The organism is Pseudomonas monachiensis, from assembly GCF_047345015.1.
Taxonomy (GTDB): Bacteria; Pseudomonadota; Gammaproteobacteria; order Pseudomonadales; family Pseudomonadaceae; genus Aquipseudomonas; species Aquipseudomonas monachiensis.
This window is the reverse complement of the sequence record NZ_CP178857.1, coordinates 1,573,259-1,629,288: the sequence shown is the minus strand read 5'-3', so window position 1 is coordinate 1,629,288 and position 56,030 is coordinate 1,573,259. Positions and strand designations below refer to the sequence as shown.

General features: G+C 60.9%; 61 protein-coding genes (2 of these 61 running past the window's edge). 2 read left to right on the top strand and 59 right to left on the bottom strand.

Annotated elements, in window-relative coordinates:
- From ccmI to ccmA, 9 genes are all read right to left on the bottom strand, one after another.
- Nucleotides 1-50 carry the beginning of a c-type cytochrome biogenesis protein CcmI gene (ccmI, locus tag ACMDB8_RS07280; protein WP_409078492.1) on the bottom strand. 1,153 nt of this gene lie to the left of the window's left edge, so only the first 50 of its 1,203 coding nucleotides appear in the window; its start codon is at nt 48-50; the stop codon falls past the left edge of the window.
- The gene (locus ACMDB8_RS07275; protein ID WP_409078493.1) at nt 43-516 is read right to left on the bottom strand and encodes a cytochrome c-type biogenesis protein; all 474 of its coding nucleotides are present in this window, start codon (nt 514-516) and stop codon (nt 43-45) included. The genes ccmI and ACMDB8_RS07275 overlap by 8 nt, the downstream gene beginning before the upstream one ends.
- Nucleotides 513-1,049: a DsbE family thiol:disulfide interchange protein gene (locus ACMDB8_RS07270; RefSeq protein WP_056721631.1), complete on the bottom strand. Its 537-nt coding sequence runs from the start codon at nt 1,047-1,049 to the stop codon at nt 513-515. The genes ACMDB8_RS07275 and ACMDB8_RS07270 overlap by 4 nt, the downstream gene beginning before the upstream one ends.
- Nucleotides 1,046-3,034, bottom strand: a complete 1,989-nt coding sequence (locus tag ACMDB8_RS07265; protein ID WP_056721630.1) for a heme lyase CcmF/NrfE family subunit — start codon at nt 3,032-3,034, stop codon at nt 1,046-1,048. Before ACMDB8_RS07265 ends, ACMDB8_RS07270 begins: the two co-directional genes overlap by 4 nt.
- Before the next feature lie 3 nt (nt 3,035-3,037).
- Nucleotides 3,038-3,493 (bottom strand): cytochrome c maturation protein CcmE, encoded by a 456-nt coding sequence (ccmE, locus tag ACMDB8_RS07260; protein WP_056721628.1) that lies wholly within the window; start codon nt 3,491-3,493, stop codon nt 3,038-3,040.
- Nucleotides 3,490-3,666, bottom strand: a complete 177-nt coding sequence (gene ccmD, locus ACMDB8_RS07255) for a heme exporter protein CcmD (RefSeq protein WP_060541438.1) — start codon at nt 3,664-3,666, stop codon at nt 3,490-3,492. The genes ccmE and ccmD overlap by 4 nt, the downstream gene beginning before the upstream one ends.
- Complete coding sequence (locus ACMDB8_RS07250; protein ID WP_056721625.1) at nt 3,663-4,418, bottom strand: heme ABC transporter permease; 756 nt, start codon at nt 4,416-4,418, stop codon at nt 3,663-3,665. The genes ccmD and ACMDB8_RS07250 overlap by 4 nt, the downstream gene beginning before the upstream one ends.
- Before the next feature lie 90 nt (nt 4,419-4,508).
- Complete coding sequence (gene ccmB, locus ACMDB8_RS07245; protein ID WP_007980754.1) at nt 4,509-5,177, bottom strand: heme exporter protein CcmB; 669 nt, start codon at nt 5,175-5,177, stop codon at nt 4,509-4,511.
- Nucleotides 5,174-5,809 (bottom strand): cytochrome c biogenesis heme-transporting ATPase CcmA, encoded by a 636-nt coding sequence (gene ccmA / locus ACMDB8_RS07240; RefSeq protein ID WP_046037681.1) that lies wholly within the window; start codon nt 5,807-5,809, stop codon nt 5,174-5,176. Before ccmA ends, ccmB begins: the two co-directional genes overlap by 4 nt.
- A gap of 199 nt (nt 5,810-6,008) precedes the next feature.
- Between ccmA and ACMDB8_RS07235 the strand changes: the two genes are divergently transcribed.
- Entirely contained in the window at nt 6,009-7,583 is a 1,575-nt protein-coding gene (locus ACMDB8_RS07235; RefSeq protein ID WP_409078494.1) for a flagellar hook-length control protein FliK, read from the top strand.
- Complete coding sequence (locus ACMDB8_RS07230) at nt 7,580-7,909, top strand: EscU/YscU/HrcU family type III secretion system export apparatus switch protein (protein ID WP_056721619.1); 330 nt, start codon at nt 7,580-7,582, stop codon at nt 7,907-7,909. Before ACMDB8_RS07235 ends, ACMDB8_RS07230 begins: the two co-directional genes overlap by 4 nt.
- Before the next feature lie 155 nt (nt 7,910-8,064).
- On the opposite strand, the gene ACMDB8_RS07225 is transcribed toward ACMDB8_RS07230, so the two are convergent.
- The 50 genes from ACMDB8_RS07225 to ACMDB8_RS06980 all read right to left on the bottom strand — a co-directional run.
- Complete coding sequence (locus ACMDB8_RS07225; protein WP_056721617.1) at nt 8,065-8,562, bottom strand: DUF6622 family protein; 498 nt, start codon at nt 8,560-8,562, stop codon at nt 8,065-8,067.
- 311 nt (nt 8,563-8,873) lie between these two features.
- Nucleotides 8,874-9,266, bottom strand: a complete 393-nt coding sequence (locus ACMDB8_RS07220; RefSeq protein ID WP_409078495.1) for a DUF2802 domain-containing protein — start codon at nt 9,264-9,266, stop codon at nt 8,874-8,876.
- Nucleotides 9,267-9,752 (bottom strand): chemotaxis protein CheW, encoded by a 486-nt coding sequence (locus ACMDB8_RS07215; protein ID WP_007980742.1) that lies wholly within the window; start codon nt 9,750-9,752, stop codon nt 9,267-9,269. It lies immediately after the preceding gene.
- Nucleotides 9,753-9,828: 76 nt separating this feature from the next.
- Complete coding sequence (locus ACMDB8_RS07210) at nt 9,829-10,755, bottom strand: CheW domain-containing protein (protein ID WP_409078496.1); 927 nt, start codon at nt 10,753-10,755, stop codon at nt 9,829-9,831.
- A 117-nt stretch (nt 10,756-10,872) separates the two neighbouring features.
- Nucleotides 10,873-11,661 (bottom strand): ParA family protein, encoded by a 789-nt coding sequence (locus tag ACMDB8_RS07205; RefSeq protein ID WP_056721613.1) that lies wholly within the window; start codon nt 11,659-11,661, stop codon nt 10,873-10,875.
- Between the two features lie 43 nt (nt 11,662-11,704).
- A complete protein-coding gene (motD, locus tag ACMDB8_RS07200; RefSeq protein ID WP_056721611.1) occupies nt 11,705-12,595 on the bottom strand; it encodes a flagellar motor protein MotD in 891 nt (296 codons plus the stop codon).
- 12 nt (nt 12,596-12,607) lie between these two features.
- A complete protein-coding gene (locus ACMDB8_RS07195; RefSeq protein WP_056721609.1) occupies nt 12,608-13,348 on the bottom strand; it encodes a flagellar motor protein in 741 nt (246 codons plus the stop codon).
- Complete coding sequence (locus ACMDB8_RS07190; protein WP_056721607.1) at nt 13,348-14,478, bottom strand: protein-glutamate methylesterase/protein-glutamine glutaminase; 1,131 nt, start codon at nt 14,476-14,478, stop codon at nt 13,348-13,350. The genes ACMDB8_RS07195 and ACMDB8_RS07190 overlap by 1 nt, the downstream gene beginning before the upstream one ends.
- A 49-nt stretch (nt 14,479-14,527) precedes the next feature.
- Nucleotides 14,528-16,795 carry a chemotaxis protein CheA gene (locus ACMDB8_RS07185; RefSeq protein WP_056721605.1) on the bottom strand — a complete coding sequence of 756 codons (2,268 nt, stop codon included), beginning with the start codon at nt 16,793-16,795 and terminating at the stop codon, nt 14,528-14,530.
- Between the two features lie 54 nt (nt 16,796-16,849).
- Entirely contained in the window at nt 16,850-17,638 is a 789-nt protein-coding gene (locus ACMDB8_RS07180; protein WP_056721603.1) for a protein phosphatase CheZ, read from the bottom strand.
- Between the two features lie 21 nt (nt 17,639-17,659).
- Nucleotides 17,660-18,031 carry a chemotaxis response regulator CheY gene (locus ACMDB8_RS07175; RefSeq protein ID WP_003183998.1) on the bottom strand — a complete coding sequence of 124 codons (372 nt, stop codon included), beginning with the start codon at nt 18,029-18,031 and terminating at the stop codon, nt 17,660-17,662.
- A gap of 167 nt (nt 18,032-18,198) precedes the next feature.
- Entirely contained in the window at nt 18,199-18,939 is a 741-nt protein-coding gene (gene fliA / locus ACMDB8_RS07170) for an RNA polymerase sigma factor FliA (protein WP_007894214.1), read from the bottom strand.
- Entirely contained in the window at nt 18,936-19,766 is an 831-nt protein-coding gene (gene fleN / locus ACMDB8_RS07165) for a flagellar synthesis regulator FleN (protein WP_008001746.1), read from the bottom strand. The genes fliA and fleN overlap by 4 nt, the downstream gene beginning before the upstream one ends.
- A gap of 116 nt (nt 19,767-19,882) precedes the next feature.
- The gene (gene flhF / locus ACMDB8_RS07160) at nt 19,883-21,211 is read right to left on the bottom strand and encodes a flagellar biosynthesis protein FlhF (RefSeq protein ID WP_056721601.1); all 1,329 of its coding nucleotides are present in this window, start codon (nt 21,209-21,211) and stop codon (nt 19,883-19,885) included.
- Between the two features lie 11 nt (nt 21,212-21,222).
- Nucleotides 21,223-23,352 carry a flagellar biosynthesis protein FlhA gene (gene flhA / locus ACMDB8_RS07155; RefSeq protein WP_032829794.1) on the bottom strand — a complete coding sequence of 710 codons (2,130 nt, stop codon included), beginning with the start codon at nt 23,350-23,352 and terminating at the stop codon, nt 21,223-21,225.
- A gap of 229 nt (nt 23,353-23,581) precedes the next feature.
- Complete coding sequence (flhB, locus tag ACMDB8_RS07150; protein ID WP_056721597.1) at nt 23,582-24,721, bottom strand: flagellar biosynthesis protein FlhB; 1,140 nt, start codon at nt 24,719-24,721, stop codon at nt 23,582-23,584.
- Nucleotides 24,722-24,724: 3 nt separating this feature from the next.
- On the bottom strand, nt 24,725-25,507 hold the full coding sequence (gene fliR, locus ACMDB8_RS07145) for a flagellar biosynthetic protein FliR (RefSeq protein ID WP_056721595.1): 783 nt from the start codon (nt 25,505-25,507) through the stop codon (nt 24,725-24,727).
- 3 nt (nt 25,508-25,510) lie between these two features.
- Entirely contained in the window at nt 25,511-25,780 is a 270-nt protein-coding gene (fliQ, locus tag ACMDB8_RS07140) for a flagellar biosynthesis protein FliQ (protein WP_056721593.1), read from the bottom strand.
- Entirely contained in the window at nt 25,777-26,535 is a 759-nt protein-coding gene (fliP, locus tag ACMDB8_RS07135) for a flagellar type III secretion system pore protein FliP (protein ID WP_008052881.1), read from the bottom strand. The genes fliQ and fliP overlap by 4 nt, the downstream gene beginning before the upstream one ends.
- Nucleotides 26,535-26,948, bottom strand: a complete 414-nt coding sequence (gene fliO / locus ACMDB8_RS07130; RefSeq protein WP_409078514.1) for a flagellar biosynthetic protein FliO — start codon at nt 26,946-26,948, stop codon at nt 26,535-26,537. Before fliO ends, fliP begins: the two co-directional genes overlap by 1 nt.
- A 30-nt stretch (nt 26,949-26,978) precedes the next feature.
- Nucleotides 26,979-27,425 carry a flagellar motor switch protein FliN gene (gene fliN / locus ACMDB8_RS07125; protein WP_056721589.1) on the bottom strand — a complete coding sequence of 149 codons (447 nt, stop codon included), beginning with the start codon at nt 27,423-27,425 and terminating at the stop codon, nt 26,979-26,981.
- Nucleotides 27,426-27,490: 65 nt separating this feature from the next.
- Nucleotides 27,491-28,459: a flagellar motor switch protein FliM gene (gene fliM / locus ACMDB8_RS07120; RefSeq protein ID WP_008052878.1), complete on the bottom strand. Its 969-nt coding sequence runs from the start codon at nt 28,457-28,459 to the stop codon at nt 27,491-27,493.
- Between the two features lie 9 nt (nt 28,460-28,468).
- Nucleotides 28,469-28,972 carry a flagellar basal body-associated protein FliL gene (fliL, locus tag ACMDB8_RS07115; protein ID WP_056721587.1) on the bottom strand — a complete coding sequence of 168 codons (504 nt, stop codon included), beginning with the start codon at nt 28,970-28,972 and terminating at the stop codon, nt 28,469-28,471.
- A 235-nt stretch (nt 28,973-29,207) separates the two neighbouring features.
- Nucleotides 29,208-30,554, bottom strand: a complete 1,347-nt coding sequence (locus tag ACMDB8_RS07110) for a flagellar hook-length control protein FliK (protein WP_223541111.1) — start codon at nt 30,552-30,554, stop codon at nt 29,208-29,210.
- Nucleotides 30,555-30,654: 100 nt separating this feature from the next.
- Nucleotides 30,655-31,005, bottom strand: coding sequence for an Hpt domain-containing protein (locus ACMDB8_RS07105; RefSeq protein ID WP_056721582.1), 351 nt, complete (start codon nt 31,003-31,005; stop codon nt 30,655-30,657).
- Between the two features lie 30 nt (nt 31,006-31,035).
- Nucleotides 31,036-32,742: an ATP-binding SpoIIE family protein phosphatase gene (locus tag ACMDB8_RS07100; protein ID WP_056721581.1), complete on the bottom strand. Its 1,707-nt coding sequence runs from the start codon at nt 32,740-32,742 to the stop codon at nt 31,036-31,038.
- A gap of 5 nt (nt 32,743-32,747) precedes the next feature.
- On the bottom strand, nt 32,748-33,047 hold the full coding sequence (locus ACMDB8_RS07095) for an STAS domain-containing protein (RefSeq protein WP_056721579.1): 300 nt from the start codon (nt 33,045-33,047) through the stop codon (nt 32,748-32,750).
- An 89-nt stretch (nt 33,048-33,136) separates the two neighbouring features.
- The gene (fliJ, locus tag ACMDB8_RS07090; protein WP_056721577.1) at nt 33,137-33,586 is read right to left on the bottom strand and encodes a flagellar export protein FliJ; all 450 of its coding nucleotides are present in this window, start codon (nt 33,584-33,586) and stop codon (nt 33,137-33,139) included.
- A gap of 6 nt (nt 33,587-33,592) precedes the next feature.
- On the bottom strand, nt 33,593-34,951 hold the full coding sequence (fliI, locus tag ACMDB8_RS07085) for a flagellar protein export ATPase FliI (protein ID WP_056721574.1): 1,359 nt from the start codon (nt 34,949-34,951) through the stop codon (nt 33,593-33,595).
- Entirely contained in the window at nt 34,941-35,738 is a 798-nt protein-coding gene (fliH, locus tag ACMDB8_RS07080; RefSeq protein ID WP_056721572.1) for a flagellar assembly protein FliH, read from the bottom strand. The genes fliI and fliH overlap by 11 nt, the downstream gene beginning before the upstream one ends.
- Before the next feature lie 4 nt (nt 35,739-35,742).
- On the bottom strand, nt 35,743-36,762 hold the full coding sequence (gene fliG, locus ACMDB8_RS07075; protein WP_007983391.1) for a flagellar motor switch protein FliG: 1,020 nt from the start codon (nt 36,760-36,762) through the stop codon (nt 35,743-35,745).
- Nucleotides 36,755-38,542, bottom strand: coding sequence for a flagellar basal-body MS-ring/collar protein FliF (gene fliF, locus ACMDB8_RS07070; RefSeq protein ID WP_409078497.1), 1,788 nt, complete (start codon nt 38,540-38,542; stop codon nt 36,755-36,757). The genes fliG and fliF overlap by 8 nt, the downstream gene beginning before the upstream one ends.
- 16 nt (nt 38,543-38,558) lie before the next feature.
- Nucleotides 38,559-38,885: a flagellar hook-basal body complex protein FliE gene (gene fliE / locus ACMDB8_RS07065; protein WP_008052868.1), complete on the bottom strand. Its 327-nt coding sequence runs from the start codon at nt 38,883-38,885 to the stop codon at nt 38,559-38,561.
- Nucleotides 38,886-39,010: 125 nt separating this feature from the next.
- A complete protein-coding gene (locus ACMDB8_RS07060) occupies nt 39,011-40,396 on the bottom strand; it encodes a sigma-54-dependent transcriptional regulator (RefSeq protein ID WP_056721569.1) in 1,386 nt (461 codons plus the stop codon).
- Nucleotides 40,397-40,401: 5 nt separating this feature from the next.
- Nucleotides 40,402-41,613 carry a sensor histidine kinase gene (locus tag ACMDB8_RS07055; RefSeq protein WP_056721567.1) on the bottom strand — a complete coding sequence of 404 codons (1,212 nt, stop codon included), beginning with the start codon at nt 41,611-41,613 and terminating at the stop codon, nt 40,402-40,404.
- Between the two features lie 110 nt (nt 41,614-41,723).
- Nucleotides 41,724-43,199, bottom strand: coding sequence for a sigma-54 dependent transcriptional regulator (locus tag ACMDB8_RS07050; RefSeq protein WP_046037712.1), 1,476 nt, complete (start codon nt 43,197-43,199; stop codon nt 41,724-41,726).
- 172 nt (nt 43,200-43,371) lie between these two features.
- A complete protein-coding gene (locus ACMDB8_RS07045) occupies nt 43,372-43,668 on the bottom strand; it encodes a hypothetical protein (RefSeq protein ID WP_056721566.1) in 297 nt (98 codons plus the stop codon).
- Nucleotides 43,669-43,678: 10 nt separating this feature from the next.
- A complete protein-coding gene (gene fliS, locus ACMDB8_RS07040) occupies nt 43,679-44,074 on the bottom strand; it encodes a flagellar export chaperone FliS (RefSeq protein WP_102699437.1) in 396 nt (131 codons plus the stop codon).
- Between the two features lie 129 nt (nt 44,075-44,203).
- Entirely contained in the window at nt 44,204-45,640 is a 1,437-nt protein-coding gene (gene fliD, locus ACMDB8_RS07035; protein ID WP_056721561.1) for a flagellar filament capping protein FliD, read from the bottom strand.
- Nucleotides 45,641-45,723: 83 nt separating this feature from the next.
- Nucleotides 45,724-46,077 carry a flagellar protein FlaG gene (locus ACMDB8_RS07030; RefSeq protein ID WP_056721560.1) on the bottom strand — a complete coding sequence of 118 codons (354 nt, stop codon included), beginning with the start codon at nt 46,075-46,077 and terminating at the stop codon, nt 45,724-45,726.
- 73 nt (nt 46,078-46,150) lie between these two features.
- Nucleotides 46,151-47,002, bottom strand: coding sequence for a flagellin domain-containing protein (locus tag ACMDB8_RS07025; protein WP_056721558.1), 852 nt, complete (start codon nt 47,000-47,002; stop codon nt 46,151-46,153).
- 245 nt (nt 47,003-47,247) lie between these two features.
- Nucleotides 47,248-47,514, bottom strand: coding sequence for a hypothetical protein (locus tag ACMDB8_RS07020; RefSeq protein WP_056721556.1), 267 nt, complete (start codon nt 47,512-47,514; stop codon nt 47,248-47,250).
- Complete coding sequence (locus tag ACMDB8_RS07015) at nt 47,511-48,803, bottom strand: motility associated factor glycosyltransferase family protein (RefSeq protein ID WP_223541112.1); 1,293 nt, start codon at nt 48,801-48,803, stop codon at nt 47,511-47,513. The genes ACMDB8_RS07020 and ACMDB8_RS07015 overlap by 4 nt, the downstream gene beginning before the upstream one ends.
- Nucleotides 48,804-48,893: 90 nt before the next feature.
- Entirely contained in the window at nt 48,894-49,820 is a 927-nt protein-coding gene (locus ACMDB8_RS07010; RefSeq protein WP_056721553.1) for a ketoacyl-ACP synthase III, read from the bottom strand.
- Nucleotides 49,821-50,046: 226 nt separating this feature from the next.
- Nucleotides 50,047-51,099, bottom strand: coding sequence for a pseudaminic acid synthase (gene pseI, locus ACMDB8_RS07005; protein ID WP_409078498.1), 1,053 nt, complete (start codon nt 51,097-51,099; stop codon nt 50,047-50,049).
- The gene (gene pseG, locus ACMDB8_RS07000; protein WP_409078499.1) at nt 51,092-52,597 is read right to left on the bottom strand and encodes a UDP-2,4-diacetamido-2,4,6-trideoxy-beta-L-altropyranose hydrolase; all 1,506 of its coding nucleotides are present in this window, start codon (nt 52,595-52,597) and stop codon (nt 51,092-51,094) included. The genes pseI and pseG overlap by 8 nt, the downstream gene beginning before the upstream one ends.
- On the bottom strand, nt 52,594-53,301 hold the full coding sequence (gene pseF / locus ACMDB8_RS06995; protein WP_056721546.1) for a pseudaminic acid cytidylyltransferase: 708 nt from the start codon (nt 53,299-53,301) through the stop codon (nt 52,594-52,596). The genes pseG and pseF overlap by 4 nt, the downstream gene beginning before the upstream one ends.
- On the bottom strand, nt 53,298-53,918 hold the full coding sequence (locus tag ACMDB8_RS06990) for a pseudaminic acid biosynthesis-associated methylase (protein WP_056721545.1): 621 nt from the start codon (nt 53,916-53,918) through the stop codon (nt 53,298-53,300). Before ACMDB8_RS06990 ends, pseF begins: the two co-directional genes overlap by 4 nt.
- Entirely contained in the window at nt 53,918-55,108 is a 1,191-nt protein-coding gene (pseC, locus tag ACMDB8_RS06985; RefSeq protein WP_056721543.1) for a UDP-4-amino-4,6-dideoxy-N-acetyl-beta-L-altrosamine transaminase, read from the bottom strand. Before pseC ends, ACMDB8_RS06990 begins: the two co-directional genes overlap by 1 nt.
- Nucleotides 55,109-55,233: 125 nt before the next feature.
- On the bottom strand, nt 55,234-56,030 hold the end of the coding sequence (locus ACMDB8_RS06980; RefSeq protein ID WP_409078500.1) for a TIGR00180 family glycosyltransferase. The gene runs 2,128 nt beyond the window's last position; the window shows 797 of its 2,925 coding nt (coding positions 2,129-2,925); its start codon lies beyond the right edge, outside the window; the stop codon is at nt 55,234-55,236.

The window sequence follows — 56,030 nt, the reverse complement described above, 5'->3', positions numbered from 1 at the left end:
CTCAGGGCAACCAGAAGCAGCAGACCTGCAGCGAGCCAGAAATCAATCATTCTTGGTTTTATCCAACAGGTGGTCGAGGCGCGAGCGCTCCTCGGCAGAAAGCGAGCCCGGGGTGCCGGCGCGTTGCACGCGACGACGGCGGACGATCACCGCGATGATCACGACACCGCCCAGCAGCAGGCCGGCGGGGCCGAACCAGAGCAAGGCGGTCTTGGCGTTCAGTGCAGGCTTGTAGCGGACGAAATCACCGTAGCGATCGACCATGAAGTCGATGATCTGCTGGTTGTCCTTGCCCTCGCCGAGCATGCGGAAAATCTCTTTGCGCAGGTCGGCGGCAATCGGTGCGTTGGAATCGGCGATGTCCTGGTTCTGACACTTGGGGCAACGCAGCTCCTTGGTCAGCTCGCGAAAGCGTTCGCGGTCACCTTCCTTGGCGAACTCGTAGGTGTCGATGGCCGCGTGGGCCACACCCGCCAGGCTCAGGCCCAGGACAACGGCAGCGATCCAGCGCTTCATGGCTTGGCCTCGTCGACCAGCGCCTGGTACTTGCCCGCCAGTTTTTCACGCCAGACCTGCTCGTCGATCACGCCGACGAACTTGTCACGGATGATGCCCCTGGCATCGATGAAGAAGGTTTCCGGTGCGCCGTACACGCCGAGGTTCAGGCCCAGCGAGCCTTCGTCGTCACGAATGTCCAGCGCATACGGGTTGTGGAAGTCTTTCAGCCACTTCAAGGCGTCGGCATTGACGTCCTTGTAGTTGATGCCGTAGATCACCACGCCCTGCTGGGCCAGCTTGTTCAACACCGGGTGCTCGACCCGGCAGGAAATACACCAGGTGCCCCAGACGTTGACCAGCGCCGGCTTGCCCAGGATGTCAGCGCGGGTCAGGGTCTTGTCGCCCTGCACCGACGGCAGGGAAAACTCCGGGAACGGCTTGTTGATCATGGCCGAAGGCAGCTCGGCCGGATCCAGGTACAACCCACGGTAAAGGAATACAGCGACCACCAGAAAAATCGCCAGTGGCAACAACATCAACCAACGCTTCATGCAGTGGCTCCCGACATGCCCAGTGCTTCGCGCACGCGGCTTTTGACCTTGACCCGATAACGCCGATCCAGCGCCGCCAGCAACCCGCCGAAGCCGGTCAGCAAACCACCAAACCAGATCCAGCGCACGAACGGCTTGACGTGCACGCGCACGGCCCAGGCACCGTTACCCAGTGGTTCACCGAGGGCGACATAAAGGTCGCGGGTGAAACCGGCGTCGATGCCCGCTTCGGTCATCACCGAGTTCTGTACGGTATAAAGGCGTTTTTCCGGGTGCAGCACGCTGATTTCCTTGCCGCCCTTGATCACCCGCACGGTGCCCTTGTCGGAAGTGAAGTTCGGGCCTTCGAAGTGTTTGGCGCCTTCGAAGACGAACTGATAGCCGCCCAGGTCCATGGATTCGCCCGGCGCCAGGCGCAGGTCGCGCTCGGCACTGTTCTGGCTCGACAGCACGACACCCAGCGCACACACGGCAATACCCAGGTGCGCGACCTGCATGCCCCAGTAGCTGCGGGTCAGGGTCGGCAAACCTTTGATCAGGCCTTTGTGGCGAGTCTTGTCGAAGATGTCACGCACGCCGGCCAGCAACACCCAGGCGGCTAGCATGAAGGTCGCGAGCACGGCCCAGTTGAAATCGCCATAGGCGACGCCGGCCACTACCGCCAGCGCAGCGCTGCCGAGCAGGACCGGGGTGAGCATGCTCACCAGCCATTTCACCGGGGTGTCTTTCCAGCGCACGATCACGCCGACCGCCATCACCACCATCAGCAATGCCATCAACGGAATGAACAGCGCGTTGAAGTACGGCGGGCCGACCGACAGCTTGGCGCCGGTCATGGCGTCCAGAATCAGCGGATACAAGGTGCCGAGCAGGATCATCGACGCGGCCACCACCAGTACCAGGTTGTTGCCCAGCAACAGGGTTTCCCGGGACCAGAGGTTGAAGCCCACCTGGCTCTTGACCACCGGCGCGCGCAGGGCGAACAGCGTCAGCGAACCACCGACCACGAACAGCAGGAAAATCAGGATGAACACCCCGCGCTCCGGATCGGAGGCAAAGGCGTGCACCGATGTCAGCACGCCGGAACGCACGAGGAAGGTACCCAGCAGACTCAAGGAGAATGCGGCGATGGCCAGCAACACGGTCCAGCTCTTGAACACGCCACGTTTTTCCGTGACCGCCAACGAGTGGATCAGCGCGGTGCCCACCAGCCATGGCATGAACGAGGCGTTTTCCACCGGGTCCCAGAACCACCAGCCGCCCCAGCCGAGTTCGTAGTACGCCCACCACGAACCGAGGGTGATGCCGATGCCGAGGAACGCCCAGGCCACGATGGTCCACGGACGCGACCAGCGCGCCCACGCGGCATCCAGGCGACCGCCCATCAGCGCGGCGATGGCGAAGGCGAAGGCCACCGAGAAACCGACGTAGCCCATGTACAGCATCGGCGGGTGAACGATCAGGCCGATGTCTTGCAGCAGCGGGTTGAGGTCGGCGCCGTCAGTGGGCATTTGCGGCAGGATGCGCTTGAACGGGTTCGAGGTCATGATCAGGAACAGCAGGAAACCGGTGCTGATCATGCCCATCACCGCCAGCACGCGGGCCAGCATGACCTGCGGCAACTGCCGGGAAAACACCGACACCGCGAAGGTCCAGCCGCCGAGAATCAAGGCCCACAACAACAGGGAGCCTTCGTGGGCACCCCACACGGCGCTGAATTTGTAGTACCACGGCAAGGCGCTGTTGGAGTTGTTGGCCACATAAGCCACGGAGAAGTCGTCGACCATGAAGGCGTAGGTCAGGCAACCGAAGGCGAACAGCAAGAATGCAAACTGCCCCCAGGCCGCCGGCTGGGCCAGGCTCATCCAGAAGCGGTCACCGCGCCAGGCACCGACCAATGGCACCACGGCCTGAACCAGCGCGAAACACAGCGCCAGGATCATGGCCAGGTGGCCCAACTCGGGAATGAAGATTCCAGCTGTCATCAGTTAGCCCTCTTTCACGGGAGTGGGTGCCGACTGGCCGCTGTCTTTCAGGGCCTTGGTCACTTCTGGCGGCATGTACTTCTCATCGTGCTTGGCCAGCACCTCATCGGCCACCACCACGCCATCGGCATTGAGCTTGCCCAAGGCGACGATGCCCTGCCCTTCGCGGAACAGGTCCGGCAGGATGCCGCGATAAGTGATGGTCACGGATTTGTTGAAGTCGGTGACCACGAACTTCACGTCCAGCGAGTCGCCGGAGCGCTGCAAGGAGCCGGCCTCGACCATGCCGCCGGCACGGATACGCGTGTCCTGCGGGGCTTCGCCGTTGGCGATCTGGGTCGGCGTGTAAAACAGGTTGATGTTCTGCTGCAGGGCACTCAGGGCCAGGCCGACGGCAGCGCCGACCCCGACCAGGATCGCGAGAATGATGATAAGACGCTTTTTGCGCAGCGGATTCACTTGCCGTTCTCCCGGCGCAGACGACGCGCCTCTTGTTGCAGATACCGCTTGCGGGCCAGGATCGGCGCCGCCACGTTGAGGGTCAGTACCGCCAGGCAGATGCCATAGGCTGACCAGACATACAGGCCATGATGACCCATGGCGATGAAGTCGCCGAATGAAGCAAAACTCATCGAGCGACCTCCAGGCTGTTTTCCACTTCGGCTTTGACCCAACTGGCGCGGGCTTCGCGCTTGAGCACTTCAAGACGCATGCGCAGCAGCAGGACCGCGCCGAAGAAACAGTAGAAACCCAACGCCGTCAGCAGCAATGGCAGCCACATCTCGGCGGGCATCGCCGGTTTTTCGGTGAGGGTGAAGGTCGCGCCCTGGTGCAGGGTGTTCCACCACTCCACCGAGTATTTGATGATCGGGATGTTGATCACGCCGACGATCGCCAGCACCGCGCAAGCCTTGGCCGCGCTGTCACGATTGCTGATCGCGTTGCCCAGCGCAATGAGACCGAAGTACAGGAACAGCAGGATAAGCATGGACGTCAGGCGTGCATCCCAGACCCACCACGAGCCCCAGGTCGGCTTGCCCCAGATCGCCCCGGTGACCAGCGCCACGGCGGTCATCCACGCACCGATGGGCGCCGCGCATTGCAGGGCGACGTCGGCCAGTTTCATCTTCCACACGAGGCTGACGATGCCGCACACCGCCAGCATCACATAGATGGACTGGGCGAGCATGGCGGCCGGGACGTGGATATAGATGATGCGGAAGCTGTTGCCCTGCTGGTAGTCCGGCGGCGCAAAAGCCAGGCCCCAGACCACGCCAACACCGATCAGCAGCAACGCCGCGACGCTCAGCCAGGGCAGCAGTTTGCCGCTGATGCCGTAAAACCATTTGGGCGAGCCAAGCTTGTGAAACCACGTCCAGTTCATACTGTTTCCATCACGGTTGCTCTTTACTGTGAAGAGCCAGGGCCTGCCTTCCGTCAAAAGAAGTGATCAAAAAATGACCAGGCCTCGTTATTATTCGCCGACGCTGATCTTCAGGCCAGCAGCTATTGCAAAAGGTGTCAGGGTTATCGCCAGGGCGGTCAGGCTGCCAAGCCACAGGAGATAACCGGTCGCCGGCATTCCCTGCAAGGCAGCCTGCAAGGCGCCACTGCCGAGGATCAACACCGGGATGTACAACGGTAGAATCAGCAGTGCCAGCAGCAGGCCACCGCGTTTCAAGCCCACCGTCAGCGCCGCGCCCACTGCACCGAGCAGGCTCAGTACCGGTGTACCGAGCAGCAACGAAAGCAGCAACACTGGCAGACAGGCGGCAGGCAAACCGAGCATCAGCGCCAGCAAAGGCGCGAGCAAAACCAGTGCCAGGCCGGAAAAAGCCCAGTGTGCCAGCACCTTGGCCAAAACCAGAAGAGCCAGGGGGTGCGGCGAAAGGACCCACTGTTCGAGGGATCCATCCTCGAAATCACTGCGGAAAAGCCCGTCCAGCGAGAGCAAAACCGATAAAAGCGCCGCGACCCAGACCAGTCCCGGAGACAAGGTTTGCAACAATTGAGACTCAGGTCCGACCGCCAGCGGGAACAGCGAAACGACAATGGCGAAGAACACCAGCGGATTGGCCAGTTCCGCCGGACGGCGAAACAGCAGACGGGCCTCACGGGCGACCAGCAGGCCGAAAACACTCATACGGCCCAGCTCCCCAGATCGATGTCGCGATAACCGGCCGGCATCCGGCTCAGCGTGTGGTGGGTGGTCAACACCACCATGCCGCCGCGTTCGCAGTGGCCGGCCAGATGAGATTCAAGCTGTGCCACGCCCTGCTTGTCGAGGGCGGTAAAGGGTTCATCGAGGATCCACAGCGGCGGACTGTCCAGGTAAAGGCGCGCCAGGGCGACGCGTCGCTGCTGACCGGCAGACAGGGTGTGACAAGGCACATCCTCGAAACCACGCAGGCCGACCGCGGCCAGCGCCTGCCAGATCGCCTCGTGGGTCGCCGGATGATGCAAGGCGCACAGCCAGCTCAGGTTCTCTTCCGGCGTCAGCAAATCCTTGATCCCGGCAGCGTGGCCGATCCACAGCAGGTTGCGCGCCAGCTCACCGCGTTGTTCGTTCAGCGGCTGGCCGTTGAGCAGCACCTGACCGGCGGTCGGCTGCATCAGCCCCGAGAGCAGGCGCAACAGGCTGGTCTTGCCACTGCCGTTGGGGCCGCTGATTTGCATCATTTCGCCACTGGCCAGTCTCAAATCGAGATTTTCGAAGAGCAGCCGAAGGTCTCGCTCACAGGCAAGGGCAACGGTTTGCAGGACAGGACTGGTCAAGGGATCACGGGCCTTATACGGTTCAAGTCGGCTCTGGCGCGGCCGTTAAAGAGATGCAGCATAGATGCAATGACGTCTTGTTCTAGAGAGCTGCGTCAAACAATTGCAAAGTTTTCGCCATTTTTGGATACAACGGCGCGGCATTATACATGCCATGCCTTACTCTAAAGAGTGCATTTTCCTCAGGTTGTGACCGCGTATGACAGGCGAAATGAACATCCTCCCGCTACCGCAAACCCTCCCGGCGACTTCGCGCCCGCAGGTGGTCAGCGGTGAGTTGCTCAAGTTGCTGACGCCGGTGGAGGGGCTGATCAGCGTCGGTCAAACCGCCCAGGCCGAAGTGTTGTCGCTCAAGCAGGCGGACCAGACTTTCCAGATGCTGCTCAAGGTCACCCTCGACAGCGGCCGCCAGACCACGGTCCAGACCACCAGTAATCAACCGCTGGCCCAGGGCACCACGCTGGTCGTCAGCCAGCCCTCGGTCGGCAACCTGGCCGTGACGGTACAACAGGCCATTGCCTCCAACGTCACCACCCTCACCCGCCTCGACACCGCGCAACTGCCCGTTGGCACCCTGCTGCAGGGCAAGGTGCTGACCTCGCAAGTGCTGCCCCAGGTGCCCGGCCAGCCCATGGTGTTTCGCTCGATGGTGGGCCTGCTCAACACCGCACTGAACGGCAGCACCCTGAGCATCGACAGCCCCCGGCCCCTGCGCATTGGCACCTTGTTGAGCGCGCAGGTGCAAGACGCCCAGACCGTGAAATTCGTGCCCCTGGGCAACCGACAGGAACAACTGGCGGTGACCCGGCAACTGGTCGACCAGCAAAGCCGCCAGGGATCGCTGGATGGCTTGCTCAAGCGCCTGCAGAACCTTGCGCCCTCGGACCAGACATCCGTTGAATTGCGCAGCGCCGCTGCCCGGTTGCTCGCTGGCCTGCCGGATGTTCAACAGTTGAGCACCCCCAAGGGCCTGGCCCAGGCCCTGGCCAGCAGCGGTGTGTTTCTCGAAAGCAAACTGCTCACCGGGCAAAACCCGACGCTCGCGCCGGACATGAAAGGCGACCTGCTCAAACTGGTTGCGCAGTTGAGTCAGGGCTTGCCGGCCAACACCAGCCTCGGCGCGATCATCGCCGCCAACACCCTGGCCCAGGCCATGCCGAACTTTGTCCGCAATGCTTTGGGCATGCTCGGCCAGGTCAGTGCCAAGCCGTCGCCGACCGGCTTCCCGCTGCCCGAACGCCAGTTGCAAGGCGCCGACGGCGAAAACGACCTCGAACACCTGCTGCGCCTGGCCGCCGCCGCGGTTTCACGCCTGCAAAGCCATCAACTGTCGAGCCTGGAACAAACCGGCGTAACTGCCGACGGACGGCTGATGAGCACCTGGCAACTGGAAATCCCGATGCGCAACATGCAGGACATCGTGCCCTTGCAGGTCAAGTTCCAGCGTGAAGACTCACCCGAAAAAGAACAGCCCAAGGAACGTCGCGAAGAACGCGCCCCCAAACAACAGCTGTGGCGTGTGGAACTGGCCTTCGCCATGGAGCCTTTAGGGCCGCTGCAAATCCAGGCGCAACTGATCAAGGGCAGCCTCTCCAGCCAGCTCTGGGCAGAACGGCCTTACACCGCCAGCCTGATTGAAAGCAACCTGAGCGGGCTGCGTGACCGCTTGCTGTCCGCCGGCCTGAACGTCGGCGACCTCGATTGCCACCTCGGCACACCACCCCAAGGCCCGCAAACCCGCCTCGAACAACGCTGGGTCGACGAAACCGCATGAAAAACCCCAACGCCCCACGCCAGGCCATCGCCCTCAAATACGACGGCACCCACGCCCCCACCCTCACCGCCAAGGGCGACGAAGCGCTGGCGGAAGAAATCCTGCGCATTGCCCGCGACTGCGAAGTGCCAATCTACGAAAACGCAGAGCTGGTGAGGCTGCTGGCGAGGATGGAGTTGGGGGACAGCATTCCGCAGGAACTCTATCTGACGATTGCCGAGATCATTGCGTTTGCGTGGAATTTGAAGGGGAAGTTTCCGGCGGGGCAGGAACCGGATGCGCTGATGGTGGAGAAGGATGTTACCGAACGCGGGGAAGACTACTGAGTTTTCAAGGCCGCCATCGCGAGCAAGCTCGCTCCCACATTTGATCTTCAGTGAACACGTATTTTGTGTACGAGATACAACTACTGTGGGAGCGAGCTTGCTCGCGATAGCAATCTCAAGAAACTGTAAAACTCAGTTCTTGCGCAACTTGCTCATCAACTCCGAGGCGTCACGTGTTCAAACCTGAAAAAACGCAATAGCTTGAAACTGCGACCAACAATCAAACCATTGATGAGCCCTGCCCCCAGCGCCGCCCCCGCGACCGCCGACATTTCATTGGCCAGTTCCGGGTACATGGCCGCCTGGTAACCTTCGTAATAACGCCAGGCAAAAAAGCCCCAATACACAATCAGTACCTTGATCGTACCGGGTAGAACCAGATGTTGCCCCTCGCACTGCACATTGTTGTACGAGAAAAAACGCAGTGCCAGCAACCACCCCGCAAGCAATCCCAATGTATAGACTGAAAGCTGGATTGCAATTTCCTGGGAGGGATTGAGCGATGCGAGGGACAACGCCACGAATATCACGGGCGATATCTGCAATGACCTTTTCGATACGTGGCTCCTGAAACAGGCGCTGACACCGTAGTAGCTCAGAATAAAAAACACCGCATAAACCCACAGCGGTGTACCACGCAAAATGTCGATCATAAGCCTTCCTGGCACTGTGTATGTTTGAGCAGATCAAACTACTGATCGCTGTTTGCGATCACAAGACGGTGGGATCTGAGAATGTTATAGGCAGGAGACTACGACAGCGTAATCCCTGTCTGAAGATAGAGAGGAATGAGTCGGATCGCGGGGAAGATTGCTGCGCATTCTAAGACGCCTTCGCGAGCAAGCCCGCTCCCACATTTGGTCTTCTGTGAACACAAATTTTGTGTACGACATTGATCCAGTGTGGGAGCGGGCTTGCTCCGGGCGGCGTTCCGACGAAAGCGATTTCAGCCTGATCGCAACACTCAGTTCTTGTGCAGCTTGCTCATCAACTCCGCTTCAGCCTGGGTCAAGCCGCAGGACTGGGTCAGTTCGTTGACGCTGGCGCCCATCCCGACCAGTCGCGCCGCCTGGGCAAACGACAGGCTTGTGGGGTCGCGTTGTTCCAGCTGAGCGAGTTTGTCCGGCAATGGCGCCACGATCGCCCGCAGTTCATGCAGGTCTTCGCCCATGCGCACGTTGCCGTTCTGGTAGTCGTCGACGCGCTTGACCAGGTCCTTGATGCGCTGATCGCGCAGCGCATCAACCTTGGCCTGTTGCGCGACGATCTGCTTCTGACCGCGAATGTACGCCAGGAACATTGCCAGCGTGCCTGCCCAGAACAGGAACAGGACAATGACCGCCACCTCGAGAATCAATCAGATACTCTCCAGTTCCGACCATTCTTCTTCGCTCATCATCTTGTCGAGCTCGACCAGGATGAGCAATTCGTTGTTCTTGTTGCACACGCCTTGAATGAACTTGGCGGACTCTTCGTTACCCACGTTCGGCGCGGTTTCGATTTCCGACTGACGCAGGTAAACCACTTCGGCCACGCTGTCGACCATGATCCCGACCACCTGCTTGTCGGCTTCGATGATGACGATACGGGTGTTGTCGCTGATCTCGGCATTCATCAGGCCGAAGCGCTGGCGGGTGTCGATCACGGTGACGACGTTGCCGCGCAGGTTGATGATGCCCAGCACGTAGCTCGGGGCACCCGGGACCGGGGCGATTTCGGTGTAGCGCAGGACTTCCTGGACACGCATCACGTTGATGCCGTAGGTCTCGTTGTCCAGCTTGAAGGTGACCCATTGCAGGATCGGATCTTCGGAACCCTTTGCCGCCGTTGCCTTGTCATTCATACCCTGCCCCCTCAAGAAACCGCCCTGGCGGTGTGTGTTCTGTGCAACATCATCAGAGTGACGTCGCCTGTTTTGTTTATTTGACTGATGTCGGTTTGTGGCCCGGCTTGCTGCCGGACATGTGCCTGGCGCCGCCACTTGCGATCAACTCGGCCAACGAGGCGACATCGAGCAAGGCGCACATGTGTTCAATCACCGTGCCAGCGAGCCATGGCCGCTGACCTCGGTGACTTCTCCATTTGATTTCATTCGGGTTCAGGCGCAACGAACGGCTGACCTGATGCACCGCCAGCCCCCACTCGTAGCCTTGCACCGAAATCACGTATTGCAGGCCCTGCTTGAAATCGTCGCGATAACGGTCGGGCATGACCCAACGCGCGGTATCGAGCACCTTGAGGTTGCCGGCCTGGCTCGGCAGGATGCCCAGGAACCACTCCGGCTGACCGAACAACGGCGTCAACTCGTGGCCGGCCAGGGAGTAAATCGACCCCAGGCACACCAGCGGCACCGCCAGGGTCAAGCCGGCAACATCGAATAACAGGCATTCGAAGGGTTCGGCAGCCCAGGACGGCCGACCATCGGTTTCCACCGGTGGCGGCGTATTGCTCGGCGGCAGGTGCACTTCAACGACTGGCGGCACCAGCGCCTGAGGCTCCTCAATGACGGGAACCACCAGGGTTTGCAACAGTGGCGCAAGGGTCGAAACCGGTGCCAGAACGGGTTCCGGGGCTTCGGCCACGGCTACGGGAGTCTTTGCCAAAGGCGCAACAACCGGCGCGGCAGCCACTGCGGACTTCTGTGCATCCCGGACCTGCTCCTCGAGCACCGCAGCCTGGAACTCGTCCAGCACGGCTTGCTCTTCGATGACTTTCACCGCTTCGACAACTTCGGCCAGCGCCTCAATCTCAGGCGCCATGTCCTCGGTCGCGTCTTGCAGCAGGCTGTCCAGGTACGACTGCAACGCCAGTTGCGGGCGCGATGTGAGCTTCAATGGCCGATTCATCGGCATCCCCCTGTAGGAGCTGCCGCAGGCTGCGATCTTTTAGCGATATCAAGGGCTCCGCCAAGCAAGATCAAAAGATCGCAGCCTGCGGCAGCTCCTACGGGAATTGGGCTCATGTCACGCCACCTGCGCGACAAGTTGCGCCGCCAGCAAATGCTTGAGCAACGCGCGGTAAGCGAGAACGCCACGGCTCTTGCCGTCGAACTGCGAAGGCGTCAGACCGGCGCGGCTGGCATCGCGCAGGCGCGTGTCCACCGGGATGTAGCCTTGCCAGATTTCCTCGGGGAATTTGTCGCGCAGCACGCGCAAGGTTCCGAGGGACGCCTGGGTGCGTCGGTCAAACAGGGTCGGCACGATGGTGAAGGGCAACGCCTGTTTGCGCGAACGGTTGATCATCGCCAGGGTGTTGACCATGCGCTCCAGGCCCTTGACCGCCAGGTGTTCGGTCTGCACCGGGATCACCAGCTGCTGGCTCGCCGCCAAGGCATTGACCATCAGCACGCCAAGCAAGGGCGGGCTGTCGATCACGGCGTAATCGAAGTCCTGCCACAATTGCGCCAGGCTCTTGGCAATCACCAGGCCCAAACCGCTCTGCCCCGGCGACTGGCGCTCAAGGGTGGCCAGCGCGGTGCTGGAGGGCAACAGGGAGATGCGTTCGTCACTGGTCGACAGCAGCAGTTGACCCGGCAGGCCTTGGGGCACGTTGCCCTTGTGCAGGAACAGGTCGTAGCTGCTGTGCTCCAGGGCGTCGGGATCGTAGCCGAAGTAGCTGGTCATCGAGCCGTGGGGGTCGAGATCGACCACGACCACGCGCTTGCCCGCCTCCGCCAGTAAACCGGCTAAAGCGATGGAGGAAGTGGTTTTACCGACACCACCCTTTTGATTGGCGACTGCCCAGACTCTCATTCGGATTGTTCCTCCCGGCCGAACGGATCGACCGAGAAATAGCTCAACGTGTTAATGCGGGTGACGGAGAATTGACGGCGTTCTCTCGTACCGGCGACTTGACCGGGGTCGGTGCAGTTTGTGTGCCAGCACGCTTCAATGCGGCATCCGGTTGCGCATGGGCGGTTCCGGTGCCGGTCAGGCTGCGGCGAACATCGAGGTTGCGCGATACCACCAGCACCACGCGACGATTGCGGGCGCGGCCTTCAGCGGTGGCGTTGTTGGCCACCGGCTGAAACTCGCCGTAACCCACCGAAGCCAGGCGACCGGGGTTCACTCCCTGCATCGCCAGCATGCGCACGATGCTCGCCGAGCGGGCCGAGGACAGCTCCCAGTTGGTCGGGTACTGCGCGGTGCGGATCGGTTGATCGTCGGTGAAACCTTCGACATGGATCGGGTTGTCGAACGGTTTCAGGATCGCCGCGACCTTGTCGATGATGTTGAACGCGATGTCGCTGGGCATGGCGTCGCCGCTGCCGAACAACAGGCTGGAATTGAGTTCGATCTCGACCCACAACTCGTTGCCGCGCACGGTCATCTGGTTGGAGCTGATCAGGTCACCGAACGCCGCACTGATGTCGTCGGCAATGCTCTTGAGCGGATCGCTGGCGCCGGAGACGCCGGCATCGACCTGGTCACTGTCCTTGACCAGCGGCTTGGCCGGGGTCACGGTCTTCGGCCGCTCGTCACCGATCGGGATGGGCTTGAGCGAACGATCGGAATCGGTAAAGACCCCGATCAGCGCCTCGGAAATGACCTTGTACTTGCCTTCATTGATCGACGAGATCGAGTACATCACCACGAAAAAGGCGAACAGCAAGGTGATGAAATCCGCATAGGACACCAGCCAGCGCTCGTGGTTAACGTGTTCTTCCTGATGCCGACGACGGGCCATGAGTTTATTCCCTTAATCCATGAAGCCCTGAAGCTTCAACTCAATGGAGCGTGGGTTTTCACCTTCGGCGATCGACAGGAGCCCTTCCAGCAGCATTTCGCGATAACGCGACTGGCGCAGCGCAATGGATTTGAGTTTGGCGGCGATCGGCAGCAGCACCAGGTTGGCACTGGCCACGCCGTAGATGGTGGCGACGAACGCCACGGCAATACCGCTGCCCAGTTGCGATGGATCAGCGAGGTTGCCCATGACATGAATCAGGCCCATCACCGCACCGATGATGCCGATGGTCGGCGCGTAACCGCCCATGCTTTCGAAGACTTTGGCCGCTTCGATGTCGCGGCTTTCCTGGGTGTAGAAATCCACTTCCAGAATGCTGCGGATCGCTTCCGGCTCGGCGCCGTCAACCAGCAGTTGCAGACCTTTGCGTGCGTAGTTGTCGGGCTCGGCGTCAGCGATGCCTTCGAGGCCCAGCAGGCCTTCCTTGCGGGCGGTCAGGCTCCAGTTCACCACGCGGTCGATGCCACCGGCCAGGTCGACACGGGGCGGGAACAGGATCCAGGTGAGGATCTGCATGGCGCGCTTGAAGGCGCTCATCGGCGATTGCAGCAGCGCGGCGCCAATGGTGCCGCCGAGCACGATCAGCGCTGCCGGACCGTTGGCCAGGGCGCCGAGGTGACCGCCTTCAAGGTAGTTGCCGCCGATGATGGCGACAAAGGCCATGATGATGCCAATCAGGCTTAGAACATCCATCAGATACAGGCCTCGACCAGGTGCTTGCCAATGTCGTCGAGGCTGTACACCGCGTCGGCGAGTTCAGCTTTGACGATGGCCATCGGCATGCCGTAGATCACGCAACTGGCTTCGTCCTGCGCCCAGATCGAACTGCCGCCCTGCTTGAGCAGGCGCGCGCCTTCGCGGCCGTCGGCGCCCATGCCGGTCAGGACCACCGCCAGAACTTTGTCACCGTAGGTCCTGGCTGCCGAACCGAAGGTGATGTCCACGCACGGCTTGTAGTTGAGACGTTCGTCACCCGGGAGGATTTTCACCGCGCCACGGCCGTCGATCATCATCTGCTTGCCACCCGGCGCCAGTAGCGCCAGGCCCGGACGCAGGATATCGCCATCCTCGGCTTCCTTGACGCTGATGCGGCAGAGCTTGTCCAGGCGCTCGGCGAAGGCCTTGGTGAAGGCGGCCGGCATGTGTTGGACCAGCACGATCGGGGCCGGGAAGTTGGCCGGCAATTGGGTCAAGACCCGCTGCAGCGCGACCGGGCCGCCAGTGGACGTACCGATGGCCACCAGTTTGTAGGCTTTGCGTTTCGGCGCGGGCGACGACGCCGTGGCCCCATGGGTCCGCGCAGGGATCGGTGCTGGCGCCGGACGCACGGGCGCGCTGCTGCCGTAACTGCCGATACTGGAAGACGCGGGTGTTGGAGCGGGTGCGGCCACAGGCGCCGGAGCGCTGTAAGTGCTGACGCGACGATTGCTGCGCGAGATGCTCAGGATCTTTTCGCACAGCAGTTGCTTGACCTTCTCGGGGTTGCGCGAGATGTCTTCGAAATTCTTCGGCAGGAAGTCCACCGCGCCGGCATCCAGCGCATCGAGGGTGACCCGGGCGCCTTCGTGGGTCAGCGATGAGAACATCAGGACCGGGGTCGGGCAGCGTTGCATGATGTGCCGCACGGCAGTGATGCCGTCCATCATCGGCATCTCGTAGTCCATGGTGATCACGTCGGGCTTGAGGGCCAGCGCCTGATCAATCGCCTCTTTGCCGTTGGTCGCCGTGCCGACGACCTGGATATTGGAATCCGCTGAAAGAATTTCCGAGACGCGGCGGCGGAAAAACCCCGAATCGTCCACCACCAGGACTTTGACTGCCATAAACACTCCATTAGATGGAGCGAGGCCAGGCGCCCCCGCTCCACCAGAATCAAATACGCCGTGTGGCGTAACGCTTGAGCATGCTCGGAACATCGAGAATCAGCGCGATGCGGCCGTCACCGGTAATGGTGGCGCCGGACATGCCCGGAGTTCCCTGGAGCATTTTGCCCAATGGCTTGATGACCACTTCTTCCTGGCCCACCAGTTGATCGACGACAAAGCCGATCCGCTGCGTGCCCACCGAAAGGATCACCACATGGCCCTCGCGCTGCTCTTCGTGAGCGGCGGAGCTGACCAGCCAGCGTTTGAGATAGAACAATGGCAGCGCCTTGTCCCGCACGATCACCACTTCCTGGCCGTCCACGACGTTGGTGGTCGACAGGTCGAGGTGGAAGATCTCGTTGACGTTCACCAGCGGGAACGCGAACGCCTGGTTGCCGAGCATCACCATCAGCGTCGGCATGATCGCCAGGGTCAGCGGCACCTTGATGACGATCTTCGAACCCTGGCCCTTGGCCGAGTAGATGTTGATCGAGCCGTTGAGCTGGGAAATCTTGGTTTTCACCACGTCCATGCCCACGCCGCGACCCGACACGTCGGAGATCTCGGTCTTGGTCGAGAAACCCGGGGCGAAGATCAGGTTGTAGCATTCGGTGTCGCTCAGGCGATCGGCGGCATCCTTGTCCATCACACCGCGTTTAACCGCGATGGAGCGCAGGACATTCGGGTCCATGCCTTTGCCGTCATCGGAGATCGACAGCAGGATGTGATCGCCCTCCTGCTCGGCCGCCAGGATGACCTTGCCGCCACGGGCCTTGCCCGAGGCTTCGCGCTCTTCCGGAGATTCGATGCCGTGGTCGACCGCGTTGCGCACCAAGTGGACCAACGGATCGGCCAGGGCCTCGACGAGGTTCTTGTCGAGGTCGGTTTCTTCACCGACCAGTTCCAGGTTGATCTCTTTCTTGAGCTGGCGAGCCAGGTCGCGGACCAGGCGCGGGAAGCGTCCGAAGACTTTCTTGATCGGTTGCATCCGGGTCTTCATGACCGCGGTTTGCAGGTCGGCGGTGACCACGTCGAGGTTCGACACGGCCTTGGACATGGCTTCGTCGCCGCTGTTGAGACCCAGGCGGACCAGGCGGTTACGCACCAGCACCAACTCGCCGACCATGTTCATGATCTCGTCGAGACGCGCGGTATCGACACGCACGGTGGTCTCGGCTTCGCTCGCCGGTTTTTCCGCAGCAGGCGCGGCCGGGGCGCGGGCAGCAGCCGGTGCGGCGGCGGCCACAGGGGCCGGTGTTTCGGCTTTTGGCTCAGGAGCCTTCGCCACGGGTTTCGGCGCGGCTGCCTTGGCGGCAGGTGCCACAACCGAGGCGTTGGCGCCGGTTGCCGTTCCAGCCGTTGCGCCCACTTCAGTGAACTTGCCTTTGCCGTGCAATTCGTCGAGCAGCGCTTCGAACTCGTGATCGGAAATCAGATCGCTGCCGGCCGCCACCGCGCTTGGTGCCGCAGGTGCAGGCACCGAAGCAATGGCCGACTCCAAAGCCTCGACAGCAAAGTTACCCTTGCCGTGCAGTTGGTCGAGCAGTGCTTCGAATTCGTCGTCAGTAATATCGGAACTGTCGCCAGCCGCTTTCGGCACTTCTGGCGCAGCGGTCGCCGGGACAACCGCGTCAACGGCGAACTGGCCTTTACCGTGCAGTTGATCGAGCAACGACTCGAACTCGGCATCGGTGATTTCGTCGCTGCCAGCGGCATTGCCGGCGGGCGCTGGAGCAACCGTCGGGGCCTCGGCCTGGGCCTTGACGGCGTTCAGCGAGTCCAGCAGTTGTTCGAATTCGGTGTCGGTGATGTCGTCGGAACCGGATTCGGCCACCGGTTCTTCAATCACCTCGGCGACGGGCGCAGGCGCCACTTCGTCAGCCGATTGCGGCTCGGCCAACCGGGCCAGCGCCGCGAGCAGTTGCGGTGTCGCGGCCGTGATCGGGCTGCGTTCGCGGACCTCGCTGAACATGCTGTTCACCGCGTCCAGGGCTTCGAGAACCACGTCCATCAGTTCCGAGTCGACGCGACGCTCACCCTTGCGCAGGATGTCGAACACGTTCTCGGCGATGTGGCAGCACTCCACCAGCTCGTTGAGCTGGAGGAAGCCGGCGCCCCCTTTTACAGTGTGAAAACCGCGAAAAATTGCATTGAGCAGATCCGCATCATCCGGACGGCTTTCCAGCTCGACCAGTTGCTCGGACAGTTGCTCTAGAATCTCGCCGGCCTCAACCAGGAAATCCTGAAGGATCTCTTCATCGGCGCCGAAGCTCATTAAGGGGGTGCTCCTACAGGTCTAAAAACCCAAAAAACCTAAAATTCTAAAACTCTAAAATCCCAGGCTGGATAACAAATCGTCCACATCGTCCTGACCGGACACAACGTCTTCTCTTTTATCGGCATGAATCTGCGGACCTTCACCCTGAGAGAGATGTTTTTGTGGATCTTTTTCAGCAAGCATCGCTTCACGGTCATGTTCGATGCCCGCAAAGCGGTCCACCTGGCTGGCCATCAGCACGAGCTTGAGCAGGTTGCTTTCGACTTCGGTGACCAACTGGGTCACACGCTTGATCACCTGGCCTGTGAGGTCCTGGTAATCCTGGGCGAGCAGGATGTCGTTGAGGTTGCCCGACACCGCGCGATTGTCCGTGCCGCTGCGCGTCAGGAAGCCGTCGACCCGCCGGGCCAGTTCACGAAACTCTTCGGCGCCGACTTCGCGGCGCATGAAGCGCCCCCAGTCCGCGCTCAACACCTTGGCTTCATCGGCCAGGCCATTGACCAGCGGCGTGGCATTTTCCACCAGATCCATGGTGCGGTTGGCCGCCGCCTCGGTCAGCTTGACCACATACCCCAGGCGCTCGGTGGCGTCGGTGATCTGCGACACTTCTTCGGCTTGCGGCATGTGCGGGTCAATCTGGAAATTGACGATCGCGCTATGCAGCTCGCGAGTGAGCTTGCCCACTTCCTGATACAGGCCGCGGTCACGGGTCTGGTTGAGCTCATGGATCAATTGCACCGCGTCGCCGAACTTGCCTTTCTCAAGGCTCTCGACCAATTCGACGGCGTGTTTTTTCAGGGTCGATTCAAAATCGCCCAATGAAGTTTCGTTATTGCCCATAGCTCCCCCGTGGCGCACTCATCAACCGATGCGTTCGAAAATCTTCTCGATTTTTTCTTTCAACGCCTGGGCCGTGAAGGGCTTGACCACATAGCCGTTAACGCCGGCCTGGGCCGCTTCGATGATCTGCTCGCGCTTGGCTTCAGCGGTCACCATCAGCACCGGCAGGTGCTTGAGCTTTTCATCGGCACGCACGTGGCGCAGCAGATCGATACCGGTCATGCCAGGCATGTTCCAGTCCGTTACCAGAAAGTCGATGCTTCCGCTGTTGAGCACCGGAATGGCGGTAGTGCCATCGTCGGCCTCGACGGTGTTGGTGAACCCAAGGTCACGCAGCAGGTTCTTGATGATCCGCCGCATCGTTGAGAAGTCATCAACGATGAGGATTTTCATGTTCTTGTCCAATTCGACCTCCAAGCAGTCTTAAACGCGCCCAGCACCTGGACGCGCCATTTCAATCAATCCGGCAAAGCACTCAATGACTGTCTGGAGCACAACAGATCGCGACCGGCGCAGTTCAACACCACACCAGCCTCGTTCGCAGTGTCCCCACACTGCCTTCAGCGCGCTCGCCACTCCCCCAAACGCCCCCGCAAACGGGCCGCGCACTGGCTGTGTAACTGGCTGACCCGCGATTCGCTGACCCCCAGGACCTCACCGATTTCCTTGAGGTTCAACTCTTCGTCGTAGTACAGCGCCAACACCAGTCGCTCACGCTCCGGCAAATTGGCAATCGCATCCGCCAGCGCCGCCTGGAAGCGTTCATCCTCCAGGTCGCGTGACGGCTCGAGATGAGCACTCGCGCCATCCTCGTGCAGCCCTTCGTGTTCGCCGTCCTGCAACAGATCGTCGAAACTGAACAGCCGGCTGCCCAGGGTGTCGTTCAAAATCCCGTAGTAATCGTCGAGACTCAATTGGAGTTCGGCCGCAACTTCGTGATCTTTAGCGTCACGGCCGGTTTTCGCTTCAATCGAGCGAATGGCATCGCTGACCATGCGCGTATTGCGGTGAACCGAACGTGGCGCCCAGTCCCCCTTGCGCACTTCATCGAGCATGGCGCCGCGGATTCGAATGCCCGCGTACGTCTCGAAACTGGCGCCTTTGCTGGCGTCATATTTGGTCGACACTTCAAGCAGGCCGATCATCCCGGCCTGGATCAGGTCTTCGACCTGGACACTGGCCGGCAAACGCGCCAGCAAGTGGTAGGCAATGCGTTTAACCAGCGGCGCGTAACGCTCGATCAGCTCGTACTGCGCATCGCGTGCCGACTTCTTGTAGAGGTTGTAGCCGCTGGCTGTCATAGAACAGGTCCTGCTGTCTGCTGCACGAGCCGCTCGACGAAAAACTCCAAGTGTCCGCGCGGGTTGGCCGGCAGCGGCCAGGTATCGACCTTCTGCGCGATGGCCTTGAACGCCAGCGAGCACTTGGAACGCGGGAAGGCCTCGTAGACGGCGCGCTGCTTCTGCACGGCCTTGCGCACGCTTTCGTCGTAAGGCACCGCACCAACGTATTGTAGGGCGACGTCGAGGAAGCGATCCGTGACCTTGGTCAACTTGGCGAACAGGTTGCGTCCTTCCTGCGGGCTCTGGGCCATGTTGGCCAGGACGCGGAAGCGGTTCATGCCGTAGTCGCGGTTCAGCAACTTGATCAAGGCGTAGGCATCGGTGATCGAGGTCGGCTCGTCGCACACCACCAGCAGCACTTCCTGGGCTGCGCGGACGAAACTGACTACCGAGTCACCAATGCCCGCAGCGGTGTCGATCACCAGTACGTCGAGGTTGTCGCCAATATCACTGAAGGCCTGGATCAGGCCGGCGTGTTGCGCGGGGCTCAGATGCACCATGCTCTGAGTGCCGGATGCGGCCGGAACGATACGGATGCCGCCGGGTCCCTGCAGCAATACATCGCGCAGTTCGCAGCGGCCTTCGATCACGTCGGCCAGGGTACGTTTGGGTGTCAGGCCCAGCAGAACGTCGACGTTCGCCAGTCCAAGGTCGGCGTCCAACAGCATGACGCGCCGGCCAAGCTCGGCCAAAGCCAGGGACAAGTTCACTGACACATTAGTTTTCCCGACGCCACCTTTGCCGCCGGTCACCGCGATCACCTGTACGGGATGCATGCTGCCCATGTTATTTCTTTACCTTGTCTTGCATAGACGGAGGCCACATTACTGGCTGCGCGTTCACAAACGGAACAATGCATGGCAGACCATCGATGTAGGTACAAAAACTGTTCATTTTTACCTCAGCCAACCTGCTTGGTCGGACTGTGGTAGATGTCAGCGAACATGTCAGCCATGGCTTCTTCGCTGGGTTCTTCCTGCATTTGTACGCTCACGGCGCGGCTGACCAACTGGTGACGACGCGGCAGATGCAAATCATCCGGGATCCGCGGGCCATCGGTCAGGTAAGCCACCGGCAGTTCATGACTGATGGCAAGGCTCAACACCTCGCCCAGACTTGCCGTTTCATCCAGTTTAGTCAGGATGCAGCCTGCGAGCCCACAACGCTTGTAACTGTGATAAGCGGCCGTTAGAACCTGTTTCTGGCTGGTGGTTGCCAGGACCAGATAATTTTTCGAGCGGATGCCGCGACCGGCCAGGCTTTCGAGCTGCATGCGCAGGGCCGGATCGCTGGCCTGAAGGCCCGCGGTATCGATCAGCACCACGCGCTTGCGCAGCAATGGCTCCAGCGCCTGCACCAGGGACTGGCCCGGATCGACGTGGGTCACCGACACATTGAGAATGCGCCCCAGGGTCTTGAGCTGCTCCTGGGCACCGATGCGGAAGCTGTCCATGCTCACCAGCGCAATGTTCTGCGCGCCGTACTTGAGCACGTAGCGGGCAGCCAGCTTGGCCAGGGTGGTGGTCTTGCCCATGCCGGCAGGGCCGACCATGGCAATCACACCGCCCTCTTCCAGCGGCTCGACTTCCGGGGTAACGATCATGCGCGCCAGGTGCGCGAGCAACATGCGCCAGGCCTGACGGGGTTCTTCGATTTCGGTGATCATCGCCAAAAGGTCACGTGACAGCGGGCCGGACAGGCCGATGCGTTGCAGGCGACGCCAGAGGTTGGCCTGGTCCGGACGGCTGCCTTGCAGCTGATTCCAGGCCAGGGAGCCGAGTTGCACTTCCATGAGTTCGCGCAGGCTGTTGAGCTCGAAACGCATCGAGTCGAACGCCCGCGGGTCCACGCCAGCGGACGCTGGCGCAACGGCCGGTACAGGACGACGGGGTTCGGCGTAGGTCGGTTCGATCAGCGGCTCGGCGGCGGTCAACGGCAAGCCGGCGAACAACTGGCGATTGGTTGCATTGTCGCTCTCGCCATCGCCACGCAGACTCAATTCGGCCTGGGCGGTGACGATCCGCGACTGAGTCTTGCGCAGCTCGTCTTCGAGTTCCATGTTCGGAACCCGCGGCGCCAGCGCCGACAGCTTGTAATCCAGCGCAGCCGTCAGCTCGACACCCCCGGCGATCCGGCGGTTGCCAATAATGGCCGCATCAGCGCCCAGCTCATCGCGAACCAGCTTCATGGCCTGACGCATATCGGCGGCGAAAAAACGCTTAACTTGCATAAACCACTACCTCAGCCGTTGGGCCCTACTGTCGCAACGATGGTCACTTGCTTGTTGTCAGGGATTTCCTGGTAAGCCAACACATGCAAACCCGGGACTGCGAGCCGGCCAAATCGCGAGAGCATCGCGCGAACCGGACCGGCCACCAGCAGAATCACCGGCTGACCTTGCATCTCCTGACGCTGCGCCGCGTCAATCAACGAACGTTGCAGCTTCTCAGCCATGCTTGGCTCCAGCAGAACGCCCTCTTCCGAGCCTTGTCCTGCCTTCTGCAGACTATTGAGCAATATTTGTTCCAACCTGGGCTCCAGCGTGATGACTGGCAGCTCCGACTCAGTGCCTACAATGCTTTGGACGATTGCGCGGGATACGCCAACCCGCACGGCAGCCACCAGCGCGGCGGTATCTTGACTCTTGGCGGCATTGTTGGCGATCGCCTCGGCAATGCTGCGGATGTCGCGCACCGGCACTTGTTCGGCCAGCAGCGCTTGCAGCACCTTGAGCAGCTGCGACAGCGAAACCACGCCCGGCACCAGCTCCTCGGCCAGCTTCGGCGAGCTTTTGGCCAGCAATTGCATGAGTTGCTGCACTTCTTCGTGACCGATCAGTTCACTGGAATGCTTGTAGAGTATCTGGTTCAAGTGGGTAGCCACTACTGTACTGGCATCGACCACCGTATAACCGAGGGATTGCGCCTGGGCGCGCTGGCTGATTTCGATCCAGACCGCCTCCAGGCCGAAAGCCGGATCTTTGGCGGTAATGCCGTTGAGCGTGCCGTAGACCTGCCCCGGGTTGATCGCCAGTTCGCGATCCGGGTAAATCTCCGCTTCGGCCAGGATCACCCCCATGAGGGTCAGGCGATAGGCACTTGGGGCCAGGTCGAGGTTGTCGCGGATATGCACCGTGGGCATCAGGAAGCCCAGGTCCTGGGACAGTTTCTTGCGTACGCCCTTGATTCGCGCCAGCAACTGGCCGCCCTGGTTGCGGTCCACCAACGGAATCAGGCGATAACCCACCTCCAGGCCGATCATATCGATCGGCGTCACGTCATCCCAGCCAAGCTCCTTGGTTTCCTGGGCGCGGGCCGGCGACGGCAGCAACTCCTGCTGGCGCTTGACCTCTTGCAGGGCCTGCACCTTGGCGACGTTCTGCTTTTTCCAGAACAGGTAAGCGCCACCGGCCGCCAGCGCCGCCATGCTCAGGAACGAGAAATGCGGCATGCCGGGCACCAGGCCCATGACCGCCATCAAGCCCGCTGCCACCGCCAGCGCCTTGGGCGAGGCGAACATCTGGCGATTGATTTGCTTGCCCATGTCTTCCGAACCGGAAGCACGGGTCACCATGATCGCCGCTGCTGTCGATAACAACAGTGATGGCAATTGCGCCACCAAACCGTCACCGATGGTCAGCAGCGCATACACCTTGCCGGCGTCGCCGAAGGTCATGCCGTGCTGGAAGATACCGACCGCCATGCCGCCGATCAGGTTGATGAACAGGATCAACAGGCCGGCGATGGCGTCACCACGGACAAATTTGCTGGCACCGTCCATGGATCCGTAGAACTCGGCTTCCTGGGCCACTTCCGAACGACGGGCCTTGGCCTGGGCCTGATCGATCAGGCCGGCGTTGAGGTCGGCGTCGATCGCCATTTGCTTGCCGGGCATCGCATCGAGAGTGAAACGCGCGCTCACCTCGGAAATCCGCCCGGCACCCTTGGTCACCACGACGAAGTTGATGATCATCAGGATCGCGAAGACCACGATACCCACCACGTAGTTACCGCCGATCACCACCTCGCCGAAGGCCTGGATCACCTTACCGGCGGCGGCATGGCCGTCCTGACCGTGGAGCATCACCACCCGCGTGGAGGCCACGTTCAACGCCAGGCGCAACAGTGTCGCCACCAACAGAATGGTCGGAAACACCGCGAAATCCAGCGGCCGCAAGGCGTAGACGCACACCAGCAGCACGACGATGGACAGGGCTATGTTGAAGGTGAAGAACACGTCCAGCAGGAACGGCGGCACCGGCAACATCATCATCGCCAGCATGACCAGCAGCAACAGCGGCACGCCCAGATTGCCCCGACTGAGGTCGGCAACGTTTGTGCGGGCACTGTTGATTAACTGAGAGCGATCCACCGGTTTTCCCCGTTCCTTTAAAGCAAACTTTTGACGCCTGAAGCAGGCGCAGGGCGGCTACTGCAAGAAGCTTTCCAACTTTTGCGGCAGGAGAAATAGAGTGTTTTTTCAGGGGGATATGCATCGCCTGGACTGACGCCTTCGCGGGCAAGCCACGCTCCCACAAGTTATCGCCGAACCTGTGGGAGCGGGCTTGCCCGCGAAGGGGCCATCAGCAGCAGCGCGAAACTCAGGAATCGCGGCGCAGATCCGGTGGAATCGGCAGGTCATCCTTAAGCGGATCAGGTCTCTTGCCCTTGCCCGCCCGGTACTGTCGAATCTGATAAACGTAAGCCAACACCTGTGCAACCGCCAGGTAGAGCCCGCCAGGAATTTCCTGCTCAAGCTCGGTGGAGTAGTAAATCGACCGCGCCAGCGCCGGCGATTCCAGCAGCAGGATCTCGTTGGCCGCCGCGATCTCGCGGATCTTCAGGGCCAGGAAGTCGCTACCCTTGGCCAGCAGTACCGGCGCATTACCCTTTTCCGGGTCGTATTTGAGGGCCACCGCGTAGTGGGTCGGGTTGGTGATGACCACGTCGGCCTCGGGAATGGCGGCCATCATCCGTCGCTGGGACATCTCGCGTTGCAGCTGTCGAATCCGCTGCTTGACCTCCGGCCGCCCCTCCTGGTCCTTGTGCTCGTCACGCACTTCCTGCTTGGTCATCAGCAGTTTCTTGTGGCTCTCCCAGAGCTGCACCGGCACGTCCACCACCGCGATCAGGATCAGCCCGCACGCCATCCACAGGGTGCTCCAGCCCACGACTTGCAGGCTGTGAATGATCGCCATGTCCAGGGGCTCATGGGCGATGCGCAGCAGGTCGTCGATGTCCGATGACAGTACCGCCAGCGCCACGAACAGGATAATGATGAACTTGGCCAGGGCCTTGAGCAGTTCGACCAGCGACTTGGTGGAGAACATGCGTTTGAGGCCGGGGCCGGGGTTCAAGCGGCTGAACTTGGGCGCCATGGAACTCGCCGCGAACAGCCAGCCCCCCAGGGAAATCGGACCGATGATGGCGGCCAGTACCAAGGTGATCATCACCGGCTGGATCGACCACAGGGCAATTTGCCCCGAGCGCATCAGGTAGGTGGCCATGGAGCGCTGATCCAGGATTACTTCCCGCGGCAGCGAGAAGTTGATGCGCATCAGCTCCATCATGTCCTGCGCCATGGCGCCGCCAAAAATCAGCAGCGCCGAGGCACCGACCAGCATGATCGCCAGGGTGTTGAGTTCCTTGGACCGCGCTATCTCACCCTTTTCACGGGAGTCCTGTTTGCGCTTCTCCGTGGGGTCTTCTGTTTTGTCCTGACCGCTTTCGCTCTCGGCCATGGCTCAGCTCGCCCGCGCCATTTCACGTAACAACTGCAAGGCCTCGGTGGCCAGCGGTTGATACTGGTTGAGAATGTCCGCCAGACCGACCCAGACAATGAACAGCCCAAGTACCAGGATCAGCGGGAAGCCGACAGAGAAAATATTGAGTTGCGGCGCCGCCCGGGTCATGACGCCAAACGCGATGTTGACCACCAGCAACGCGGTGATCGCCGGCAGCACCAGCAATAACGCCGCACCGAGCACCCAGCCGAGCTTGCCGGCCAGCTCCCAGTAGTGATTGACCATCAGGCCACCTCCCACCGGCAACGTGGTGAAACTCTCGGTGAGGATCTCGAACACCACCAGATGACCGTTCATGGACAGGAACAGCAGCGTCACCAGCATCGTGAAAAACTGCCCGATCACCGCCGTCGATACGCCGTTGGCCGGGTCGATCATGGAGGCGAAGCCCATGCCCATCTGGATGGCGACGATTTGCCCGGCAACCACAAATGCCTGGAAGAACAGCTGCAAGGAAAACCCCATCACGGCACCGATGAGAATCTGCTCGGCAATCAGCAACAGCCCGCTTAAATCCAGAGGGTTGACCGGCGGCATCGGCGGCAGGCCCGGCACGATGACCACGGTAATGGCCAGCGCGAAATACAGACGGATGCGCCGAGGCAGCAGGGTTGTGCCGAACACCGGCATGACCATCAGCAAGGAGCCGACGCGAAACAGCGGCAACATGAATGTCGCCACCCAGGTGCTGATCTGGGTATCGGTCAGCGCTAGCAGTGACATGGTTTAGCCGATGACCTGAGGAATACTGCCGTACAGCTGCAGGATGTAATCCATGAAAGTCTGCACCAGCCACGGGCCAGCCACGATCAGCGTCACCAGCATCACCAGCAGGCGCGGCAGGAAGCTCAGGGTCTGTTCGTTGATCTGGGTGGCGGCCTGGAACATCGCCACCAGCAGGCCGATCAGCAGACTCGGAATCACCAGCACCGCCACCATCATGGTGGTCAGCCACAGCGCTTCCCGGAAGATATCGACCGCTACTTCCGGGGTCATGGCGAGACACCACCGAAGCTGCTGGCCAGCGTGCCGATGATCAACGCCCAGCCATCGACCAGCACGAACAACATGATCTTGAACGGCAGGGAAATGATCAGCGGCGACAGCATCATCATCCCCATGGCCATCAACACACTGGCCACGACCAGGTCGATGATCAGGAACGGGATGAAGATCATGAAGCCGATCTGGAATGCCGTTTTCAGCTCGGAGGTCACGAAAGCGGGCACCAGGATGGTCAACGGCGCCTGATCCGGCGTCGCGATGTCAGTGCGCTTGGACAGGCGCATGAACAGCTCCAGATCGCTGGTGCGAGTCTGGGCGAGCATGAAGTTCTTGATCGGCACCTGCGCCTTGGCGACCGCATCCTGGGCCGTCAGCTTTTCCGCCAGGTACGGCTGCAGGGCATCCTGATTCACCCGGTCGAACACCGGCGCCATGATGAACAGGGTCAGGAACAGCGCCATGCCGGTGAGGATCTGGTTCGACGGTGTCTGCTGCAGGCCCAGGGCCTGGCGCAGGATCGAGAAGACAATGATGATCCGGGTGAAACTGGTCATCAGCATGACAAACGCCGGGATAAAACTCAGCGCGGTCATGATCAGCAGGATTTGCAGGCTGACCGAGTATTCCTGCGCACCCTGCGCATTGGTGCCCAGGGTGATTGCCGGGATCGACAGCGGATCGGCGGCGAATGCCAGCGGCGCGGCCAGCATCAGGGTCAGCGTCAAGACGATGCGCAGCGCACCCATTACTTCTTATCCTTGTGATCTTTACCCAGCATTTCCAACAGGCGCTGGGCAAATTCCGGCGTCGGCTTCTCGGTGCTCGGCACTTGCACCGGCTCCTTGAGGACGTGCAGCGCAGTGATGTTGCCGGGGCTCAGGCCCAACAGGATCTGCTCGTTGCCGACCTGCACCAGCATCAGGCGATCGCGAGGCCCCAGCGCGCGGGAGCCGACAATCTCGATGACCTGCCCCTTGCCGGCCGGGCCGGCCTGCTGGACCCGACGCAGCAACCAGGCAAGGAAGAAGATCAACCCCAGCACCAGCAGCAAGCCGAACACCAACTGCGTCAACTGGCCGGCCACACCGCTGCTCACCGCCGGCGCAGCGGCCGTGGTCGCCGTTGCGACAGGTTCGGCCGCCAGCACGCTGAACGGCATCGCCAATACAAACCCGAGAACCTTTTTCACTCAGCGCAGCTTCTTGATGCGTTCGCTTGGGCTGATCACGTCCGTCAGGCGGATGCCGAACTTCTCGTTGACCACCACCACTTCGCCGTGGGCGATGAGCGTGCCATTGACCAGCACGTCCAGCGGCTCGCCGGCCAGGCGATCAAGCTCGATCACCGACCCCTGGTTCAGTTGAAGCAGGTTACGGATGTTGATGTCGGTGCTGCCCACTTCCATGGAAATCGACACCGGGATATCGAGGATCACATCCAGGTTCGGGCCGTCGAGAGTGACCGGCTCGTTGTTTTTCGGCACGCTGCCGAACTCTTCCATTGGCAGGCGGCCGGATGCGGAATTGCCGGAGTCGGCGGCCAGCAGGGCGTCGATATCGGCCTGCCCGGCATCACCGGTTTCTTCCAGGGCTGCTGCCCACTCATCGGCCAGGGCCTGGTCGTCTTGCGTGTTCATTTGTCTGTGTCCTCGGCGAGCAAAAAATCAGAATTCGGTTAGTCGCAAACGGGTACAAGCGCCGGTCAACGGCGCTCGATCGGCTCGATCACTTGCAACGCCAGGTTGCCCTTGTGCGAGCCCATCTTGACCTTGAAGGCCGGCACGCCGTTGGCGCGCATGATCATTTCTTCCGGCATGTCGACCGGGATCACATCCCCCGGCTGCATGTGCAGGATGTCGCGCAGGCGCAACTGACGACGAGCCACCGTCGCACCGATCGGCACGTCGACGTCCAGCACGTCCTGGCGCAGGGCGTTGACCCAGCGCTCGTCCTGGTCGTCGAGGTCCGACTGGAAGCCGGCATCGAGCATTTCGCGCACCGGCTCGATCATCGAGTACGGCATGGTCACGTGCAGGTCGCCGCCACCGCCATCGAGTTCGATGTGGAAGGTCGACACCACAATGGCTTCGCTCGGGCCGACGATGTTGGCCATGGCCGGGTTCACTTCCGAGTTGATGTACTCGAAGTTGACTTCCATGATCGCCTGCCAGGCTTCCTTCAAGTCGACGAACGCCTGTTCCAGCACCATGCGTACCACGCGCAGTTCGGTCGGCGTGAACTCACGCCCTTCGATCTTGGCGTGCCGGCCGTCGCCACCGAAGAAGTTGTCCACCAGCTTGAACACCAGTTTGGCGTCGAGGATGAACAACGCAGTGCCGCGCAGGGGTTTGATCTTGACCAGGTTGAGACTGGTCGGCACGTACAGCGAGTGCACGTATTCGCCGAACTTCATCACCTGCACGCCGCCGACCGCCACGTCCGCCGAGCGCCGCAGCATATTGAACATGCTGATGCGGGTATAGCGGGCGAAACGCTCGTTGATCATTTCCAGGGTCGGCATGCGTCCACGGACGATGCGATCCTGGCTGGTCAGGTCATAGCTTTTGACGGCGCCGGGTTCGGCAGCGTTTTCGGTCTGTACCAGACCATCGTCGACGCCATGCAACAGCGCGTCGATCTCATCCTGGGACAGCAGGTCCTGCACGGCCATGTCGTGTTCCTACTGCAGTACGAAATTAGTGAAAAGCAACTGTTCGATCACCACTTTGCCGAGCTCTTTCTGCGCCACTTCCTGGACACTGGCGGTGGCTTTCTGTCGCAGCATTTCCTGGCCGACCGGCGAGGCGAGGGTCGCGAAGTCCTGCCCGGAGAACAGCATCACCAGGTTATTGCGGATCACCGGCATGTGGACCTTGAGCGCATCCAGATCCGCCTGGTTACGACCGAGCATGGTGATGCTCACTTGCATGTAGCGCTGGCGACCGTTCTGGTTGAAGTTGGCCACGAAAGCCGGCGCCATCGATTCGAAAATCGCTGGCTGCTTGCCGGCGGGAGCCTGCTCCACTGCGGCGGCAGGCTTGCTCTGGGCGCCGTGCATGAAGTACCAGGTCGCCCCCACGGACAAACCGATCGCCAGCAGCAGGGCCGCCACGATCACGATGATCAGCTTGAGTTTGCCTTTGGTTGCGGGGTCTTTTACTACTGCTGCGTCGCTCTTCGCCATGCCAATAATCCGTCACTATTCGGGTTTTCACAGTCGCACGGCAAGGCAGGAGCAAGTGTTATGCCAGAACGGCTGGGAGCGGGGATGGGTGGGCTTGGCACAATTTGAAGACGGCGCAAAACCACTGTGGGAGCGGGCTTGCTCGCGAAGGGGCAGTGTCAGTCGACAGAGATTTTGAATGACTGACCGCATTCGCGAGCAAGCCCGCTCCCACAGGGTTTGGTGTATGGCCTGATCAGGCGTAGTAATCGACCGCGCTGGAGCCGATCACGCTGCTGGTATTGGCCGCTACTTCAGCGACGCTCGGGGTGATGTCGTCATCCATCGAGTCGAGGCGACCGCCGCTGGCACTGGTTCGTCCGCTCTGGCTTTGCCCGGCCTGTTCCTGCCCTTGCTGCGAACCACGGGACTGGTCCGAAACGTTGACATCGACCTGGCCCATTCCCTGCTGCGCGAACATGTCGCGCAAGCGATGGACCTGGCCATCCAGCGCCTCACGCACTCCCGGATGCGCACTCATGAAGGTGACCTGGGTCTGTTGATCGGGAACCATGCTCACCCGAATGTCCAGGCGTCCGAGTTCAGCGGGCTGCAACTGGATGTCCGCCGCTTTGAGATTGGCGCTGGACAGGTACATGACCCGATTCACCACCTCTTCGGTCCAGCCGCTCTGGTGCATGGCAATCGGCTGGTTCACCGGCAAGGCATTGGCAGTCTTCGGTGTGGCGGCCTGGGTCAGCGCTGCCAGACGGTTGGCGAAATCATCGACACGGGTGTCGCTGCTGGCGGACTTGAGGTCCTTCAGGCCGTCGTCGATCAAGCCGCTGAAAGCCTTGTCGTCACCCTGGCCGGTGCTGCTCTTGTCGCCCTGAACATCCAGCATGGTCGCCATGCCGGCGGCAAAGTTTTGCGCCGACGTCTGCTCAACGTCAGCCTGGGCTTGCGCCTGTGTCGGTGCAGCCTTGGGCTGCGCCTGGCTGGAGGCCGATACGTGACCACCCTGCTCCATCGCCAGGCGCACCGCCGGCAAGGCGTCTAGGGGATCGGTCGAGGGATCGAAATCACCGTCGGCAGTGGCCAGCACTGGAGCCGCCGTAGCCGTAGCAGTGGCGGCTACCGGCGCGTCAACGACAGGTTGCACAGCGTCGACCACGGCGAAGGCCACCGGTGCCTGTACGACGGATTGCAATGATGGATCAAGCGCCGGATCGAGCGGTGCGGCATCGACGACAGGAGCCGGGGCGGCATCTGACGCATCATCGCCGGCGGTCTTGTCTTCAGTCTGCGCCGAATGGTCGGCAGGCAAGGATTTGCCGCCACCGGCAACCACCGGTTCCTCGACGGCAGACTTGTCGTCATTGGCGTCTTTTTTTCCGGCAACATCGCAGGTTGTGTCGCGACCCGGCTTGACCGGAGCATCCGCCAATGCATTGGGCTTGCCCTGGGCCTGGCTGGCATAGACATGAGCGAAGCTTGCGGCCTTGCCCCCGGGCTCAGCGGTCAGCGCCGCAGGATTGGCGGAGCCAGCCTGAGTCTTGGCTTGCCTGGAGGCCGGAAGCAGAATATCGGGGGTAACGGGCATGAAACGGTCTCCGCTGCACGGGGCTCGTAAGTACAGTTGGATGAGTTGACTGCAAAGGTCGAGCCAGTTTCACTTGAAGAAGACCCAATGCAGCGGATGCTCAGATTTTCGCCGGGCAACGCTGTCGTTCAGCTTCGTACAGAGGTCGGATACCGGCGAACTCGCGATCGATTTCGCCGACCAGCTCCTGAACGGCGGCCCATGGCAAATCTTTAGCCCGCTGTTCAAGTTGATGGCAGAGCTCTGTCAGCCGGAAGGCGCCCATATTGCTGCTGCTGCCCTTGAAGCTATGGGCGGTTTCTACGAGCCGTGCGGCACTGTCAGCTGTTCTCAAGACTTTCAGGCGCTCTTCGGAGTCCGCAAGAAAGATATCCAGCAGATCCGGATAGCCCCCTTCCATCACTTCCTGCAATGCACTCAGCACGTCGCGATCCACATGTGTGTCGTCCACTTGCTCACTCCTTGATCAAGAATGCGCGGATTATGCCAGAGCCTCCCAGATAAACTCCACGCGTGCACTTCGACCATTGTCGCTCCAGCGGGCATTACGCCCCAACTGGCGGATCAGACTGACCCCTCGCCCCGACAGGCGGACGTCTTCCAAAGGTCTTGCCATCACCCGCTCGACATCGAAACCCTTGCCGCTGTCTTCGATGTGAATGGCCAGGCAACCGCCGTCGTCCGTTGGCGTCACCTGCAAATGTAACCGTACATAGCCATCCTGCAGTTCGTCCAGCCGGGTATTACGCTCTTGATAATACCGCGCAAATCCCGAGGCATCGCGCTTGAGGCTCGAATCCAGCCCCAGCACGCCATGCTCCAGCGCATTGGAATAGAGCTCCGCCAGCACACTGTAGAGCGCACCGCTCTGAGCCCGAAGACCATGCACCTCAAGCAACAGTTGCAACAGATAGGGCAACGGATTGAAACGCTTGAGCGTGGCGGCGCGAAACTCGAAACTCACCGACCAGTCCAGCGGGCAGGACTGGCCGCTGTCGGAGTAGACCAACGCCGGCGGCGTGATCTGCGCCTTCTCCAGCAGGCTGATTTCTACCATGCTGACATCATCGCGTGCTTCTCCGCCGAAATGACGCAGCGCCTGCTCGATCTCTTCGAACAGTGCATCCGGCTGGCGATTGGCGGCAAACACCCACTGCAATCGCTGCACGCCAAACAACTGATCATTGGCGTCGCAGGTATCGATCACGCCATCGGACAGGAGAAATACCCGGTCCCCGATGGCCATGGGATACACGTCGGTTCGCTCGTCGAAGGAGTCCGGGCTCAGCACCCCCAAAGGCAGGTGCCGCGCCGGCAGAGGCGTTCGCTCGCCACTGGCAACGCGATGCAGGTAACCGTCGGGCATGCCGCCGTTCCAGACTTCCACCGAACGGCGCTGAAAACTCAGGCACAGCAAGGTGGCACAGCAGAACATGTCCACCGGCAGGATGCGCTTGAGCTTGGCATTCATCTCGCGCAGGGTTTCCGCCAGGCCGTAGCCCTTGGCGGTCATCCCGTAGAAAACTTCGGCCAGGGGCATGGCGCCCACCGCCGCCGGCAGACCGTGGCCGGTGAAGTCGCCCAGCAGCACGTGCATGTCTCCGGCCGGGGTGAACGCGGCCAGCAACAGGTCGCCGTTGAACAGCGCATAGGGCGATTGCAGATAACGGATATTCGGCGCTGCATTCAGGCAGCCGGAGTGCGCCACCTTGTCGAAAACGGCCTTGGCCACGCGCTGTTCGTTGAGCAGGTAGTCGTGGTGCCGGGCGATCTGGTCACGCTGTTGCAGCACGGTGTCCTGCAAGCGCCGCAAGCGATCCATCGCCTTGATCTTGGCAGCGAGAATCACCTGGTTGTAGGGCTTGGCCAGAAAGTCGTCACCGCCGACTTCCAGGCAACGGGCCAGGGCTTCGCTTTCGGACAACGACGTGAGGAAGATGATCGGCACCAGGGTTTCCCCGGCCAGGGCCTTGATCTGCCGGGCCGCCTCGAAGCCGTCCAGGACCGGCATCATTGCATCCATCAACACCATGTGCGGTTGTTGTTGGCCAAACACCTCGACCGCTTCGGCGCCGTTGGCCGCCGTCAGCACGTCGTGCCCCTGGCGGCGCAGGATGCTCGACAGCAGCAGGCGATCGGCGGCGCTGTCCTCGGCAATCAGGATTGTCAGCGGTTCCAGTGGCTGCATGGCAATCAACTGATGTCGAACAGTTTGTCGAAGTTGGAGATGGCGAGGATTTTGCGCACGTCGGTACTGCTGTTGACGACGCGCACATCGGAGTCGTCGCCACCGGCGTGATCGCGCAGCAAAAGCAGCATGCCCAGGGCCGAGCTGTCGAGGTAGGTGGCATCCTTCAGGTCGACCACGACCGCCGATAGCTGTTTATCTTCGTAGGACTGACGAAATTCCTGATGCTTGGCGAAATCGAATCGTCCCCTGATCGAGATCGTCAGCCTTTGTCCATCCTCGGACACTTCTGTAATCACCGACATTTAATGGCTTCCTTGTCATTGGCAAACGTTTAGAAGGTTTAGCATCTGAAGAGGATGGGGGCAAGCCAGCCTGTTTTTTGAAAGCACGTTCAATAGGGGTTATCACGCGGCAGGCGCTGGGACAATTCATCCAGCAGTTTCTGTTCGCGCCGGTCTTCAAGCGCCCGCGCCTCGTCGGCATAGCGCTGAACCAGCTTGCGCAAGCCTTCGACCCGGGCAAACGCCTGCTGCCAGGTCTCCCGCGCCTTGTTCAGGTTGTTCTGATGCCAGGCCAGGCTTTGCCGCTGCTGGTCGATGGCCGTGCCCAGTTGCGCGAGAAAGCCCTGATAACCCAGTAACCATTGGCCCGAGACGCCGCCGCTGCCGCGCACGATCCATTGTTCCTGATAGTCGAGACGGAAGGCTTCGAGGTCGGCGAGCTTGCTTTGTGCCAGGCGAACCTGCCCTTGAAAGTGCCCCAGGCGCTGGACCGCGGTTTTCTCGGTCTTTTCGGCCATTTCCACCACCGGCGCCAGCCGTCCCGCCCGACTCAGGGCCATGACCGCTTAACCACCTGCCGCGGGCGCGAAGATCGAGGCCAGATACGCTTCGCTTTCGCCCAGGCTGATGCTGTCGTTGAGGCCCTGGCGCAGGTATTTGACCAGTTGCGGTTGCAGGGAAATCGCCAGGTCGGTCTCGCGATCACCACCGGCGACGTAGGCGCCAACGCTGATCAGGTCGCGACTCTGCTGATAGCGCGACCACAATTGCTTGAAGTACTGCGCGCGCATCATGTGCTCCGGCGACACCACCGCCGGCATGACCCGGCTGATGGAGGCCTCGATATCGATGGCCGGGTAATGCCCTTCCTCGGCCAGGCGCCGCGACAGCACGATGTGCCCGTCGAGCACGCCCCGCGCCGAGTCGGCAATCGGGTCCTGCTGGTCATCGCCTTCGGACAGCACGGTGTAGAACGCAGTGATCGAACCACCACCTTTCTCCGCGTTGCCGGCCCGTTCCACCAGTTTCGGCAGCTTGGCGAATACCGACGGCGGATAGCCCTTGGTCGCTGGCGGCTCACCGATGGCCAGGGCGATTTCCCGCTGGGCCTGGGCGAAACGGGTCAGCGAATCCATGAGCAACAGGACGTTCTTGCCCTTGTCGCGGAAATATTCGGCGATGCGCGTGCAGTACATGGCCGCGCGCAGACGCATCAGCGGCGCATCGTCCGCCGGAGACGCTACCACCACTGAACGCTTGAGCCCTTCTTCACCGAGGATGTGCTCGATGAACTCTTTAACTTCACGCCCCCGCTCACCGATCAGCCCGACGACGATGATGTCGGCCTCGGTGAAGCGGGTCATCATGCCCAACAGCACGGATTTACCAACACCGGTACCGGCGAACAGCCCGAGACGCTGGCCGCGCCCCACCGTCAACATGCCGTTGATGCATCGGATGCCCACGTCCAGCGGCTCGCTGATCGGTTCGCGCTTGAGCGGGTTGATGGTCGGGCCATCCATCGGCACCCAGTCCTCGGCCTTCATCCCGCCCTTGCCGTCCAGCGCCCGACCGGCGCCATCGAGCACCCGCCCGAGCATGCTCATGCCCATGGGCAGGCGACCGGTATCGGACAGGGGAACAACGCGGGCGCCGGGTGCAATACCGGCAACGCTGCCGACCGGCATCAGAAAGATTTTGCTGCCGGAGAAGCCCATGACTTCGGCTTCGACCTGCACCGGGTGATAGCTGTCGTCGTTGATCACCATGCAGCGGCTACCCATGGCGGCGCGCAGACCTTCGGCTTCGAGGGTCAGGCCGACCATGCGCAACAAGCGGCCCTCAAGGATCGGCGCGCCGGCCAATTCAGTCGCCTCGGCGTAACTGCCCAGGCGCTTGGCGAAGCTGGTGCGTTCAAGGCGCATCAGGTGCATCCGCTTCTGGCGCGGCCGCAGGCTTGCTGTCGATCGGCAGTTCCAGGCTCAGGTCCGGCGCGGCCGGGTGCAAGGCCTGCTCGTGCAATTGATCGAACAGTTTGTCCATCACCTGCACGACACGGGTTTCGACCGTGGCGTCGATGCGGCTGTGTTCGGTCTCGACCCGGCAACCGCCGGGCAACAGCGATTCGTCCTCGACGATGCGCCAGGTTTCCTCATGACGCTCGCGCAGGGCTTTGACCTGTGCGAAGTCCTGGGGATTGATGTACAGCCGCACATTGCCCACGCCCAACGGCAAGAGCTTGAGTGCTTCGCGCATGACGTGTTCGATCTGCGTCGAGTCGATGGCCAGTTCGCGCTGGATCACTTGCCTGGTGATGTGCTGCACGAGCTCGACCAGGGACTTTTCAATCTGGGTGTCCTGCCCGGCGATGGGCTCGAACAAGTGCGCCATCAACTGTTCCAGCCCGGCAAGCTTCGGTGCCAGCGCCTGTTCGGCTTCCTGGCGAACCTTGAGCGTGGTGCTGTGGAAGCCCTCCTTCTCACCCACCGCGAAGCCTTCGTTGTAGGCCTCCTGGCGAATGCTTTCGAGTTCTTCCAGGGTCAGTGGCTGGACCTCCTCCAGCGGCACCTCTTCCATTTCCGGCGGTTCGGGTTCAGGCGCAGGTTCTGGCTCGGGTTCCGGCGGGTCGAAACTGGGCAGCGCCCAGGACTCGAAGCCACTGACATCCCTGGCCCGGATCAGGTCAGTGGGTGCATCATCATTCTTGACCATGGTGTTAGATCATTTCCTCGCCGCCTTTGCCGCCGAGAACGATTTCCCCGGCTTCGGCCATACGGCGGGCAATGGTGAGGATTTCCTTCTGCGCGGTTTCCACGTCGCTGACGCGCACCGGGCCCTTGGCTTCCAGGTCGTCGCGCAACAGTTCGGCCGCACGCTTGGACATGTTCTTGAAGATCTTTTCCTTGACGCCTTCGTCCGACCCTTTGAGGGCCAGTACCAGCACGTCGGAGGACACTTCGCGCAACAGTGCCTGGATACCTCGGTCGTCGACGTCGGCCAGGTTGTTGAATACGAACATGAGGTCTTCGATCTGGCCGGACAGGTCTTCGTCGACTTCGCGGATCGAGTCCATGAGCTGGCCTTCGATCGAGCTGTCGAGGAAGTTCATGATGTCCGCCGCGCGCTTGATGCCACCCAGGGTGGTGCGCGAGGCATTCGAGTTGCCGGAGAACTGCTTCTCGAGAATCTGGTTGAGCTCTTTCAGGGCCGCTGGCTGTACGGTGTTCAGCGAGGACACCCGCAAAATGATGTCCAGCCGCACCTTGTGGTCGAAGTTGCCCAGCACTTCACCGGCCTGGTCCGGATCGAGATACGCCACCACGATCGCCTGAATCTGCGGGTGCTCATAACGGATCACGTCGGCGACGGCGCGCGGCTCCATCCATTTCAGGCTGTCGAGGCCGCTGGTGTTGCCACCGAGCAGGATGCGGTCGATCAGGCCGTTGGCCTTGTCTTCGCCCAGGGCCTGGGTGAGCATCTTGCGCACATAGTCGTCGGAGCCGACGCCCAGGCTGGTCTGGTCGCCGACGATATCGACGAACTCGCTCATCACCTGTTCGACCTGCTCGCGGTGCACATTCCCCATCTGGGCCATCGCCACGCCCACGCGCTGGACTTCTTTGGGGCCCATGTGACGCAGCACCTGGGCGGCGTCGGTGGAGCCCAGGGACAGCAACAGGATTGCGGCTTTGTCGACCTTGGACAGTTTGGCGGCAACGGCTCGGTTATCACTCATCTGCGTTAATCCACTCTTTCACGACCTGGGCCACACGACCCGGATCTTCTGCCACCAGACTCTTGATTGCGTTCAACTGAGCGTCATAGCCTTCGCTCGGACTCGGCAGCAGGATGCTGGTCGGGCCACCGAGGCTGACACGGTCGTTGGCCAGTTCGCCGTCCAGGCCGCCCATGCCGCCCAACTCGACGTCGCTACCCAAACCAACAAGCTGCTTGCCCTTGCCGCCACCGGTGATGTTGTTGAGCACCGGACGCAGCACACCGAACACCAGCACCAGAATGAACAGCACGCCCAGCACTTGCTTGACGATGTCCCAGAACCACGGCTGGGAGTAGAACGGAATTTCGGCAATCACCTCACCGCGCTCGGCGGAGAACGGCATGTTGATCACGCTGACACTGTCGCCACGGCTGGCATCGAAGCCGACCGCGTCCTGCACCAGGCGAGTGAAGCGCGCCAATTCATCGGCGGTCCACGGCGCACGGGTGGTTTCGCCGTTGGCCGGGTTGATCTTGACCTGATCATCAACGACTACCGACACCGACAGGCGATTCAACCGGCCCTGCTGCTGCTTGGTGTGGCTGATGGAGCGATCGAGTTCGAAGTTCCTGGTCGATTGTTGACGCTTGTCCGCCGGGTACGGCGCGAGCATCGGCTGACCGGTGGCCGGGTCCATGATTTGCTGGCCGTTGGCATCAACCAGTGGCTGGCCCGGTTGCACCATGCCTGCTGCCCCCGGAGTGCCGCCGGTGATCTGCGGCGCGGAGGCCGGCGCTGGCGGCTGGTTACTCAGGGCACCCGGCACGCCTTGCGGGCCATTGCTGGCGGTACGCTGTTCGTTGACCGACTGTTCGCTGCGCAATGCCGGTTGATCCGGGTTGAATTGCTCGGAAGTCGATTCGACCGCACTGAAATCCACGTCAGCCGAGACTTCGGCCTTGTAACGGTCGTTGCCCAGCACCGGCTGCAGGATGTTGTGCACGCGCTGGGTGAGCATGCTTTCCATGCGACGGCTGTAGTCGAACTGCTTGCCGGCCATGGTCAGCTCGGAGTTTTCCGCCTGATCGGAAAGCAGGTTGCCCTTCTGGTCGACCACGGTGATCTGCGACTTGCCGAGTTCGGGAACACTGGTTGCCACCAGGTTGATGATGGCTACGACCTGGCCGGGTTCCAGGGAGCGACCGGAATAGAGTTCAACCAGAACCGATGCGCTCGGCTTGCGCTCGTCGCGCACGAACACCGAACTTTTCGGGATCGCCAGGTGCACGCGGGCACCCTTGACGTTGTTCAGGCTGGAGATGGTGCGGGCCAGTTCGCCTTCGAGGCCGCGACGGTAGCGGGTCGCTTCCATGAACTGGCTGGTGCCCAGTCCCTGTTCCTTGTCGAGGATTTCAAAACCGATGTTGCCATCGCTGGGAGTGACACCAGCGGCCGCGAGCTTGAGCCGCGCACGGGACAGGTCATCGGCCTTGACCAGCAAGGCTCCGGAATTGGGTTCGACGGTGTACGGGATATCGGCGGAGGCCAGGGTATCCATGACCTGCTTGGCATCCATGCCGGCAAGGCTGCCGTACAGAGGCCGATAGTCCGGTTGCTGGGACCACAACACCACGGCAAAACCAATCGCCACGCTTGCCGCCAGGCCGACCAACAGGCCCACCTGACGCAACATGGTCATCTCGGAGAGGTTTTCCAGGAAGGACAACCCGAACAGCGGCGGTTTGCCGTCTATTGGAGCGGCCTTGGCCGGAACGTTATCGGCGACTGCTTCTGCCATGACTCAATCTCGTCCTTTAAACCGGCATCTGCATGATGTCTTGGTAGGCCTGGACCACTTTGTTGCGCACCTGGGTCAACGCCTGGAACGACACACTGGCCTTCTGCGAGGAAATCATTACGTCCGTGAGATCGACGCCGCTTTTGCCGATTTCGAACGCACTGGCCAACTGCGTGGAAGCCTGCTGGGTGTCGTTCACTTTATTGATAGCCTGACCGAACATGTCGGAAAAGCTGCTGCCCGTCATTTCAGGGACGGCAGTCGATTTCGGCGCAGACATGGCATCCATTTGCATGGCGCGCATATCCAGCATCAACCGATTGAATTCAATACCTTGGCTCATGGTTTCTCTCTTTGACGACCCGCAATTTTTTGACACTCACTCGGCGGGTAGTGAGGTGTTAGCAACAAGGGTGCCAGCTCCATGGCCACTCTGAACAAAAGCCCTCCTGACTACCAAACCCACATTCAGGTCGCGTACAAAAAGGCTTCCACATCCATGCCGGCATCGCGCATCTGCGCCAGCTTGTAGCGCAGGGTTCGCGGGCTGATACCCAGGCGCTCGGCCGCCTCTTTGCGACGACCGCGCTCGGCGCGCAGGGTATCGATGATCATCTGGAATTCACGGCGACGCAGGTCATCGCCCAGCGCACCGGCCGACTCTGATCCGACTTCCACAGAACACACCGGCGCCTGCGCCAACGCAGGCAGTGGCGCACAAGCCACCGGCCCGGCCAGGCAGAAATCCAGCGGCTGGATCAAGCCGCCCTGCTGCAAGATCAGCGCACGCTGAATCGCGTTGTCCAGCTCACGCACGTTACCCGGCCACGGATAACCGATCAGGCACGCCTGGGCTTCGGGGGACAACCTGGCAGCCGAATGCTTCATTTTATTGATGTGCCGGGCCAGCAGACGCTCGGCCAGCGGCAGGATGTCGGCGGTGCGCTCGCGCAATGGGCGCCAGGCCAGGGGAAACACCGACAGGCGATAGTAAAGATCTTCGCGAAAACGCCCTGCTGCCACTTCACCCGCCAGGTCGCGATTGGTGGTGGCGACCACACGAATGTCCAGGGTGATCGGCTTGCGCGCCCCCACCCTTTCGACCTCGCGCTCTTGCAGCACGCGCAGCAGCTTGGCCTGGAGCCCCAGGGGCATTTCGGAAATTTCGTCGAGCAGAATGGTGCCGCCGTCGGCCTGCTCGAACTTGCCGGCTTGCGCGGTAATGGCGCCGGTGAAGGAACCCTTCTCGTGCCCGAACAAGGTCGCTTCGAGCATGCTGTCCGGGATCGCTGCGCAGTTGATCGCAATGAACGGCTGACGGGCGCGATGAGAATGCTGATGGATGTAGCGCGCCAGCACTTCCTTGCCCGTGCCCGACTCACCCGAGATCAACACCGTGGAATCGCTGCGTGCGACCCGCGCTGCCAATTCGAGCAACTGAGCGCTCGCCGGCTCGAATGCTATCGGCCCTTCACCCTCGACCAGGCCGAGACTGCCCAGGGCATGACGCCCCACCAGATCGAGCAACGCCTTGGGCTCGAATGGCTTGACCAGATAGTCCGCCGCCCCTTGGCGCATCGCGTCGACCGCACGCTCGACCGCACCGTGAGCCGTCATCAGCAACACCGGCAACTGCGGCTGCCGCGCTCGCAGCAGGCCCAGCAACTGGTGGCCGTCCATGCCCGGCATGTTGACGTCGCTGATCACCAGGCTGAAGGCTTCGCCACCGACGGCAAGCAACGCCTCCTCTGCCGAGCCCACCGCCTTGTAATCGTGGCCCGCGAGCAACAGCGTATCGGCCAGCGCCTCGCGCAATGCGCGATCATCTTCGACCAACAGAACCTTGATACCCATCTGTGTCACTCCGCTCCTTGAGCGCTGCTGAACAACGGCAGGATCACCTGCGCGCAGGTGCCGCGACCGAGCCGCGAGCGCAACTGCAATTGTCCCTGATGAGCACGCGCCACTGCCTTGACCACGGTCAGGCCAAGACCCGTGCCGGTGGCCTTGGTGGTAAAAAAGGGCTCGCCCAATCGCGCCAGAACCGCGGCATCGATACCGGAGCCACTGTCACTGACGCACAGACGCAGGTTGTTGCCGCGGGTGTAGAGGTGAATCTTGAGGCGCAATTGACCGGCACTGGCCTGAATGGCGTTCTCGATCAGATTGAGGATCGCGCCGACCAGGGTATCGCGATTGCACAGCAACTCCCCCGAATGACTGTCGCACTGCCAGCGGATCGGCAGATCCTGTACGTGGGTCAACGCCGCCGCTTGCAACGATTGCATCAATTGGCCCGGCGTCACCCGGTCGGTCAGCGGCAACTCGCCCCGGGCGAAGACCAGCATGTCGCGCACCTGGTGCTCCAGTTCGTGCAGGCGCTCCTTGAGACGCCCGGCAAAGCGTTGCTGGGTAGCGACCGGTAGCTCCTGCTCGGTCAAGTGACTGGCATACAGCAACGCGGCGGACAACGGCGTGCGTATCTGATGAGCCAACGAAGCGACCATGCGCCCCAGCGACGACAGCCGCTCATGACGGGCCAGTTGATCCTGCAGATGGCGGGTTTCGGTCAGGTCGTTGAGCAACACCAACTGGCCAGGCTCGGCGTCCAGCGAGCGCGTGGCGATCGACAGGCGCCGACCATCCTTGAGGGAGACTTCATGACCATCGTCTTCGCGCGGCGCAAAACAGCGGGCAATGACGTGGCGCCACAATTCACCCTCCAGCGGCAGCCCCAGCAACTCGCACGCCGCCGGATTGGCTTCGCGCACGATGCCCTGGGCGTCAATGACGATGACACCGCCGGGTAACAGATCGAGGAGGTTTTGCAGGCGGTTGGCCAGGCGTTCTTTTTCTGCGAGCTCCTGCATGCGCTGGGCGCTGACCACCGCCAATTCACCCTTGAGCTCGGTGACCCGGGCTTCAAGCATGCTGTAGGAATCGGTCAACTGACTGGACATCTGATTGAACAGCGCGAATGCCTGCTCAAGGCCAAGCCGGCTCGCCTGCTCCGCGGAGGACGGTTGCCGCGAAGCATCAGGGACAGGAGACATCTGGGCGGCTTGGGGCATCGTGCTCTCTCGCTTGGCTGACCGTCAGTGAAACGGAACGTTGCGAGGGACGTAGCAATACCCGTGCCTAAAAAAAACTGCTTATAAATGAATGAGTTGAAAAACAGGCGTCAATCATCCGCCTGCTCGTCTCCATCACGACGGCTCATGCCGTACTTGCGCATCTTTTCCACCAGCGTGGTACGACGAATGCGCAGGCGCTCGGCTGCGCGAGCCACAATACCGTTGGCATCATCCAGCGCTTGCTGGATCAGCCCCTGCTCCAGGCCACCGAGGTAGTCCTTCAGGTCCAGGCCTTCCGGCGGCAGCATGGCATTGGCGGTGAAGTCCTGGGTATGGCCGTTGATGGCCACGCGCTCCTCCAGATCGCTGCGCAGGCTGTCGACCATTTGCTCATCTTCATCGTCGACGTAGCGGAATTTCTTCGGCAACTCGACTACGCCGATCACGCCGTATGGATGCATGATCGCCATGCGCTCCACCAGGTTGGCCAGTTCGCGGACGTTGCCCGGCCAGCCATGGCGGCACAGCGACATGATCGCCGCCGAGTTGAAACGGATCGAACCGCGCTTCTCGTGCTCCATGCGCGAAATCAGCTCATTCATCAGCAGCGGAATGTCTTCGACGCGCTCACGCAGCGGCGCCATTTCGATCGGGAACACGTTCAGGCGGTAGTACAGGTCTTCGCGGAAGGTACCGATCTCGATCATGCTTTCGAGATTCTTGTGGGTCGCGGCAATGATGCGCACGTCGACGCTCTGGGTCTTGTTGCTGCCCACGCGCTCGAAGGTGCGCTCCTGCAACACGCGCAGCAACTTGACCTGCATCGGGAGCGGCATGTCGCCGATTTCATCGAGGAACAGGGTGCCGCCGTTGGCCAGTTCGAATCGACCGGCGCGGCTGGTGATCGCCCCGGTGAAGGCGCCCTTCTCGTGGCCGAACAATTCGCTTTCCAGCAACTCGGCAGGGATCGCCCCGCAGTTGACCGGTACGAACGGCGCTTCGCGGCGCTTGGAATGGTAATGCAGGTTGCGCGCAACCACTTCCTTGCCGGTGCCGGACTCACCGAGGATCAGCACGCTGGCATCGGTGTCGGCGACTTGCTGCATCATCTGGCGCACGTGTTGAATCGCCCGGCTGGTGCCGACAAGACTGCGGAAAAGATTGGGTTCGCGATGACGACCGCGCTCGCGGGCCTGGTCGTACATCTCGCGATAGACCTGGGCACGGTGCAGCGAATCGAGCAACTTGCTGTAGCTGGGCGGCATTTCAAGGGTCGAAAGCACCCGCCGACGCTGGTCTTCCGGCAGGTCAATGGAAGAATTATCGCCCATTAACAAAACCGGAAGGAACTCATCCCATGTCGACAGTGTCTTAAGCAAGCCCAGAAGTGCACCAGGAGCATTGACCGTCCCGATGAGGACACAGATCACTTCACGACTTGACGACAAAGAGCCGACAGCCTGCTGCCAGTCATGGCTACCGCAGGGTAAATTTTCTTCGCCAAGAAAATTTAAAATCACCGCCAGGTCGCGGCGGCGGACGCTATCGTCATCAATCAGCAGAATTTTGGTTTCACGCCACATGCAATAGCAACTTCCCTAGTCAACTCGATGCCCAAAATGCTGGGGCAAGCTAAACGCTTGCAGGCACAAATATGCCTGAAGACGACTGAAATCTGGAACAGCCACTAGTTAAGTCAAAAAACCGTGCACAGTCAAATTTATGGCGCACATGTCTGGATTAACTTGGGGTTAATTAACCGAACAGATGGTAAACCTTTGCTGCGTTCCGCGCTTGCTGGATCTGAGACATTTCATCGACTATCGCCTGTCTCTCACCCATCGCCACCTCAAGCAACTGCTTGTAGACATACAGCAGCTCCTCAAGATTGCTACGCAGAACCTCTTCGTCCAGCGAAGCTTCGCTCATGACGTCTTCCATGCAGGAACGGCAATCGAGGTCCAATTGACCGATGGCCTCCCAGTCGCGCTCGGCCAAGGCACCGACCAGCGCTTCACGAGTTTGTTCTATTCGCTGCAATACAAGACTCATGGCGATCTCCTTAGAACTGCGGACCTGGCTCAGCAATACCGTCCCAGCCTTCTTTGACCGTGCGCAGCAAGCCCGCGACCTCATCGAGAATCTTCGGATCACTGCTGATGTTGGCCTCGGCCAGGCGCTTCATCATGTAGATGTAGAGACTGTTGAGTTCGCCCACGGTATCAGCGCAATTTTCAAGATCCAGGCCTTCACGCAAGCCACCGATGATGCCAATCGCCTTGCTGATCGATACACACTTGCCGGGAACATCCTTGCGCTCCAGGGCACCTTTGGCCTGCGCGATGCGATCCAGGCCACCTTCCATGAGCATTTGCACCAATCGATGCGGACTCGCTTCGGACGTCTGGGCGTGCGCACCCACTTTCTGATACTGCCGAAGGGCTAACATTGGATTCATGTTCTACCTCATTACCACAATGACTCGTATGACCAGTGTATCGTCTGCGCATCAAAAAACTTTAGATCAAAAGACAAAAACCCGGCACACGCGAAAATGCGGAGCCGGGTTTTTGTCGTCAGCTCATGACTAGCTGTTGGACTTCTGTGCATTCAAGGACGTGAAGAACGAGGTGATGCTGGTCGCCGTTGCCTTCATTTGCCCGACCAAAAGGTCCATTGCGTTGTATTTGGCGGTCAGCGTCCTGGTCATGTTCTCGACACGCAAGTCCAGCGCCAACTGCTGGTTCGAAAGGTTCTTGCTGAGGCTCTGCAGGTTGGTATTGCGCTGATCCAGCAACCCGCCCGTGGACACATAAGGCTTGATAGCAGTACCCATGCGCGCCAAAAGGCCGTTGGTATCATTGGTGCCATTGAACAGCTGCTGCACCTGGCCACTCATGCCGCCAGTGGTCATTGCCTTGTTGAACGTCGTCGTGTTGAACGCCAGATTGCCGGTTTTCTCGTCCGTCATCACGCCGAGCTGCGACAACACGGCCAATGGGCCGCCCGCACCGGGAGCCGTCAGTACGCCGCGGATATCGGAAATCAGTTGGCGCGGCATCGAGTCACCGGTAAATGCCGCCTGAACCGTCAGGTTGCCATCGGCATCCGCTGTCGCCCTGGACAGCGTGTTGATGGTGTTCATCAGGGTGTTGTAGGAATCAACGAACGACTGGATCGATGTCTGCAAACCGGTGGTGTTGGTCGCAACAGTGACGGTCGCAGCCGCTGGCGGCGTACCGGTGCTGGCGGACGTCAGGTTCAGGGTCAGGCCACTGACTGCACCGGTAACCGTGTTGCTCTTGCTGGTCACCGCCAAGCCGTCGATAGTCAGCGATGCATCCACTGCAACCCCGCTGACAGCCCCTGAACTTGAAGCCGAAGGGTTGCTGCCCATCGGTTGGGTACCGTCGATTTCAAGGCCGGCGATACCGCTGACCACAAGGTCGGAACCCGCACCGGTCTTGCTGGAGCTGATCACCAGTCGCGATGCACCGGTGCTGTCGGTCACGATGTTGGCAGAAATACCATTGCTCGCCTGCGCAGAGTTGATGGCATCCCGGGTGCTCTGCAAGGTCGCATTGGCCGGAATTGTGACATCGTAATCAGTGCCATTCTGACTGATTTTCAGAGTACCACTCGGAATGGCACTGGCGGCACCGCCGGCAAAAGAAGCACTGGCTACTTTCGAGCTGGTGGCCAGATTATTCACAACAACGCTGTAAGTGCCGGCAACGGCGGTATTGTCGGAAGTCACCCCCAGAATCGACGGGGTACCCGAAGTTGCGCTAAAGCCCGCAAACGCAGGATTGGTCTTGCTGCCGAGATTGGTCAGCGCCGTCTGAAAGGCCGTCAGTGCGCTTTTCAGAGAACCGACACCGGAAATCCTCAGCGTGTTGGTTTTGGTCTGAGTATCGATCTGCGTCTGTTTCGCCGATTTGTCGGCGTTGACCAGCGCAGTAACGATCGCACCGATATCCAGGCCAGAGCCAAGGCCCGTACCCGGCAAAATTGGACTTGCCATTTTTAGTCTCCCTTCAGGTTGCTGCCACTCTTTTGACCTTTACCTGCGTCCAAAGAACGTACAAACACTATTCATGCCAGCTATCAGACTTTGGCGTCGAACAATACGTGGCTCGCATTGCTCAGACTTTCCGCCAGCTTGAGGGCTTCCGCGGAGGGGATCTGTCGCACGACTTCACCCGTTTCGCTTGCAATCACTTTGACAACGACCTTTCCGGATTGCTCGTCGATCGAGAACTCCAGATTGCGCTTGATCGACTGTACAAACTTTTCGATCTGCTGCACCGCCTGCTTCAGATGGGTGTCATCCTTGTCCGGCTTCTCGTCCGCCTCCGGAGCCACGCTGACGGCCTTAGGCTTTTCCGGCGCCTTATCCGTGACGGTGCTCGCTGGCTGGGGAGCCGGATAAGACACGCCAAGCTTTACGCTCATCTCCATGCCCATCACCTCTTAACGTAAAAAAGCGAGAGAGCGTGACAAGCACACTCCCCCGCCCAAACTCATTCCGAAATTACTGAAGCAGCTTCAGTACAGCGGAAGGCAGTTGGTTGGCTTGAGCCAGAACCGAGGTAGAAGCCTGTTGCAGGGTTTGCTGCTTGGTCAGGTTCGCGGTTTCTGCGGCGAAGTCGGTGTCTTGTACACGGCCTTGTGCAGCAGTGGTGTTTTCCACGATGTTCTGCAGGTTGGAGATGGTGCTGGTCAGACGGTTTTGCGAAGCACCCAGGTTTGCGCGGGTGGCGTTGATCGTTGCCAGTGCGGCGTCGATCGCGGTGATCGCGTTGTCGATGTTGGCCGACAGGGTGGCGGAAGTTGCACCGGTCAGAACAACAGTACCGCTGCCTACAGACAGGGAAACGGCGTCGAACTTGGAGCTCAGTACCAGATCGATGCGGTTGGCCGAACCAGTGTTGGCGCCAACTTGCAGCTGCATGGTGCCAGCCGAACCGTCCAGCAGGTTTTTGCCGTTCAGGTTGGTAGAGGCAGAGATACGAGTGATTTCGTCAGACATCTGAGCGAATTCGGAGTTGGTAGCGGTCTGGTCAGCAGTGCTGTTGGTACCGTTACGTGCTTTAACAGCCAGTTCACGCATACGCTGCAGAATGTCGGTCGAAGCCTGCAGAGCGCCTTCAGCGGTCTGGGCAACGGAGATACCGTCGTTGGCGTTCTGGATTGCCTGGGTACCACCACGGATCTGTGCAGCCATGCGGGTTGCGATCTGCAGGCCGGCGGCGTCGTCCTTGGCGCTGTTGATTTTCAGGCCGGAAGACAGGCGCTGCATCGAGGTCGAAAGCGCATCGGTAGCACGGTTCAGGTTTTTCTGGACGCCCAGCGACGTGGTGTTGGTGTTTACGGTTAAAGCCATGACGAATTCCTCGTTGGTTGGGTACTGCGGCTTCCGGCCCTGGCAACCGCCGGGTATGGCCTAGAGAACCTTCGTAATAGTTATCGTCGGGTTGGCAGGTTGCTTGAGGGCTTTTTAAAAAAAAATTGCCATCACCCTGCCACCCCCGAAAAAACAAGGGCTTAGCGCACCCTCAACCGTAAAAAAATGACGCCATGAAACTGTCCAGCCCACAAAGGCCCGTGCCAAAGCTGTCGCCGCCCATTTCAGGCCGGCAGTCTTTCCAGTAAATCGACCAACTCATATTCCATGAAGTCAGCGAGCCCCAGCCAATCCTGGCGCTCCTGGCAGTCCAGCATTTGCCTGAGCATCAAGGCCCAGGCCTGCTGTACATCCTGGGGCGCCCGCGCAAACAGGCGCTGCGTCTCATCGAACAGATCAACCATGATCAACGCCGCTTCGACATCACGTCCCAGGCGAAACAATCCCGCGCACTGCCGGCTGCCGTCGATGCCTTTCGCTTGAAACTTCATTGCACGAAATCCTGGTTGAACTGCGTACCGGCAATCATCGCCCCTGCCCGGCTGCTATTGAAAAAAAGCACCTCGGGATGCCTGGCAATGTAACGCTCGAGTTCGCACAGGTAACTGCGGAAATTGAGCTGCGTCTTGACCTTCTGCCCATGACCATCGTGCACCCAGTGCCTGGCCTGGTTCACTGGCGGCCCCAGGTCACCATCGTTCCAGCCGGTATGGGTCCTGTTCATGGGGAAGGAGAAATCGGCACCGAACAGCGTGATGCGTTGCGCGCCCATCTTCACTGCCAGATCGACCGCAGGGTGGATTACGCTGCCGCTGACGTAGAGCTGCCCGCGCGGATGTTGCTCACGCAACGCGGCGTAGACCGGGCTGGCGGAGTAACCGCCGTAACGCTTGCCTTTCCAGGCTTTGAGCATGTCTGGATCGCTCAACGGCAAGTACACCAGCGGAATGTCTTCGGAGTCCTTGCACGGCAAGTGCAGCGCACTGATGCGCTGATCGATGCTCACGACCAGGTCAGGTTTTATCCCGTGCTCGCGAAGGGGTCTGTAGGCGGTGTCGACACTGATGAACAGCGGTCGCGACGCTTGATTGCGCATGGCGGCCAAGCGCTCGAAATTCCCTTCAAGGCTTGGCCCTGTGCCGATCACATAGATTTCACGCTCGGGACAGGTGCCAAACAGCTGCGCCACATCATCATCGGACAGCAGCACTTCGAGGGTATCGTGCAAGCGCTGCACAATGACTGGCGACTGCGGGTCGAAATCACGATTATTGAAACTCAGGTGCACTTCGCTGACCAGGCGATCACGAATCTTCGCACTGAAGTCATCGGCCAGCAGCATTTCGGCCGGCAACGCAAAAAACGGCGTGCAGATGTCCGACATATCGCCGGCATACAACAGTTGCACGCGCGGATCGCCCAGCCATTGACGCTGATCGATCAGTTGCAACACCAGCGCGAACAGTGCGCCGTTTAGAATATGGACATAGAGCTTTTCAAGCCCGGCGCGCTCCAGCAGAACCGAAGGCAAATCGCCGAAACCGGTGCCGTAAACGTGCAGCTGTGGTTTGTCGAGCGGGAGGCTGGCCGCCTGCAGGCGGGCCTCGTGCAGACGATCATGACGGCTGGTGAGCTGGATGCCGCCTACGCACAACGTCGAGTCCCGACCTTCGATCAGGTTGACCTCGATACCCAGGCGATCTTCCGTTTTCAATCGCGCATACAGCGACGGCCAGCGCCGCTGGATAACCTGAGCATTGTCTTCAAAGCATTCGCTCATGCTACCTCGCATTCCATACAAGCAAAAAAGCGCTCAAGGTTAACCCTTGAGCGCTTTTTTGTACCGGCCTTTTTATTAAAAGACCTTCACTCAAGGACGATAGATGATCGCCGAACCCCATGACAGCCCCACTCCGAAACCGCTGAGCGCAACGCGCTTCCATTCGGAATCGAGAATATGCTTTTCCAGCAGCAATGGAATGCTCGACGACACCGTGTTACCGGTCTCGACCATGTCCTTGATGAACTTCTGCGGGCACTCTTCGAAGCGCCGCGCGACTGCATCGACAATCGCCGCGCTGCCCTGGTGAATGCAGAACGCGTCGATGTCATCAGCGCTCAATTGCGACTCGCCCAGCAATTCATGCAAATGCGCCGGCACCTTGAGCAGTGCAAAGTTGAATACCTGGCGGCCGTTCATGAAGAACACGCCGTCGGTGACTTTCAAATGTGGAGCGCCGGAACCGTCGGTGCCGAACTTGGCCTTGCCCAGTGCCCAGGTCGGGTTTTCGCCCATCCAGGTAGCCGTGGCCGCATCGCCGAACAGCATGGTGGTGTTGCGGTCTTCCGGGTCGACGATCTTCGAATACGGGTCGGCAGTGATCAGCAGGCCGTTCTTCAGCCCAGCGGCCTCCATGAAGCCCTTGATCGCATAGATGCCGTAGACATAACCGGAACAGCCCAGCGAAATATCGAACGCAGCGACGTTGGTCGGCAGGCCGAGCTTGTCCTGCACGATGGCTGCGGTATGTGGCAGGCCTTCTTCGTCACCGTTCTGGGTGACGACGATCAACGCATCGATGGATTCGCGTTTCAGATCAGGGTTGCTGGCAAACAGCGCATTGGCCGCTTCAACGCACAGATCGGAAGTTTCCTGATCAACGCCCTTGCGCGGCAGGAAGGCCGAACCGATCTTGCCCAGGATGAACTCTTCATCCTTCTCGAATTTTGCACCTTGTGCGTAATTGTCCACGCCGGCTACAGGAACGTAGCTCGCAATGCTCTTTATGCCAATCATTACGGCTTCCCAATAATAAACAGCCCAATACCACCACTCGCAGGAATCGAGGGGCGCCGACAAACCAGGATCTGCGTCGCCCCAAGGCGACGGCCGGGAAGCGTAGAGGGCCATCACTGATCCCGATAAAGGGTCAGGCGCCATCTTCCCGGTCAATACAATACAGTGAAGATGCGCGTTATGACTCGCAGGTCACTCTATTTTGCCGAATCTGCCCGGCAACGGGTCATTCGACCAACGACCAGTCCAGCGCTGTTCCACGCTGGATGGCCTGGCGGGCACGGCGTCCCAGGAGGCTTTGCGCATGCTTGGGCGCCAGCCCGAGCCCCGGACGGATGGCTCTCACGTTTGTCCCGTCGAAGGGCTCGCCAGCCGCCATGTCCTTGATCACATATAACGATCGACGGTACACCAGGGATGGGCGCTCAGCCTCGGTGAGGCCGTAATGCACCTGCCCCATGGCTTGCCAGGCGCGCTCGGTTTCGATCACCAGGCTGGCCAGTTCAGAGGGTTCCAGCGAGAAACTGGCGTCGACACCACCGGCCCCACGGTCGAGGGTGAAATGCTTTTCCACCACCGTTGCCCCCAATGCCACCGCCGCCACGGACACTCCGACGCCCATGGAGTGATCGGACAGCCCCACCTGGCAATCGAATAACTCGCGCAAATGCCCGATCGTGCGCAGGTTGCTGTTCGCGGGTGATGCCGGATAGGTGCTGGTGCATTTGAGCAGCACCAGGTCCTTGCACCCGGCTTCGCGGGCGGCGCGCACGGTTTCATCGAGTTCGGCGATGCTGGCCATGCCGGTGGAAATGATCAGCGGCTTGCCCGTCGCGGCTACCCGGCGGATCAGCGGCAAGTCGGTATTTTCAAAACTGGCGATCTTGTAGGCCGGCACGTCGAGGCTTTCGAGGAAGTCCACGGCGCTCTCATCGAATGGCGTGGAGAACGCCAGCAGGCCCAACTCTTTGGCGCGTGCGAAAATCGGCGCATGCCATTCCCAAGGCGTGTGGGCCTTTTCGTACAAGGCGTACAACGAAGTACCGGCCCACAGGCTGTTCGGATCCTTGATGAAAAACTCGCCCTCGGCCAGGTCCAGGGTCATGGTGTCGGCGGTATAGGTTTGCAGCTTCAACGCATGGGCACCGGCCCTGGCCGTGGCCTCGACGATTTGCAATGCCATGTCCAGGGACTGGTTATGGTTGCCGCTCATCTCGGCAATGATCAATGGCGGTGCATCGGCACCGATCAGGCGCTCGCCAATCTTGAAGCTAGTCATCTGCGTGATCCTTCAATACGCGCGTGAACGCGCAGGCACTCTGGGTAAAACCGGCTTCGCGAAAGACGTTCAGCGACGGCTGGTTAGCGGGCAACACCTGGGCGGTTAGCGACTCCAGTTCTGGCCAATGGACCTTCACAAAGGCTTCTCCACGGGCCAGCAGCGCCCTGCCCCAACCCAGGCCGAACCGGCCTTCGAACAGATAAATCGACACCTCGGCGGTAAAACCGCGCAGGTCATAACGCAACACACCGACCGGGCCGTCATCGGCCTCGGCAATCAACAACAGCCGCCGGGGATTGCTCAGGCTCGCCGTCAGCCAGTTTTGATGCGCTGGCCATTCGATCACGCCGGTCTGCAGCGACCAACGGCGCACGGCCTCACAGTTGCGCCCGTCGAACAACAACTGTGCATCTCCCAGGGTCGCCGGGCGCATCCTCAGCACCGCGCCGGCCAGCGCAACCGCTACCCGCTGCGCCCCCCGGCCATCGACCAGTTGTCGCGATTGCCGGGCCAGGCTCTGGCGCAAACCCTGGTTACCCGCGACAAGGCCAATGGCCAGGCGCAGTTGCTCGACACTGACCTGCTCGCGCCCGCCCATGAACACATGGGCACCCGCGGCCGCCATGACCTCGCCGTTGGCCTGCTGGTTGTTCGACACGGCAATGCAAATCGTCGGCAGCCCCATGGCCGCCCGTTCCCAACTGGTGCCGCCTCCTGCCCCGACAAACAGGTCGGCTTCGCTCATCAATCGATAAAAGTCGCTGACGAAACTGTGCAGCCGCCAATTCGGGCGACTCGCCGCCAACGCCTGCATCTGCGCCCAGGCCGGATTATCCGCCCCGGCGACAAAATCGACTTCCAGCTCAGCAAAGTCCGCCAGCGCCAGCATTGCATGATGGGTCTGCATGGCCGCGTCGAAACCGCCGAAATTCACCAGCACACGCTTGGCCCGGGGCTTGATTTCGATGGCCGGGCAACAGAACTCGTCGCGCAACATCGCATACCGGGGACCGAACAACGTCCGGCAACCCGGTGCCAGCAGCGAGGTATAAGCCTCTGGTGTGCCCGAGAGGTTCTGGTTCAGCAGCAAATCGGCGCTGTAGGTCCGCGTGGCGAGGTCATCCACCGCGGCGATCCGTGGCGCAAAGCGCCGGGCGGCCGTCTGCCAGTGATGATCGAGGCCGTAGTGGTCGACAATGATCCAGTCAAATGCCGGCTGGTGCTCCAGCAGCGGTTCGAGCGCGGCGATATCGGCCTGCCATGGCAGCATGGATTCGATGGCTTGCTGCGGGTCTTCATCGCTGTAGCGTTCGGGCAGCGCGAAGGTTTCGAAACCTTCGACCCGCAATGCCTCCAGTCGATGCCCCGGTAACAGGCGACAGGCGAACGCCACATGACTGCCCTGCCTGCGCAACACCCGGGCCAGGCACAGGCAGCGTGCGATGTGGCCGCTGCCGATGGTCGGCGAGGCATCGGAGCGAATCAGTACTCTCATTGCAATTCACCTCCGGCCTTCAGCGCGGCGTACAGGTATTCCGCGCGTTTCCAGTCTTGCGGTGTGTCGATGTCCTGCACCAGATGACGCGGCAGGATGACTGGCAGGCTGTACGGCGAGTACAGCACCTCGCCCCGCAACCAGGCATCGCAACGCCCCCAGTAGAACTGTCCGGCATCCTGATAGGCGATCGACAAATCCTGGGAGCGGGTATCACGGTACTGCGGATACAGCGCCGTCAATGCACCCTGATCGTCAAGGGTCAGGGCTCGCTGGACCGGGAAACCGAAGTCGCACACCGAGAAGGCGAACGACTTGTCCGGATGCTGCTCCAGCAGGCTCAGCCCCTGGACCAGAAATCGCGATTGCAACAACGGCGCGGTCGCGTAGATACAGCAGGCGCGATCAAACTCGTCCCCTTGTTCGCGCAAGGCTTGCAGGGCATGGGCGATCACCGCCGCGGTGCCCGTGAAGTCATCGGCCAGCGCCGCCGGGCGCATGAAGGGTACCTGGGCGCCACAGTCCCGCGCCAGCCCGGCGATTTCCTCGTCGTCGGTGCTCACCACCACCCGGGAAAACAACCCGGACTCCAGGGCCACCTGAATCGAGCGGGCAATCATCGGCACTCCGGCGAACGGCTTGAGGTTCTTGCGGGGTATGCGTTTGCTGCCACCGCGAGCCGGGATGATGGCAACATTGTTCAACGGCGTTTTTCCAGGACAAACCAGGTGATGTCATCCACCGGGAATTGCCGATCGCGGCGGTAACCGAAACCGTAATCAACCAGTTGCAGGTCGTCATAGCGATCGAGCATTTCACCGGCAAAATCGCGCTTGAACAATTTGCCGCTGTTGCCGCGATACGGGACCTCGATCGGCACCGGGTTGTAGTACTCGGCGATCAGTATGTAGCGCTGGCTCAACTCATACAGTTGCGCATACGCGGCCGGCAGCAACTCCGGTGCCAGGTGAATCAGCACGCCTTTGCTCAGGGTCAGGTCGAAGGTGCGTTCCCGGGGGAAATCGAACAGCGAACCCTGCCAGATGTGCGCAATATCCAACGCCCGGGCCGCGGCACAAGCGCTGGCGTTGATTTCCACGCCGAACAACTCGCAGCGCGGCAACAGTTGGCGCAGTGCCTGCAGGTTGTTGCCGGCGTTGGTGCCCAGCTCCACCAGGCTATCGATGTGCCCGACCCGTGTCAGTGCCTTGGCAAACAACGCCAGGTTGGCCGCCACCAGCGGCTGCCCGACATTGCGCTCAACGTACTGGTTGCCGAATTCTCCCTGCCAGAAAGCTTCCTGCTCGGTCAGCTCACGCATCACACATTTCCCACCCGCCGCAATGGCTGGATTATTTCGATCAGCTGCCGCATCTGCTCGACCACATAGTCCTGCTGCTCATCACTGAGCAACGGATACAACGGCAGGCTGATGGCTTCGGCGTAGTAACGTTCGGCCTGGGGAAAATCACCCTCGGCGAACCCGAGATCACGATAGTAAGGCTGCAAATGCACGGGAATGTAGTGCAGGTTCACACCGACCCCGACAGCTCGCAATCCCTCGAACACCTCACGATGAGTGAGACCGATCTGATCGAGTTGCAGGCGCACCACATACAGATGCCATGACGACTCAGCCTCGGGCTGTGCACCGGGCAGGGTCAGCGGCAAATACCCCAGCAAGCGCTCATAACGCGCCGCTAGTTCACGTCGCCGCTCGATAAATTCATCCAGTTTGTTCAACTGCGACAAACCGAGGGCCGCTTGCAGGTCGGTAATGCGGTAATTGAAACCCAGCTCCACCTGTTCGTAGTACCAGGGGCCGTGGCTGGGTCCGGTCATCTGCTGCGGATCCCGGGTCATGCCGTGGCTGCGCAAGCGTTGCAAACGCTCGGCAAGTTCCGGGCTGTTGGTCATGACCATGCCGCCCTCGGCGCTGGTGATGATCTTCACCGGATGAAAGCTGAACACGGTCATCGCGGCAAACTCGCCACAACCCACCGGGCGCCCGGCGTACGACGCACCAGCGGCATGGGCCGCGTCTTCGATCACGGTAAAGCCATAGCGCTTGGCCAGTGCGGCAATCCTGCGCATGTCGCAACTCTGCCCCGAGAACGCGACGGCCACGAGCACTTTCGGCAGCCGGCCTTCTCGCTCGGCCCGTTCCAGCTTGACGGCCAGCGCAGCGGCATCGAGGTTCCAGGTCAGCGGGTCGATATCGACAAAATCCACCTCGGCACCGCAGTAGCGACCACAGTTGGCCGAGGCGAGAAAGGTGTTCGGTGTCGTCCACAGCCAATCGCCCGGGCCGAGCCCCGCCGCCAGGCAAGCGATGTGCAGGGCCGCCGTGGCATTGCACACCGCCACGGCAAAGCCGGCCTCGCAGCGTTCAGCCATCGCCCGCTCAAAGCGCTCGATGGTCGGCCCCTGGGTCAGCCAGTCAGACTGCAATACACCGACCACGGCGTCGATATCCGCCTGATCAAGGCTTTGCCGAGCGTAAGGAATCATGCTGGCAACCAGACACGCACCAGCGCGTTCCGGATGATCCGACACCCGAACGAACCGGTCCCGCCTGCGATGAAAATCGATTTTCCGTTGAACATGCCTTGAATCCTTATACCTGTTCGCCGGGCCTAGCCGAGCATCTGCGCCCAGTTCACCGAAGCACTTTCGCCCAGGGCAAAGCCTTTGCCGCTCAAGGCCAGATTGGCGTTATAGGCCTGGTCCTGGGCAAAAGCTGCCGCCCACTTGTCACGCAGCGCATCGAGGGCCTGCGGCACCTGTGGCACTTCACCCGAGTGAATGACCTGTACCAGCGGTGTCCACACGGTAAGGTAGCCGGCCTGACCGGCCCTGAGGCACAGATCGACGTCGCTCAAGCCGTCGGCGAAGGTCATGCTGTCCAGACCGTCCAGCTCGTCGAACAACGCTTTGCGCACCATCAGGCACACCTTCGACACCGCCGAGTAGTTCTGCTCCAGCGCCAAGCGGTGCAGGTAACCTTCGGCGTCATGTTTTTCACCGACGAAGGCTGAGCCCACGCCACCGTTCATGCCGAGGATCAGCCCGGCCTGGGTGACCTTGCCGTCGCGGTCGATCAACTTGGGACCGACCACGCCGACTTCCGGACGCTGGGCGTGATTGAGCAGCGACTCAAGCCAGTTCGGATTGACCACTTCACTGTCGGCGGCCAACAGCACCAGGTACTCGCCCTGCGCCTGCTGACTGGTGGCGTTGTACAACGCCACGTCGCTCAGGCTCTGGTCGGCACGCAGCACGCTGACTTTCGGATGCTGGTAGGTGCCCAGCCAATCGTTGACCTCGGCCGACTGATTCGGGTTGAGCGCGATCAGCACTTCGTACTGGATGTAGCGGGTCCGCAGCAACACCGCTTGCAGGCACTGTTGCAACGCCGCCAAGTCATCCCCGG

Coding starts and splice junctions, on each gene's coding strand:
- pseC (WP_056721543.1), bottom strand. CDS start 55,108: ATGATTCCTTACGCTCGGCAAAGCCTTGATCAGGCGGATATCGACGCC.
- ccmD (WP_060541438.1), bottom strand. CDS start 3,666: ATGAGTTTTGCTTCATTCGGCGACTTCATCGCCATGGGTCATCATGGC.
- ccmB (WP_007980754.1), bottom strand. CDS start 5,177: ATGAGTGTTTTCGGCCTGCTGGTCGCCCGTGAGGCCCGTCTGCTGTTT.
- ACMDB8_RS07060 (WP_056721569.1), bottom strand. CDS start 40,396: ATGGGTATCAAGGTTCTGTTGGTCGAAGATGATCGCGCATTGCGCGAG.
- ACMDB8_RS07045 (WP_056721566.1), bottom strand. CDS start 43,668: ATGAGTCTTGTATTGCAGCGAATAGAACAAACTCGTGAAGCGCTGGTC.
- ACMDB8_RS07110 (WP_223541111.1), bottom strand. CDS start 30,554: ATGCCCGTTACCCCCGATATTCTGCTTCCGGCCTCCAGGCAAGCCAAG.
- fleN (WP_008001746.1), bottom strand. CDS start 19,766: ATGGGCAGCATGCATCCCGTACAGGTGATCGCGGTGACCGGCGGCAAA.
- pseI (WP_409078498.1), bottom strand. CDS start 51,099: ATGACTAGCTTCAAGATTGGCGAGCGCCTGATCGGTGCCGATGCACCG.
- fliO (WP_409078514.1), bottom strand. CDS start 26,948: ATGCCGTTCAGCGTGCTGGCGGCCGAACCTGTCGCAACGGCGACCACG.
- fliJ (WP_056721577.1), bottom strand. CDS start 33,586: ATGGCCCTGAGTCGGGCGGGACGGCTGGCGCCGGTGGTGGAAATGGCC.
- fliG (WP_007983391.1), bottom strand. CDS start 36,762: ATGAGTGATAACCGAGCCGTTGCCGCCAAACTGTCCAAGGTCGACAAA.
- ACMDB8_RS07095 (WP_056721579.1), bottom strand. CDS start 33,047: ATGTCGGTGATTACAGAAGTGTCCGAGGATGGACAAAGGCTGACGATC.
- fliL (WP_056721587.1), bottom strand. CDS start 28,972: ATGGCGAAGAGCGACGCAGCAGTAGTAAAAGACCCCGCAACCAAAGGC.
- ACMDB8_RS07205 (WP_056721613.1), bottom strand. CDS start 11,661: ATGAGAGTCTGGGCAGTCGCCAATCAAAAGGGTGGTGTCGGTAAAACC.
- ACMDB8_RS07190 (WP_056721607.1), bottom strand. CDS start 14,478: ATGGCAGTCAAAGTCCTGGTGGTGGACGATTCGGGGTTTTTCCGCCGC.
- motD (WP_056721611.1), bottom strand. CDS start 12,595: ATGGCCCGTCGTCGGCATCAGGAAGAACACGTTAACCACGAGCGCTGG.
- ACMDB8_RS07100 (WP_056721581.1), bottom strand. CDS start 32,742: ATGCAGCCACTGGAACCGCTGACAATCCTGATTGCCGAGGACAGCGCC.
- ACMDB8_RS07230 (WP_056721619.1), top strand. CDS start 7,580: ATGAAAAACCCCAACGCCCCACGCCAGGCCATCGCCCTCAAATACGAC.
- fliS (WP_102699437.1), bottom strand. CDS start 44,074: ATGAATCCAATGTTAGCCCTTCGGCAGTATCAGAAAGTGGGTGCGCAC.
- fliM (WP_008052878.1), bottom strand. CDS start 28,459: ATGGCCGTGCAGGACCTGCTGTCCCAGGATGAGATCGACGCGCTGTTG.
- flhB (WP_056721597.1), bottom strand. CDS start 24,721: ATGGCCGAGAGCGAAAGCGGTCAGGACAAAACAGAAGACCCCACGGAG.
- ACMDB8_RS07020 (WP_056721556.1), bottom strand. CDS start 47,514: ATGAAGTTTCAAGCGAAAGGCATCGACGGCAGCCGGCAGTGCGCGGGA.
- fliA (WP_007894214.1), bottom strand. CDS start 18,939: ATGACAGCCAGCGGCTACAACCTCTACAAGAAGTCGGCACGCGATGCG.
- ACMDB8_RS07235 (WP_409078494.1), top strand. CDS start 6,009: ATGACAGGCGAAATGAACATCCTCCCGCTACCGCAAACCCTCCCGGCG.
- ACMDB8_RS07030 (WP_056721560.1), bottom strand. CDS start 46,077: ATGGAGATGAGCGTAAAGCTTGGCGTGTCTTATCCGGCTCCCCAGCCA.
- pseG (WP_409078499.1), bottom strand. CDS start 52,597: ATGAGAGTACTGATTCGCTCCGATGCCTCGCCGACCATCGGCAGCGGC.
- ACMDB8_RS07215 (WP_007980742.1), bottom strand. CDS start 9,752: ATGAATGACAAGGCAACGGCGGCAAAGGGTTCCGAAGATCCGATCCTG.
- ACMDB8_RS07055 (WP_056721567.1), bottom strand. CDS start 41,613: ATGCCCCAAGCCGCCCAGATGTCTCCTGTCCCTGATGCTTCGCGGCAA.
- ACMDB8_RS07265 (WP_056721630.1), bottom strand. CDS start 3,034: ATGACAGCTGGAATCTTCATTCCCGAGTTGGGCCACCTGGCCATGATC.
- ACMDB8_RS06990 (WP_056721545.1), bottom strand. CDS start 53,918: ATGCGTGAGCTGACCGAGCAGGAAGCTTTCTGGCAGGGAGAATTCGGC.
- ACMDB8_RS07010 (WP_056721553.1), bottom strand. CDS start 49,820: ATGATTGGCATAAAGAGCATTGCGAGCTACGTTCCTGTAGCCGGCGTG.
- fliE (WP_008052868.1), bottom strand. CDS start 38,885: ATGAGCCAAGGTATTGAATTCAATCGGTTGATGCTGGATATGCGCGCC.
- ACMDB8_RS07185 (WP_056721605.1), bottom strand. CDS start 16,795: ATGAGCTTCGGCGCCGATGAAGAGATCCTTCAGGATTTCCTGGTTGAG.
- fliF (WP_409078497.1), bottom strand. CDS start 38,542: ATGGCAGAAGCAGTCGCCGATAACGTTCCGGCCAAGGCCGCTCCAATA.
- ACMDB8_RS07225 (WP_056721617.1), bottom strand. CDS start 8,562: ATGATCGACATTTTGCGTGGTACACCGCTGTGGGTTTATGCGGTGTTT.
- fliP (WP_008052881.1), bottom strand. CDS start 26,535: ATGGGTGCGCTGCGCATCGTCTTGACGCTGACCCTGATGCTGGCCGCG.
- fliI (WP_056721574.1), bottom strand. CDS start 34,951: ATGCGCCTTGAACGCACCAGCTTCGCCAAGCGCCTGGGCAGTTACGCC.
- fliQ (WP_056721593.1), bottom strand. CDS start 25,780: ATGACCCCGGAAGTAGCGGTCGATATCTTCCGGGAAGCGCTGTGGCTG.
- ACMDB8_RS07250 (WP_056721625.1), bottom strand. CDS start 4,418: ATGAACTGGACGTGGTTTCACAAGCTTGGCTCGCCCAAATGGTTTTAC.
- ACMDB8_RS07025 (WP_056721558.1), bottom strand. CDS start 47,002: ATGGCTTTAACCGTAAACACCAACACCACGTCGCTGGGCGTCCAGAAA.
- ACMDB8_RS07275 (WP_409078493.1), bottom strand. CDS start 516: ATGAAGCGCTGGATCGCTGCCGTTGTCCTGGGCCTGAGCCTGGCGGGT.
- fliR (WP_056721595.1), bottom strand. CDS start 25,507: ATGTCACTGCTAGCGCTGACCGATACCCAGATCAGCACCTGGGTGGCG.
- ACMDB8_RS07210 (WP_409078496.1), bottom strand. CDS start 10,755: ATGAATCGGCCATTGAAGCTCACATCGCGCCCGCAACTGGCGTTGCAG.
- ACMDB8_RS07015 (WP_223541112.1), bottom strand. CDS start 48,803: ATGAGCGAATGCTTTGAAGACAATGCTCAGGTTATCCAGCGGCGCTGG.
- fliN (WP_056721589.1), bottom strand. CDS start 27,425: ATGAACACGCAAGACGACCAGGCCCTGGCCGATGAGTGGGCAGCAGCC.
- fliH (WP_056721572.1), bottom strand. CDS start 35,738: ATGGTCAAGAATGATGATGCACCCACTGACCTGATCCGGGCCAGGGAT.
- ACMDB8_RS07050 (WP_046037712.1), bottom strand. CDS start 43,199: ATGTGGCGTGAAACCAAAATTCTGCTGATTGATGACGATAGCGTCCGC.
- ACMDB8_RS07175 (WP_003183998.1), bottom strand. CDS start 18,031: ATGAAAATCCTCATCGTTGATGACTTCTCAACGATGCGGCGGATCATC.
- ACMDB8_RS07195 (WP_056721609.1), bottom strand. CDS start 13,348: ATGGATGTTCTAAGCCTGATTGGCATCATCATGGCCTTTGTCGCCATC.
- fliD (WP_056721561.1), bottom strand. CDS start 45,640: ATGGCAAGTCCAATTTTGCCGGGTACGGGCCTTGGCTCTGGCCTGGAT.
- flhF (WP_056721601.1), bottom strand. CDS start 21,211: ATGCAAGTTAAGCGTTTTTTCGCCGCCGATATGCGTCAGGCCATGAAG.
- ACMDB8_RS07180 (WP_056721603.1), bottom strand. CDS start 17,638: ATGGGCAATAACGAAACTTCATTGGGCGATTTTGAATCGACCCTGAAA.
- ACMDB8_RS07270 (WP_056721631.1), bottom strand. CDS start 1,049: ATGAAGCGTTGGTTGATGTTGTTGCCACTGGCGATTTTTCTGGTGGTC.